Genomic DNA, 56093 nt, shown 5'->3' with positions numbered 1-56093 from the left:
CCGAGCCCGAGCCCGACGGTGACCGCGCCGCCGGCCCAGGCGCCCACCGCGACGCCGGGGGCGCCCCGACCGGGGGAGACCTCATGACCGCGCCCAGGCCGCCGCACCCGCGCCGTTCCCGCCCCGAGGGCCCCGCGTTGCGCCTGGGCTCCCCACGCCCCAGGCTGCGCCTGATCGGCCTGGCGCTGACGCTCATCATGGTGGCGTTCTCCGTGCGGCTGCTCCAGGTCCAGGCCGTCGGCGCCTCCTCCTACACCGAGCAGGCCACCGTCAACCGCTATGTCACCGTCCCGCTGTCCGCCGAGCGCGGCGACATCACCGACCGCGACGGCGCCGCCCTCGCCACCACCGTGGATGCCTACGACATCACCGCCGACCCGCTCCTCTTCTCCGAGGAGGAGACCGGCATCCCCGACGCCCCCGAGCGCGCCGCCGCGCTGCTCGCCCCGATCCTCGGTAGGGACGCCGCCGAGCTCACCGACCTGCTCGACGACCCCGAGTCGCGCTACGCCGTGCTCGCCCGCGAGCAACTCCCGGCCGTGTGGCGGCAGATCCAGGACCTGCGCGCCAACCTCGCCGAGCAGGAGGCCAAGGGCACGGGCGAGCAGGTGCTCTCCGGCGTCTTCGCCGAGGAGAACTCCAAGCGCGTCTACCCCAACGCCGACCTCGCCGCCGCCGTCCTCGGCTTCGTCAACGGCGAGGGCGTGGGCGGCGGCGGCCTCGAGGCGCAGCTCGAGGACCAGCTCTCCGGCGAGGACGGCGACATCACCTACGCCCAGTCGGGCGGCCGCCGCATCCCCACCGCCGAGGAGACGGAGAACCCCGCCGTCCCCGGCACCGACATCGAGCTGACCCTCGACCGCGACATCCAGTGGGCCGCGCAGCACGCCATCGAGGCCCAGGTCGAGGAGTCGGCGGCGGACAGCGGCTATGTCGTCGTCCAGGACACCACCACGGGCGAGCTGCTCGCCCTGGCGAGCGCCCCCGGCTACGACCCCAACGACCTGTCGGCGGTGGACGGCCAGGGCCTGGGCAACCCCGCGCTCCAGGACGCGTTCGAGCTCGGCTCCACCAGCAAGGTCATCACCATGGCCGCCGTTCTCGAGGAGGAGGCGGCCACGAGCGGCACGCATGTCACCGTGCCCAACCGCCTCCCGCGCGCCGACCGCAGCTTCGCCGACCACGTGGAGCACGAGACGCTCCACCTCACCCTCGCCGGCGTCCTGGCCCAGTCGAGCAACATCGGCACGATCCTCGCCGCCGAGGAGCTGGGCGACACCCAGCCCGAGGCCAACGAGGTCCTCCACTCCTATCTGCGCGCCTTCGGCTTCGGCAGCCCCACCGGGCTCGGCTTCCCCGGCGAGACCCCCGGCATCCTCGCCGACCCCGAGGACTGGAACGCCTCACAGCAGTACACGATCCCGTTCGGCCAGGGCCTGTCCGTCAACGCCGTGCAGGCCGCGTCCGTCTACTCGACGCTCGCCAACGGCGGCGAGCGCGTCACGCCCTCCCTCGTGCGCGGCACCACGGGCCCGGACGGCGAGTACCGGGCCGCGCCCGAGCCCGAACGCCAGCGCGTGGTGGGCCAGGACACCGCGACCGAGCTGACCCGCATGCTGGAGACCGTGGTCGCGAGCCCTGACGGCACCGGCTCGGCCGCCCGCATCCCCGGCTACCGCGTCGCGGGAAAGACCGGTACCGCCAACCGGGTGGACCCCGAGACCGGCGTCTACGACGGCTACACCTCGTCGTTCGCCGGGTTCGCCCCCGCCGACGACCCCCGCGTCACCGTCTACTGCGTCGTCCAGAACCCCACGGACGGCCCCTACACCGGCAGCGAGGTCTGCGGGCCCGTCTTCAACGAGGTCATGCGCTTCTCCCTGGCCGCCCTCGAGGTCCCGCCCACCGGCTCGGAGTTCGAAGGACTGCCGGTCACCTTCGACCCCGACGCCTGACCACCCCGCAGCCCCGACGACCCCGCAGCACCCGCACCAGCCCGGCACCACAGAGCGGAGCACAGGCACGTGAGAACCATCACCGACGGGTCAACCTCGTTTCGCTCCGGCATGCCCCAGCCCGGTACGCTCACCGCCGTGCCACTCGCTGATCAATCCCCGCGCCGCCCGGCGCACGTGAGGCCCGTGCCCCTGGCTGAGCTGGCCGAGCTCCTCGACATCCCCGAGCCCCGCGCCGTCGAGGCCCCGGGCGGCGAGCAGCCCGTCACCGGGATCACCCACGACTCACGCGCCGTCATCCCCGGCGACCTCTACGCCGCGCTCCCCGGCGCCCGCTTCCACGGCGCCGACTTCTCCGCCCAGGCCGCGAGCCTCGGCGCGGTCGCCGTGCTCACCGACCCCGGCGGCGCCGAGCGCGCCGCGGTCACGGGCCTCCCGGTCCTCACCGTGCCCGAGCCGCGCGCCGTGATGGGCGGCCTGGCCGCCGCGATCTTCGACGAGCCGGGGCGCGACCTGCTCCAGATCGGCATCACCGGCACCTCGGGCAAGACCACCACCGCCTACCTGGTCGAGGGCGGCCTGCGCCACGCGGCCAAGGACGGCGAGGAGACCGGCCTCATCGGCACGGTCGAGACCCGCGTCGCGGGCGAGCGCCTCGCGTCCGAACGCACCACCCCCGAGGCCACGGAGCTCCAGGCCCTCTTCGCCGTCATGCGCGAACGCGGCGTCCGCTCCGTCGCCATGGAGGTCTCCAGCCACGCGCTGGCCCTCGGCCGCGTCGACGGCTGCGTGTTCGATGTCGCCGTCTTCACCAACCTCAGCGCCGAACACCTCGACTTCCACCCGGACATCGAGGACTACTTCCTCACCAAGGCGCGCCTGTTCACCCGCGCCCGCGCGCGGCTCGGCGTGGTCAACCTGGACGACGAGTACGGCCGCAGGCTGCTCGGGCTCTCCGAGATCCCGGTGACCACGTTCTCCGCCGAGGGCCACCCCGACGCCGACTGGCGCGCCGACGACGTGGAGATCGGCCCGCTCGGCTCGACGTTCACCGCCCTCGGCCCCGAGGGCGCCCGCGTCAGGGCCACCGCACCGCTGCCGGGCCCGTTCAACGTCGCCAACGCCCTCGCCGCCGTCGCGGCCCTCGCCGTCGCGGGCATCGACCCGCAGACCGCCGCCGACGGCGTCGCCGCGGTGCCCGGCGTCCCAGGGCGGCTCGAACGGGTCGACGCCGGACAGCCGTTCCTCGCCGTGGTCGACTACGCCCACAAGCCCGACGCCGTGGAGTCCGTGCTCTACGCCCTGCGCAAGGTCACCCGCGGGCGGCTGCACGCCGTGCTCGGCTGCGGCGGCGACCGCGACCCGCACAAGCGCCCCCGCATGGGCGCCGCCCTGGCCCGGCTCGCCGACACCGCCGTGCTCACCTCGGACAACCCCCGCTCCGAGGACCCGCTCGCCATCCTGGCCGCGATGCTCGCCGGCGCCGCCGAGGTGCCCGCCCACGAGCGCGGCACCGTGCTGGTGGAGGAGGACCGCGCGGCCGCCATCGCCGCCGCCGTCGCCCGCGCCGAGCCGGGCGACACCGTCCTGGTCGCGGGCAAGGGCCACGAGCGTGGCCAGGACATCGCCGGAGTCATCCGGCCCTTCGACGACCGAGAGGAGCTGCGCGCGGCCATCGAGCGCGGCTCGCAAGCCCCAAGACACCCCGACGCCAGGCGAGGCCCGTTGCAGTGATCCCCCTTTCCGTTGCTGAGCTCATCACGGTCGTGCGGGGAGAGCCGCATGACATACCGGAGTCACCACCCCGCGTCACCGGGCCCGTGGTCATCGACTCCAGGCTGGCCGAGCCCGGCTCACTCTTCGCCGCGCTGCCGGGCGAACGCGTCGACGGCCACGACTTCGCCGTCGCCGCCGTCGCCGCCGGTGCCGCGGTGGTGCTCGCCACCCGCCCCGTCGGCGTGCCCGCCGTGCTCGTCGACGACGTCACCGCGGCGCTCGGCGCGCTCGCCCGGCACACCGTCAAGGACCTGGGCGCCACCCTCGTCGCGCTCACCGGCTCCGCGGGCAAGACCAGCACCAAGGACCTCATCGCCCAGCTGCTGGAGCGCACCGCCCCCACCATCTGGCCGCCCGGCTCCCTGAACAACGAGATCGGCCTGCCGCTCACCGCCCTGCGCGCCGGGGAGGCCACCCGCTTCCTCGTGCTCGAGATGGGCGCCCGCGGCATCGGCCACATCCGCTACCTCACGTCGCTCACCCCGCCGCGCATCGGCGTGGTCCTCAACGTCGGCTCCGCCCACATCGGGGAGTTCGGCTCGAGAGAGGCCATCGCCCAGGCCAAGGGCGAGCTCGTCGAGGCGCTGCCGTCGGCCGCGGATGGCGGTGTCGCCGTGCTCAACGCGGACGACCCGCTGGTGCGCGCCATGGCGAGCCGCACCACCGCGAGGACGCTGCTCTTCGGCGAGGCCGACGACGCGCACGTCCGCGCCGCGCACGTGCGGCTGACACCGGAGGGGCGGCCGACGTTCGAGCTGCACACCCCCACCGGGTGCGCCGATGTGACCCTGCGCCTGTACGGTGAGCACCATGTGTCGAACGCGCTTGCCGCGGCGGCAGTTGCGCATGAGGTAGGCATGTCCGCCGCGGACATCGCCGAAACCCTGACGGAGGCCGCGCCGCTCTCGAAGTGGCGGATGGAGGTCACCGAACGGGCCGACGGCGTCACCGTGGTCAACGACGCCTACAACGCCAACCCCGAGTCGATGCGCGCCGCGCTGCGCGCGCTCGTCGCCATGGGCGACGCCGCGAAGGCACGGGGCGGGCGCACGTGGGCGGTGCTCGGCGCGATGGCCGAGCTCGGGGAGGACGCGCTGGCCGAGCACGACGCCGTCGGACGGCTGGTCGTCCGGCTCAACGTGAGCAGGCTCGTGTCCGTCGGCGGCCAGGAGGCCGCGTGGCTGGACATGGGCGCCAAGAACGAGGGTTCGTGGGGTGAGGAGTCGGTGCACGTGTCCGACGCTCAGGCGGCGGTCGAGCTGCTGCGCAGGGAGCTGAGGCCGGGAGATGTCGTGCTGGTCAAGGCGTCCCGTGCGGTGGGCCTGGAGGAAGTCGCCATCCGGCTGACGGGCGACGGCGTCGATGGCGAGGTCGCCGCCCGATGAGGCAGATCCTCTTCTCCGGCGCGATCGGACTCTTCCTGACCCTGATCGGCACGCCGCTGCTGATCAAGCTGCTGGCCCGCAAGGGCTACGGCCAGTACATCAGGGACGACGGCCCCAGGGACCACCACAGCAAGCGCGGCACCCCGACGATGGGCGGCATCGCGTTCATCCTGGCGACCCTGATCGCCTACGCCCTCACCAAGGTCATCACGAGCGAACAGCCCAGCATCTCGGGTCTTCTGGTGCTCTTCCTGATGGCGGGCATGGGCCTGGTCGGCTTCCTCGACGACTACATCAAGATCGTCAGGCGGCGCAGCCTCGGCCTGCGCGCCGGCGCGAAGATGCTGGGGCAGTTCATCGTGGGCGTCACGTTCGCGATCCTGTCCCTGAACTTCGCCGATGCCCGCGGGCTCACCCCGGCGTCCACGCACCTGTCGTTCACCCAGGACTTCTCCTGGACCATCGGCCCCGTGCTGTTCGTGCTGTGGGCGCTGTTCATGATCCTGGCGATGTCCAACGGCGTGAACCTCACCGACGGCCTCGACGGCCTCGCCACGGGCGCCTCGGTGATGGTGTTCGGCGCGTATGTCTTCATCGGCGTCTGGCAGTACGGCCAGACGTGCGCCGACCCGGTCACCGCGGGGGCCTCCTGTTACGAGGTACGCGATCCGCTCGACGCCGCGGTGGTGGCCGCCGCGCTGATGGGGGCGCTCTTCGGCTTCCTGTGGTGGAACACCTCACCGGCCAAGATCTTCATGGGCGACACCGGCTCACTGGCGCTCGGCGGCGCGCTCGCGGGGCTCGCCATCGTCTCCCGCACCGAGCTGCTCATCGCGGTGCTCGGCGGCCTCTTCGTCCTGATCACCATGTCCGTGGTCATCCAGGTCGGCTCGTTCCGGCTGACCGGGCGGCGCGTGTTCAAGATGGCGCCGCTCCAGCACCACTTCGAGCTCAAGGGCTGGAGCGAGGTCCTGGTCGTCGTGCGGTTCTGGATCATCCAGGGCATGTGCGTCATCGTCGGCATCGGCATCTTCTACGGCACATGGGTGGCGGACTGGTGACACGGCGGGTGGAGACGTTCGACGGCCTGCGCGTGACCGTGGCCGGGCTCGGGGTGAGCGGGGTCAGCACGGCCCGTGCCCTGGCCCGGCTCGGGTCGCGGGTCACCGTCGTGGACGGCGGCGACAGCGAGCGCCAGCGGGCGCGCGCGGCCGAGCTGGGCGCCGAGGGCATCGACGTCTGGCTCGGCGACGGCGAGCGGCTTCCCGGCGACACCGACCTGGTGGTCACGTCGCCCGGCTGGCGCCCCGACAGCCCCCTGTTCACCGCGGCGGCCGCCATCGACGTCGAGGTCGTCGGCGACGTCGAGATCGCCTGGCGGCTGCGCGGCGCGTCGGGCCCGCCCTGGCTCGCCGTCACCGGCACCAACGGCAAGACCACCACCGTGCGCATGCTCGCCGCCATCCTTCAGGCGGCGGGCCTGCGCACGGCCGCGGTCGGGAACATCGGCACCCCGCTCGTCGACGTCGTCCTGGCCGACCCGCCCTACGACGTGCTGGCCGTCGAGCTGTCCAGCTACCAGCTGCACTGGGCGCCCTCCGTGCGCCCGCACTCGGGGGCCGTGCTCAACCTGGCCCCCGACCACCTCGACTGGCACGGCTCGATGGACGCGTACGCCGCGGACAAGGGCCGCGTCTACGCCGGGAACCGGGTCGCCTGCGTCTACAACGTCGCCGACCCCGCCACCGAGGACCTGGTCGCCAAGGCGGACGTGGTCGAGGGCTGCCGCGCCGTCGGCTTCACCCTCGGCCCGCCCGGGCTCTCCCAACTCGGCGTCGTGGACGGCGTCCTGGCCGACCGGGCGTTCATCCCCGACCGCAGGGAGCGCGCCCAGGAGCTCGCCACCGTCGCCGACGTGAACCCCCCGGCCCCGCACAACATCGCCAACGCCCTGGCCGCCGCCGCCCTGGCCCGCGCCTACGGCGTGGAGCCCGCGGCCGTGCGCGACGGGCTGCGCGCGTTCACCCCCGATCCGCACCGCATCGAGCACGTCGCCGACGTGGCGGGGGTGTCCTATGTGGACGACTCCAAGGCCACCAACACCCATGCCGCCGAGGCGTCCCTCGCCGCCTACCCGTCCACCGTGTGGATCGCCGGAGGGCTGGCCAAGGGCGCGACGTTCGACGACCTGGTGCGCGGCGCCGTCGGGCGGCTGCGCGGCGTGGTCCTCATCGGCGCCGACCGCGGCCTGATCGCCGACGCCCTGGCGCGACACGCCCCGGATGTGCCGGTCGTCGACCTCGACCGGACGGACACTGGGGCGATGGCGGCGGCTGTCCACGAGGCGACCCGGCTGGCCCGGCCCGGAGACACGGTCCTGATGGCCCCGGCCTGTGCCTCGATGGATATGTTCACGAATTACAACGAGCGGGGCGACGCCTTCGCCGCCGCCGTCCACGCCCTGGCGGACGGTCAGGGCGCAACCGAGCAGTAGCCCGCGGGAGAAGCCGGCGCGGGCCGAAGGAGGGGCCCACGATGACGGCTGAGCACCCCGCGCCCTTCGTCGCCCGTTCCGCGTCCCCCGGCGCGCGCCGCACGGGCGCCGTGCGCCCGCGCGCGCCCCGGGGCGAGGCCGCGGTCTACGCCCCGCGCAGGCGCCCGCGCCCACGTCCGCCGCGCGCCCCCCGGCTGCTGGCCCGGCTGCGCCGCGCGTGGGACCGCCCGCTGACGGCCTATTACGTCGTCATGGGCACCGGGCTGCTGATCACCCTGCTCGGCCTCGTGATGGTCTTCTCCGCCTCCCAGATCCAGGCGCTGCGCCACGAGCTGCCCGCCACGTTCTACTTCAGGAAGCAGCTGCTCGCCGCCGTGCTCGGCACCGTGCTGCTCTTCATCGCCTCCCGCGTCCCCGTCCGGCTGCTGCGCGCCCTGACCTATCCCTTCCTCGCCTGCACGGTCGCCCTGCTGGTGCTCGTGCAGGTCCCCGGCGTCGGCGTCGAGGTCAACGGCAGCACCAACTGGATCGCGGTGGGCGGCTCGTTCCAGATCCAGCCGAGCGAGTTCGCCAAGCTGGCGCTCGTGCTGTGGGGCGGCGACCTGCTGGCCAGGAAGGGCGAGAAGCGGCTGCTGACCCAGTGGCGCCACCTGCTGATCCCCCTGGTCCCCGGCGCGCTGCTGGTGTTCGGCCTGGTGATGGTCGGCGGCGACATGGGAACGGTGATGATCCTCACCGCCATCGTCTTCGCCCTGCTCTGGCTGGCCGGCGCCCCCACCCGCCTCTTCGTGGGCGTGCTCGCCACGGCCGCCGTGCTGGGCGCGCTCTTCATCGCCACCAGCCCGCACCGCATGGACCGGCTCGCCTGCCTCGGCGCCACCGACCCCGGGCCCGGCGACCGCTGCTGGCAGGCCGTCCACGGCATCTACGCGCTCGCGTCGGGCGGCTGGTTCGGCTCCGGCCTGGGCGCGAGCGCGGAGAAGTGGGGCGAACTCCCCGAGCCCCACACCGACTTCATCTTCGCCATCGCGGGGGAGGAGCTCGGCCTTGCGGGGACGCTGTCGGTCCTCGGTCTCTTCGCGGCTCTAGGCTATGCGGGTATTCGCGTGGCCGGACGCACGGAGGATCCCTTCGTGAGGTATGCCGCGGGAGGGGTGACGGCCTGGCTCATGGTCCAGACCGTCATCAACATCGGTGCTGTGCTGGGTCTGCTGCCCATCGCCGGGGTGCCCCTGCCGCTGTTCTCCTACGGGGGCTCAGCCCTGTTGCCCACCATGTTCGCCGTCGGTCTGCTGATCGCCTTCGCGCGCAGCGACCCGGCGGCCAGGGCCGCCCTGGCCACGCGGGGACCTGGGCTCAAGTGGAAGACGAAGAGACGGCGTGCCAGGACGCCGTCCGGAGAGCGGTGAAATTCGGTGCATGTTGTCCTCGCCGGCGGAGGGACCGCCGGCCACATCGAGCCGGCGCTCGCCCTCGCGGACGCCCTGCGCAGGCAGGATCCGACCGTGGGCATCACGGCCCTGGGCACGGAACGCGGTCTCGAGACCCGTCTCGTGCCCGAACGCGGCTATGAGCTCGGCCTGATCCCCGCCGTTCCGCTGCCGCGCAAGCCCACCCCCGAGCTGATCACGGTCCCGGGCAGGCTGCGCGGCACGATCAAGGCGGCGGAGGAGATCATCGAACGCACCAAGGCCGCCTGCGTGATCGGCTTCGGCGGCTATGTCGCCCTCCCCGGCTATCTCGCGGCCAAGCGCCAGCGCGTCCCGATCGTGGTCCACGAGGCCAACGCCCGCCCAGGACTGGCGAATCGGATCGGCGCGCGCTACACCCGCTTCGTCGCCGTCTCCACCCCCGAGAGCAAGCTGCGGCACGCGCGCTACGTCGGCATCCCGCTGCGCCGCTCCATCGCCACCCTGGACCGCGCGGCGCTGCGGCACGAGGCGCGGCAGTTCTTCGGGCTCGACGCCAACCTGCCGACGCTGCTGGTCTCCGGCGGCTCGCAGGGCGCGCGGCGGCTCAACGAGGTCATCGCCACCGCCGTTCCGGCCCTCCAGCGCTCGGGCGTCCAGGTCCTCCACGCGGTCGGCCCCAAGAACGAACTGCCGCAGGTGGACACCATGCCGGGGATGCCGCCTTATGTCCCGCTATCGTATGTGGACCGCATGGACCTCGCGTACGCGGCGGCCGACATGATGCTCTGCCGCGCGGGCGCGATGACCGTCGCCGAGCTGTCCGCCGTCGGGCTCCCCGCCGCCTATGTCCCGCTGCCCATCGGCAACGGCGAACAGCGGCTCAACGCCCAGCCGGTGGTGAACGCGGGTGGCGGTCTCCTCATCGACGACGCCCAGCTGACGCCGGACTGGGTCAGGGGAACGGTCCTTCCGGTGCTGACCGATCCGGGGCGGCTGCTGGCCATGTCCCGCGCCGCCGCCGAGTTCGGCCGCAGGGACGCCGACGAGCTGCTGGTCGGCATGGTGCACGAGGCGATCGCCGCGCGCCGTTCGTAGCGCGCGACAGGGGAGTTGAAGGACACGTGGCCGGAGCGACGACAGCGGAACGCGGCGGGCTGCGCCGCACGTCGGACTCCGGCCGCCGCCCGCCCACGCGCCGACGCCGCTGGTTCGGGCGGCCCAGGCTGCTGGCCGTGCTCATCGTCATGGCCGCGCTGCTCGGCGGCTTCGGCACGTGGGCGCTGTACGGCTCGGACTGGCTGCGCGTCGAGCGCGTCTCCGTCCGCTGGCACGAAGGCCCCCGCGTGCTGACCGCCGATCAGGTCCTCGAGGTGGCCGACGTCCCCGTCGGGTCGCCGATGGCCTCCCTGGACAAGGGAGCGATCGGCGACCGGCTCCTCGCGGAACTGCCGCGTCTGGCCTCGGTCGACGTGGTCCGCGGCTGGCCGCACGGCGTCGCGCTCAAGGTGACGGAGCGCAGCCCCGCCGTGCTGATCGCGACGGGCGGCGCGTTCCGCGAGGTGGACGGGGAAGGCGTCGTGTTCGGCGAGCGGGCCGAGGCGCTGCCGGGGGTGCCCCTGCTCGAGCTGGAGCTGACGGAGAGTCCGAGCCTGCGGCGCTTCGGCGAGGACCGCGTGCGCGCGGAGGCCGTCTCGGTCGTGGACGCCCTGCCCGGCTCCGTGCGCGAGGACCTGAGGGTCGTCCGCGTCGCGTCGTTCGACGCCATCACCCTCGAGTTGTCGGGGGACCGCGTGGTCCGCTGGGGCAGCGCGGAGGATTCGGACGCGAAGGCCACCGCGCTGGCCGCGGTCATGAATGCGGCCGACGGCGCACGGCACTTCGACGTCAGCGCGCCCAGCGCCCCTGCGGCGTCCGGAGGTTGACCCCCCGTGCGGCGGCACAGGCGGCGATCACATAGGGTGAAAAGAAAAACAGGAGGTTCGGCGTGTTCGTTGAACGCGTACCACTTGTCGACTTAGTGTCCGTTCCGAGGAATCCAAGGAACGACGAGCACAGGTAACCCTAAACTTGGGCGTTAGGGTTCGGGACGGCTTATCCACCCGTCCCATCGGCATCCGTCGACGCGCTGCGGCACCCGCGGAGCGGCGACACGTAAATCGAGGCGAGAGGCCTTCGACGTGGCAGCACCGCAGAACTACCTCGCAGTCATCAAGGTCGTCGGTATCGGCGGCGGTGGTGTCAACGCCATCAACAGGATGATCGAGGTCGGTCTCAAGGGCGTCGAGTTCATCGCGATCAACACCGATGCGCAGGCGCTGTTGATGAGCGACGCCGACGTCAAGCTGGACGTCGGCCGCGAGCTCACGCGCGGGCTCGGCGCCGGCGCCAACCCCGACGTCGGTCGCAAGGCTGCCGAGGACCACCGGGAGGAGATCGAGGAGGTCCTCAAGGGCGCCGACATGGTCTTCGTGACGGCGGGCGAGGGCGGCGGCACCGGCACAGGTGGCGCACCGGTCGTGGCGAACATCGCGCGTTCCCTGGGGGCCTTGACCATCGGCGTGGTCACCCGCCCGTTCACCTTCGAGGGCCGTCGCCGGGCGAATCAGGCCGAGGACGGCATCGCCCAGCTGCGCGACGAGGTCGACACCCTGATCGTCATCCCGAACGACCGGCTGCTGTCCATCTCGGACCGCCAGGTCAGCGTCCTCGACGCCTTCAAGTCCGCGGACCAGGTGCTGCTCTCCGGCGTCCAGGGCATCACCGACCTCATCACCACCCCGGGCCTGATCAACCTGGACTTCGCCGACGTCAAGTCCGTGATGTCCGAGGCGGGCTCGGCGCTCATGGGCATCGGCTCGGCCCGCGGCGACGACCGTGCGGTGGCCGCCGCCGAGATGGCCATCTCCTCCCCCCTGCTCGAGGCGTCCATCGACGGCGCCCGCGGCGTGCTCCTCTCCATCTCGGGCGGCTCCGACCTCGGCCTCTTCGAGATCAACGAGGCCGCGCAGCTCGTCAGCGAGGCGGCCCACCCCGAGGCGAACATCATCTTCGGCGCCGTCATCGACGACGCCCTCGGCGACGAGGTGCGGGTGACGGTCATCGCGGCGGGCTTCGACGGCGGCCAGCCGCCGTCGCGCAGCCGCGACAAGGCGCTCGGCGCGTACGGCGGCAAGGAGGAGTCCGTCTCCCCGCCCGCCCCCGAGCGACCCGAGCCCGAGCCCGAGCGCCCCTCGTTCGGCGGCCTCGGCTCGCTGCCCCCGCGGGAGCCCTCGGTGCTCGACGGCCGCGACGCGGGCCAGCCCGAGCAGCAGTCCGACCCGGTCCGCGACCCCAAGGGCTCGCCCCAGGTCCCTTCCGCCCGGCCTTACGACGGCGGGCAGGTCGAGGAGCTGGACGTTCCGGACTTCCTGAAGTAGGCGCGGCGGCCCCGCGCACGGTATGACGTCACAGTGATAGAGCGGCAGTCCACAGCGAGCGGCGCGCGCTTCGCCTTCACCGACCGGTGGGGCGGGGTGAGCGCCGCTCCGTACGAGAGCCTGAATCTGGGGGGCGCGGTGGGGGACGACCCCTCCGCCGTCCTGGCCAACCGCAAGCTGGCCGCCGAGGCCGCGGGCCTCGACCCCGCCTCGGTCCGCTGGCTGCACCAGGTACATGGCAGCCGGGTCGTGGTCGCGGGCGACCCCTGGCCCGACGGGGTCGCACCCGAGGCGGATGGCGTGGTCACCGCGCGCCGGGGGCTCGCGCTCGCGGTGCTCACCGCCGATTGCACGCCGGTGCTCCTGGCCGATCCGGTCGCCGGGATCGTGGGCGCGGCGCACGCCGGGCGCCCCGGGCTGCTGGCCGGGGTGGTCCCCGAGACGGTCGCCGCGATGTGCGCGCTCGGCGCGGAGCCGGGCAGGATCGCGGCCCGCACCGGTCCTTCGGTGTGCGGGCGGTGTTATGAGGTGCCGGGGGAGATGCGCGACGACGCGGAGGGCCGGGTGCCGGGGTGCGCGGCGACGACCCGCGTGGGGACACCGGCCGTCGACATCCCGGCCGGGGTGCTGATTCAGCTGAACGCCGCGGGTGTCACCGATGTCACGCTCTCCCCGGTCTGCACGCTCGAGTCGGCCGACCACTTCTCCCACCGCCGCGAGCGCCCGACCGGTCGGCAGGCGAGCTACGTGTGGCTGGCCGCGTCATGAGCGCGTCGGAGCGGCGACGGGCCGAACTGGCCGACGGGCTCGCGCGCGTGGAGGAGCGCATCGCCCGCGCGTGCGAGGCCGCGGGGCGCGCGCGGGATTCGGTGACGCTCGTCGTGGTCACCAAGACCTACCCCGCCGATGACGTCCGCACGCTCGCGGATCTCGGCGTGCGCGACGTTGCCGAGAACCGCGACCAGGAGGCGTCCGCGAAGGCCGCCGCGTGCGCCGATCTCCCGCTGACCTGGCACTTCGTGGGGCAGTTGCAGACCAACAAGGTGCGCTCCGTCGTCTCCTACGCGGACTGTGTGCACTCGGTGGACCGCGCGAAGCTGGTGTCCGCGCTCTCCTCCGCTGTCACGAGCGCCGGGCGTGCGCCCCTCAACTGTCTGCTTCAGGTGGCGTTGGAGAGGGAGTCGGGTCTCGGCGGTGGCCGCGGGGGCGTCGCGCCGGACGGCGTGGGAGAGTTGGCGGCCGCGGTCGCGGCCGCTCCCGGGCTGCGGCTCGCGGGTCTGATGACCGTCGCGCCGCTCGCGGGTGCGTACGCCGGTTCGCCGGATGCCGCTTTCGAGCGGCTTGCGGAAATCGCAAGGGACCTGCGCGCCGACCATCCTGCTGCGAACATGGTCTCGGCAGGTATGAGCGCGGACTTGGAGGCCGCCGTCGCCGCGGGAGCGACACACGTGCGCGTGGGCAGCGCGGTGCTCGGAGTCCGCCCCGCCCTCGGGTAACGTCGCCAGGCGAGGGCCCCAGAGTCGAAAATATGGTCAATCCCACCTAAGTGGGGCAGGTTACGTGGATCCGCGGCCCGGGCAGATCGGAGCCGATCCACCAGGGAGCGGAGGACGCAGTCGATGGCTGGCGCGATGCGCAAGATGGCGGTCTACCTCGGCCTCGTGGAGGACGACGGCTACGACCGCGCGGGCTATGGCCCCGATGACGAGTTCGAGCCGGAGCCCGAGCCCGAACGGGGCAGGCGCCAGTCGGCGCACGAGCCCCCGCAGCGGGAGCGGACCGAGGAGCCGGTGCGGGTCGTTCACCCCCCGGCGCCGCGGGAGCCGGAGCCAACACCCGCTCCCGTACTGGCCGAAAGCAGACGGCCCGGGAGGATCGCTCCCGTGTCTTCCATCACATCCGAACGACAGAACCTGGAGAAGAGCGCGCCCGTGATCATGCCCAAGGTCGTGTCAGAGCGGGAGCCGTACAGGATCACCACGCTCCACCCAAGGACGTACAACGAGGCCCGTACCATCGGGGAACACTTCCGCGAGGGCACTCCCGTGATCATGAACCTCACGGAGATGGACGACACAGATGCAAAGCGACTTGTCGACTTTGCCGCTGGTCTGGTCTTCGGTCTCCATGGCAGCATCGAGCGGGTGACGCAGAAGGTGTTCCTGCTGTCGCCTGCTAACGTCGATGTAACGGCGGAGGACAAGGCCCGTATCGCGGAGGGCGGGTTCTTCAACCAGAGCTGACGACAGGACACCGGAAGACGCTGCTCCGGCCGCCCGGCCGGAGCATGAGACAAGGGGAGAGGGACAGGCAGGATGGGCATCGTTCAACAGGTGGTCCTGATTGCCTTGTACTGCTTGCTCGGCCTGCTGCTCTTCCGCCTGGTCATGGACTACGTGTTCATGTTCGCGCGCTCGTGGAGCCCGGGCAAGGCGATGGTCGTGGCCCTCGAAGCCACCTACACTGTCACGGATCCGCCACTGAAGGCGCTGCGGAAGGCCATCCCGCCGTTGCGCTTCGGGGGCGTGGCGCTGGATCTGTCCTTCTTCGTACTCATGATCATCGTCTACATCCTGATCAGCGTCGTGGCCGGGCTGTGAACGAGTACGGTCTAGCCGATATGCCGACGAATTACGTTGAGGTGAAGAGATGCCGCTGACCCCCGAGGACGTGAGGAACAAGCAGTTCACCACCGTCCGACTCCGAGAAGGCTATGACGAGGACGAGGTCGACGCCTTCCTCGACGAGGTCGAGGCAGAGCTGACCCGGCTGCTCAGGGAGAACGAGGACCTCCGCGCGAAGCTGGCCGCCGCGACGCGTGCCGCCGCGCAGAACCAGCAGAACATGCGGAAGCCCGACCCGCAGGACCGCCCTGGCGGGCCCATGTCGGCCATATCGGGTCCGGGTCCCCAGCAGCATCAGCACCAGCAGCAGATGGGCGGCCCTCCGCAACTTCCCGCCGGCCCCGGTGGTCCCCAGGGCCACCCCGGCGGTCCAGGCCCGATGGGCCATGGCGGTCCCATGGGTCCCGGTGGCCCTGGCGGCCCCGGTGGCCCGCAGGGTCACCCCGGCGCCCCGGTGCCGATGGGCGGCCATGGCACGCACGGTGGCCAGGGGATGCCCGGCGGCGGCATGGGTGGTCAGGGCCTCGGTGGCCCTCCCGGCATGGGCGGCCCCGGCATGGGCGGTCCCGGCATGCCGCAGCAGCAGGGCGGCAACGAGAGCGCGGCCCGCGTGCTCTCGCTGGCCCAGCAGACCGCGGACCAGGCGATCGCGGAGGCCCGTTCCGAGGCCAACAAGATCGTCGGTGAGGCGCGCAGCCGCGCCGAGGGCCTGGAGCGGGACGCCCGCGCCAAGGCCGACGCGCTGGAGCGGGACGCCCAGGAGAAGCACCGCGTCGCGATGGGCTCCCTCGAGTCCGCCCGCGCCACCCTCGAGCGCAAGGTCGAGGACCTGCGTGGCTTCGAGCGCGAGTACCGCACGCGCCTGAAGTCGTACCTGGAGAGCCAGTTGAGGCAGCTGGAGAGTCAGTCCGACGACTCGCTCGCCCCGCCGCGCTCGCCCGCGGCCCCCTCGCTCCCCGCGCCCCCGCAGCCGTCGCTCGCCTCCGCCGGCGCCCCGGCCGGGCCTGGTGCGGGCATGGGCGGCCACCAGTCCCTCGGCGGGAATCAGCCGATGGGCGGTCACGGTGGCCATGGCGGACACGGTGGTCACGGTGGGCACGGCGGCCCCTCGGGCCCGCCCTCGTACGGCGGTCAGCAGCAGATGTCGCCCGCGATGACGCAGCCGATGGCGCCGGTGCGGCCGCAGGGTCCGCAGCCGATGCAGCAGGCTCCGTCGCCGATGCGCGGCTTCCTGATCGACGAGGACGACAACTGACGCGCCGCCGCGCCGCCTGACGGCGTTCGGCATATCACGGGCTGGGGCCCGGACCGCGAGGTCCGGGCCCCAGCCCGTTGGTCATGCGCGCCGCAGGCGGAACGTCGCGCCGAGCGTCCCCTCGCCGAACGGCTCGCCCCAGCCCGCGCGTTCACCTTCCCCCTCACCCGCGCCCTCGTCCTCGGTGAAGTCGGTGGCCAGCACCTCGGCGGAGATCAGGTCCCGGTGGTCGGCCAGGGCCGTCGCGGTCTCGTCGTCGGTCGCGCTCCAGCGGACCGCGATCCGGTCGGTCACCTCGAGGCCGCTGTTCTTGCGGGCGTCCTGGATCAGCCGGATCGCGTCGCGGGCCAGGCCCGCGCGGCGCAGCTCGGGCGTGATCTCCAGGTCGAGCGCCACCGTGGCCCCGGTGTCGGAGGCCACCGACCAGCCCTCGCGCGGCGTTTCCGTGATGATGACCTCATCGGGCGAAAGGGGCACCTCGTCGCCCTCCACCGTGACCGTGGCCGTGCCCGCGCGCAGCGCCGCGGAGAGCGCGGCGGCGTCCGCCTCGGCGATCGCCCGGGCGACCGGCTGGGTGCCCTTGCCGAAACGGCGGCCCAGCGCACGGAAGTTGGCCTTGGCCGAGGTGTCCACGAGCGAGCCGCCCATCGCGGAGAGCGAGGCGAGCGAGGCGACGTTCAGCTCCTCGGCGATCTGCTCGCGCAGGTCGTCGCCCAGCAGCTCGAAGCCCTGCGCCGCGACCAGCGCGCGGGAGAGCGGCTGGCGCGTCTTCACGCCCGACTCGGCGCGCGTGGCCCTGCCGAGCTCCACCAGGCGCCGCACCAGCAGCATGTCCTGGGAGAGATCCGGGTCGACCAGCGTCTGCTCCGCCTCGGGCCAGGACGCCAGGTGCACCGAGTCCGGGGCGCCGGGGGTCACCGGGACGACGAGGTCCTGCCAGACGCGTTCGGTCACGAAAGGCACCATCGGGGCCATCAGCCGCGTCACGGTCTCCAGCACCTCGTGCAGCGTGCGCAGCGCCGCCGGGTCGCCCTGCCAGAAGCGGCGGCGGGAGCGGCGGACGTACCAGTTGGAGAGGTCGTCGACGAACGTGGAGATGAGCTTGCCCGTGCGCTGGGTGTCGAAGTTGTCCATGGCCTGGGTGACCATGTCCGTCAGGGCGTTGAGCTCGCTGAGCAGCCAGCGGTCGAGCAACGGCCGCTCCGCGGGCGCCGGATCGGCGTCCGAGGGCGCCCAGCCGCACGTCCTGGCGTAGAGGGCCTGGAACGCGACGGTGTTCCAGTAGGTCAGCAGCGTCTTGCGGACCACCTCCTGGATGGTGCCGTGCCCGACCCTGCGGGCCGACCAGGGCGAGCCGCCCGCCGCCATGAACCAGCGCACCGCGTCGGCGCCGTGCCGCTCCATGAGCGGGATGGGCTCAAGGATGTTCCCGAGGTGCTTGGACATCTTGCGGCCGTCCTCGGCGAGGATGTGGCCGAGGCAGACGACGGTCTCGTAGGAGGAGCGGTCGAAGACCAGGGTGCCGACGGCCATCAGCGTGTAGAACCAGCCGCGGGTCTGGTCGATCGCCTCGCAGATGTACTGGGCGGGATAGCGGCGTTCGAACGCCTCGCGGTTCCGGTAGGGGTAGCCCCACTGCGCGAACGGCATCGCGCCCGAGTCGTACCACGCGTCGATCACCTCGGGGACGCGCGTGGCCGTCGCGGCGCAGCCGTCCTCGGGGCAGCCGAAGACGACCTCGTCGATGAACGGCCGGTGCGGGTCGAGGCCCGACTGGTCGGCCCCCGACAGCTCGGAGAGCTCCGCGAGCGAGCCGACGCACGTGAGATGGCCCGCGTCGCAGCGCCAGATGGGCAGCGGGGTGCCCCAGTAGCGGTTGCGGGACAGCGCCCAGTCGACGTTGTTGGTGAGCCAGTCGCCGTAGCGGCCGTGCTTGATCGACCCGGGGTACCACGTCGTCCGCTCGTTCTCCCGCAGGAGCGCGTCCTTCACGCGGGTGGTGCGGATGTACCAGGCGGGCTGTGCGTAGTAGAGCAGGGGGGTGTGGCAGCGCCAGCAGTGCGGATAGCTGTGCTCGTAGGGCAGGTGCCTGAACAGCAGCCCGCGCGCGGCGAGGTCGGCGACCAGCGCCTCGTCGGCCTTCTTGAAGAACTGCCCGCCGACCAGCGGCAGCCCCTCGTCGAACGTGCCGTCGGCGCGCACGGGGTTGACCACGGGGAGGCCGTAGGCGCGGCATGTGACGAGGTCGTCCTCGCCGAACGCGGGCGACTGGTGGACCAGGCCCGTGCCGTCCTCGGTGGTGACGTACTCGGCGTTCACCACGTAGTGCGCCCGCGCGCCCCCGAAGTCCACGAGGTCGAACGGGCGGCGGTAGGACCAGCGTTCCATCTCGGCGCCGGTGAACGTCTGCCCCGTGGCCGTCCAGCCCTCGCCGAGCGCGGCCGCGAGGAGCGGCTCGGCGACGACGAGGCGCTCGGTGCCGTCGGTGGCCACGACATAGGTGACGCCGGGGTGGGCGGCGACCGCGGTGTTGGAGACGAGGGTCCATGGCGTGGTCGTCCACACGAGCAGCGACGCCTCGCCCGCGAGCGGCCCCGAGACCAGCGGCATGCGGACATAGACGGAGGGGTCGACGACCGTCTCGTAGCCCTGCGCCAGCTCGTGGTCGGACAGGCCGGTCTCGCAGCGCGGGCACCAGGGGGCGACGCGGTGGTCCTGGCCGAGGAGGCCCTTGCCGAAGATCTCCTTGAGCGACCACCACACGGACTCGATGTACTCGGGGTCCATCGTGCGGTAGGCGTGGTCGAGGTCGACCCAGTACCCCATGCGGGTCGTGAGCTCGGCGAACGCGTCGGTGTGCCGCGTCACGGACGCGCGGCACCTGGCGTTGAACTCGGCGATGCCGTACGCCTCGATGTCCTGCTTGCCCGTGAAGCCCAGCTCCTTCTCCACGGCCAGCTCGACCGGCAGGCCGTGGCAGTCCCAGCCGGCCTTGCGGGTGACGTGGAAGCCGCGCATCGTCTTGAAGCGCGGGAAGACGTCCTTGAAGACGCGCGCCTCGATGTGGTGCGCACCCGGCATGCCGTTGGCGGTGGGCGGGCCCTCGTAGAACACCCAGTCGGGGCGGCCCGCGGACTGCTCGACGCTGCGGGCGAACGTCTTGCTCGCCTGCCACAGCTCGAGCACCTCGTGTTCGAGCGCGGGCAGGTCGACCTGCGCTGGGACGTGGCGGTACTGCGTCATCGGATCGTCCTCCGGCGGACACACGTCGTGATCTCCGACGGAGGGACGAGAGCGAGCGCTCCCGCGGTACCACCCTCCTTGGCCGGGGCGCGTGGCCGTCGTGACGGCCGGTGCCCCTGGCCCGCTCATTGGGCCGCGACGCCGGATCTACTCGCTCGGAGAGCTTTCTGCCGGCGGCTCCGGGGTGATCTTCACTCCGCGTCCGCCCCCGGGCTCACACCACCCCCGGGTCGCTCGTGGCGGCTTGACGGCGCTACTCGTCCCCATCAACGCCTTTCGCTCCCCCCAGTGTACGGGCCGCTCCCGCGGGGCGAGCACCGGTTATGGCGGGGGCCGGGCGGGGCACAAGGCAGGGAGACCGGCGCGCCCCCGTTGCCGCGCGCAGCCGGTCGATTTATCGTTCCGGTCACGATTCGCGAGCAAGATCACACTATGTGAGGGAGCCGACGCCATGGTGGCAGCGAAGAAGGGTACGGCGGGTGAGCCGGTTCCGCCGGTGCCGTCGGTCCGCGCCGCGGCGCCGGCCGTTCCCGGCGAGCTCGCCGTCAGGTCGGGCGAGGAGCCCTGGACCGAGGCGGAGGTCGCCGAGGCGAGGGACCAGCTGACGATCGAGGCCGACCGGCTGCGCGGGGAGATCAGATCGGTCGAGGAGGCGCTGACCGGGCTGATGCGCGACTCGGGCGACGGCGCGGGCGACGACCAGGCCGACACCGGCACCAAGAACGTCACGCGCGAGCACGAGATGGCCCTCGCGAGCAACGCCAGGGAGATGCTCTACCAGACCGAGCGTGCCCTCCAGCGCCTCGAGGCCGGGACCTACGGCCTGTGCGAGAGCTGCGGGAACCCGATCGGCAAGGCCAGGATGCAGGTCTTCCCGCGGGCGACCCTGTGCGTGGACTGCAAACAGAAGCAGGAGCGCCGCTTCTAGGCGGTTCCGGCCGGTTGCCGCCGGTTGCCGCCGGTCCCCGTCGGCCCCGGTCGGTTCCGAAGGCCGACGGAGCGGATTTCCGGTGTTCGCACTGGCGTGGCGTACCCTCATCCCGTGAGCGAGGCGGAGCGGACCATCGAGACCCCCGACGACCCCGAGGACGTGGCCGAGGCCACTCCTGAGGCCACCACGGCGGAGGCCGCGGCGGTGGACGACGAGCGGGAGCCCGAGGACGAGGAGCCGGGGGCCGGTCGCGGTCGGCGGCGGATCGGCGTGCTGGCCGGGGTCGCGGCGTTCGCGTACCTGCTCGACCTGGTCACCAAGATCATGGTCGTCGAGTGGCTCGAGCACGAGGAGCCGATCGACATCTTCGGCGAGTGGCTCCGCTTCGAGGCGCTGCGCAACGGCGGGGCGGCGTTCGGCATCGGCGAGGCGCTGACCGTCGTGTTCACCTGCATCGCCGCCACGGTCATCGTGGTCATCATCAGGCTGGCGAGAAAGCTGTACAGCGCACCGTGGGCCGTCGCGCTCGGGCTGCTGCTCGGCGGCGCGCTCGGCAACCTCACCGACCGACTCTTCCGCGCGCCAGGGGCGCTCCAGGGGCATGTGGTCGACTTCATCGCCCCCAAGTACTTCGCCGTCTTCAACCTCGCCGACTCGGCCATCGTCTGCGGCGGCATCCTCATCGTGCTGCTGTCCTTCCGCGGCCTCGACCCCGACGGGACCGTGCACCGCGACTGACGCTCCGTCCATGGGCCATCGCGCCGTCCGGCATACTCGGACGGGTGAGCACCGTTCCCGAAACCCGTACCCTGCCCGTTCCCGAGGGTCTTGAGGGAGAGCGCGTCGACGCGGCCCTGGCCCGCATGCTCGGCTTCTCGCGCACCAAGGCCGCCGAGCTCGCCGCCGCGGGGAAGGTCAGGCTCGACGGCGCCGAGGTGGGCAAGTCCGAGCGCGTCATGAGCGGTTCGTGGCTCGAGGTGGAGATGCCGGCGCCCGCCGCGCCGCCCGCGATCGAGGCCGAGCCCGTGGAGGGCATGGAGATCGTGCACGACGACCCGGAGCTGGTCGTCGTGGACAAGCCGGTCGGGGTCGCCGCGCACCCGAGCCCCGGCTGGAGCGGCCCCACCGTGATCGGCGGCCTTGCCGCGGCCGGGTACCGCATCGCGACGTCGGGGGCCGCCGAGCGGCAGGGCATCGTGCACCGCCTCGACGTCGGGACGTCGGGGCTCATGGTGGTCGCCAAGTCGGAGCCGGCGTACGCGCACCTCAAGCAGCAGTTCCGCGAGCGGACCGTGGACAAGCGGTACCACGCGCTCGTGCAGGGCCACCCCGATCCGCTGAGCGGCACGATCGACGCGCCCGTGGGGCGGCACCCGCAGCACGACTGGAAGTGGGCGGTCACGGCGGACGGCAAGCCGTCGGTGACGCACTACGACCTGATCGAGGCGTTCCGCGGCAGCAGCCTGCTCGACATCAAGCTGGAGACGGGCCGCACCCATCAGATCCGGGTGCACATGTCCGCCCACCGGCACCCGTGCGTCGGCGATCTGACCTATGGCGCCGACCCGACGCTGGCCAAGCGGCTGCGGCTGACCCGGCAGTGGCTGCACGCGGTGCGGCTCGGCTTCACCCACCCCGGGGGCGGGCAGTGGGTCGAGTACGCCAGCCGCTACCCCGAGGACCTGCGGACCTCGCTGGAGCGGCTGCGCGCCGAGAGCGCCTGAACGCCCTTGGCGCGCACCGCCGTTCGCGCCTTCCGCGGGCCTCAGACCCGCTTGGGCGGCGGGGTGTCGCGCGGGGCCGGGGGGACGGCGGCGGGGGAGGTGGCGACGCGGGGGAGCGCGTAGGGGTGGGTGTCCCGCAGCCACGCGATCAGCTCCTCGCGGACCGCGCAGCGCAGCGTCCAGGCGTCGTCGGCGTTCCGCGCGGACATCGCGGCGCGCACCTGGATCGTGGAGGGCGTGGTGTCGGTGACCACCAGGCTCCACGCGCGGCCGTCCCAGTCGGGGCGGCCGAGCAGGAACTCCTGGAGCCGCTTGCGCAGCTCGGCGACGGGCGTGGTGTGGTCCAGGTGCAGGAAGACGGTGCCGGTGATCTCGTTGCCGCCGCGTGACCAGTTCTCGTAGGGCTTGCTGTTGAAGTACGACACGGGCATCGTCAGGCGCCGGTCGTCCCAGATCCTGACCGTGAGGAAGGCCATCGATATCTCCTCGATGGTGCCCCACTCGCCGTCCACCACCACGGTGTCGCCGATCTTGACGGAGTCGCCGAACGCGATCTGGAGCCCCGCGAAGAAGTTGCTGAGCATCGACTGGGCGGCCACACCGGCGATGACGCCGATCACACCGGCGGACGCCAGCATCGAGGTGCCGAGCGCCCGCAGGCTCGGGAAGACCAGCAGGATCACAAAGGCGGTGGCGACGACCGCAAGGACCGTGGTCACCACGCGGCGGATCATCGCGAGCTGTGTGCGGAACTGCCGCACGCGCGCCTGGTCGGTCGTGCGCGACTCGTAGCGGGCCAGGAAGTTCTCGGCGACGGCGCCGGCCGCGCGTATCGTCAGCCAGGCCGCGGAGAAGATCGTCACCATCGCGAGGGCGCTCCGCACGATGTCGTCGCGCCGCAGATGGAGGTCGAACGCGCTGTACACGACCTGCACGGCGGCGGAGGCGAGCAGCACCTGGAGCGGCAGGCGGCAGCGCCGCAGCAGGGCCCACAGCTGGGTGTCGGTCTGCCGGGCGTCCGCGGCCCGCAGCGCCCGGTCGATCAGCCAGCCGAGCGCCAGCGTCAGCGCGATGGTGCCGACGATGACCATGAGCGGTCGCAGCACGTCCTCCATGGGGTGGATCGCCTCTCCGTCGCGTGTCAGGGGGTACGTGTCGCCGTTCCCACCGCCAGGCTAACGGGCCCGGCCAACTGGCAGGATGTGCCGACGAGAGCCACAGGTACCACGGAAGGGCCGGTCGACACCGTGAGCCATGTCATGCTGATCCACTCCTCCTACGGGCCGCGCCCCGCCGTGCGGGAGGCGGCCGAACGCCTCGCGGCCGCGGGGCACCGGGTCGAGGTGCCCGACCTGTTCGAGGGGCGCACCGCGGACACCGTCGAGGCGGGCATGGCGATCAGCGAGGAGATCGGCAGGGACGAGCTGCTGCGCCGGGCGGTCGCGGCCAGCGCGCCGCACGCGGACGCGGGCCTGGTGTACGCGGGGTTCTCGATGGGCGCCTCGATCGCGCAGACCCTGGCGCTCGGCGACCGGGGGGCGCGGGGGCTCCTGCTGCTGCACGGGACGTCGGACCTGGCCGAGGACGCCTCGGCCGACGGGCTCCCGGTGCAGCTGCACGTCGCGGACCCCGACCCGTTCGAGCCCTACGACTGGCTCAACGCGTGGTATCTGCGGATGCGGCGGGCCGGGGCCGACGTGGAGGTCTACCACTACATGGGCGCGGGGCACCTGTACACGGACCGGGGTCTCGACGACTGGGACGAGGGGGCCGCCGAGGCGACGTGGCACACGGTGCTCGGCTTCCTCGGCGGGCTCGACGAGGGGTAGCCGGTCTTCTCAGGCCTCCTCGGTCCCCTCGGTCTTCTCCCGGCTCAGTCGTCGCAGCGGCTGGTGGCGAGGTTGTCGGGGTTGCACAGCAGGTCGGCGTCGGCGGGGTCGTGGCTGAGGTAGCGGCCGACGCACTCGTTGCCCGTGGTGAGGCCGCGTTCGGCGCAGAACGCCAGCGCGGCGTTGCCGTCGGCGAACGGGCCAGGGGCGTAGATGAACCAGTAGCCGGGGCGCAGCGAGGCCCAGTCGGCGCTGAGCAGCACCTCGGCCTCGGGGACGGTGGCGCGGACGGCGTCGAGGCGCTCGTCGCGGGCCGCGGTGCCGGAGTCGACCGACTCGGAGAACAGCTGGGCCACCCAGCGGCCCTCCTCCTCGATCCGCTCCTCCTCCGTCTCCTGGTCCGTCTCCTCGTCCTCGTCCTCGTCGGGCTCGGGCTCGGGCTCGGGGACCGGGTCGGGTGTGGGCGGGGTGAGGTCCTCGCGCGGGGTCTCCTCGACCGACGGGCTCTCGTTCCCTTCGCCCTCGCCGCCCTGGTCGAAGCGGTCGCCGCCGCCCCTGAGCAGCGACGCGGTCAGTGCGCCCGCGCCGATCAGCAGGAGGGCGGCCGCGGCGGCCATGATGACCCGGGTGCGGGGGGCGCCGGGGCGCGGGGGCGCGGTGATCGGGCCCGTGGTGGCGGTGGGCCTGACCCCGGTCTCGGTGGGGGAGTGGGCCATGCCGAGGTCCCCGCCGCGTTCGACGGCGGCCAGCATCGCGTCGAGGCGCGCGGCGTCGGGGCGGGCGGCCGGGTCCTTGACCAGCAGCGCCCTGAGCACGTCGCCTAGCGGGCCCGACCTGACGGGCGGGGGCACCGGGTCCTCGAGGACCGCGGAGAGCGTGGCCAGCGTGGTGCCGCGGCGCAGCGGGCTGTAGCCCTCGGTCAGGACGTAGAGCGTGATGCCGAGCGACCAGAGGTCGGCCGACGGGTGGTCGCCCGCGCCCCTGACGCGTTCGGGCGCGATGTACTCGGGGGAGCCGACGATGCCGCCGGTGACGGTCAACGCGCTGCTGCCCGCGATCGCCGCGATGCCGAAGTCGGTCAGCACGGCGGAGCCGTCGGCGCGCAGCAGCACGTTGGCGGGCTTGACGTCGCGGTGGTGGATGCCCTCGGCGTGCGCGGCGGTGAGCGCGGCCAGGATGTGGCGGCCGTAACGCGCGGCCTCGGCCGGGGGCAGCGGGCCACGGGCGGCGCGGGACTCCAGGCTCTCGCCCGGCAGCAGCTCCATCACGAGCCACGGGTGCGGGTCGATGTCGACGATGTGGTAGATCCGCACGACGTTCGGGTGGCTGAGCCGGGCGAGGGCGCGGGCCTCGCGCAACACCCGCTCGCGCAACACCCGCTCGCGCTGGACGCGTTCGGCGTCGCCGCCGCGTTCGGCCGGGTCGGAAGGGCGCACTTCCTTGAGCGCCACCTCGCGGTGCAGGGTCGTGTCCCTGGCCCGCCACACCGTCCCCATGCCCCCGTGGCCGAGCCGCTGGAGCAGCTCGAAGCGGCCGTCGATCACCTGACCTGGTTGTGCCCCCGTCATGGGGTCAGCTTAGGCCCTGGCCGGGCGGTCTCGATGATCGGTCCGCGGCGTCGGATGCGGTGCTCCCCCAGACCCTCCGGGGTCTGGGAGGTGCCCCCACGAGCAGACCCTCCGGGGTCTGGGAGGTGCCCCCACGAGCAGGCCCCTTGGGGGTCTGGGAGGTGCCCCCATCGGGCCCCACGGGGGGCTGGGAGGCGCCGCCACCAGGTCCGACAGGGGGTCTGGGAGGCTCGGGCCCGAAGAGGATCGCCCGAGCAGGTGGCCAACGGGCGGGCGAACCGGGCGTCTTGGCCGGGGGGCCGAGGGATCGCCCGCCCGTCGGCGGGGGCGGAGTGGGTCAGCCTTGAACGCTGTTGGCCTCGATCACGGCCTGGAAGTCCTCGGCCGTGGCGGGCCGTTCGATGACCTCGCCGTTGAACTTGAGCGTGGGCGTGCCCTCGACGTCCGGGTCCGCCTGGAACTTGTCCGACATCCGCAACGCCCAGACGGCGAACGTGTCGTCGATGACGGCGTTCTCGAACTCCTGGTTGTCCGCGAGCTCGGGGATGTCCTGGGCTATCTCGATCAGCCGCTCGTCGTCGCCGAACTCGTCGGTGGACTCCGGGGGATGGATGTCCGCGGAGTACAGCGCGTCGTGGTAGTCGAGGAACGCCTCGGGGCTGACGTCGAGCGCCGCGCCCAGGGCGCCCAGGGCGTTCTTCGAGCCCGAGCCGCCGAGGTTGTCGTCGAGGAAGGTGCCGAAGACGTACTCGACGGCGTAGTCGCCGTTGTCCACGCCCTCGCGGACGGTGGGGCCGAGGGATTGCTCGAAGTCGGCGCAGGCCGGGCAGCGGGCGTCCTCGAAGAGGGTGAGGGTGTTGGCGGCGTCCTCGTCGCCGACGCGCACGGTCAGGCCGTCGTCGCCCGAGGCGTTGGCCGGGGTGTCGGTGGCGAAGTCGCCCTGGCCGTCGTTCACCTGCTCGGCGACGGCGCCCCAGTCGGTGCCGTCGTCGCCGTCGCCCAGGCTGGCGACCGCGACGCCGATGCCGCCCGCGACGGCCAGGATCGCGACGACCGAGCCGCCGACGGTGAGGTGCTTGCGGACCTTCTCTCGCCTGGCCTGGCGGTCGCGTTCGGCCTTGAGGCGCTCGCGGGCCGCGCGTTTGGCCTCGGAGGAGTTGCGCTTGCTCATGGTGGAGGGTCTCCGTGGTGTGTGGGATCCGGTCGGTGGGCGGGGGTGCCCGCCACGGAACGCGGTGCGCGTGCGCGGTGCGGTCAGTGGGCGGGCGCGGCCACCGGCGGTCCGCGGCGCAGGACGGAGTGGGCGAGCGTGGGAAGCGCGGGGGCCGCGGGCGCGCGGCGCGGGCGGCGGGGGCCTGAGCCCGCGGGGGCGGGGACGGCGGCGCGGGTGAGCGGGACGAACAGCGGGCGGAACGTGGCGGCGGCGGCCGAGCGCAGCGTCCGCGCGAGGGCGCGTTCGCCGCAGCGGAGCCAGGCCGCGGCGGCGAGGCCGACGGCCACGTGCGCGGCGAGCAGCAGCCAGGGGCCCGCGGGGTCGGCGGCGGCGAACGGGACGGGGTCGCCGCCCGCCAGCTCGGCCAGCGGGGTGCCCAAGTCGCCGCCCGCGCACAGGAGATCGAAGCCGAGCAGCCGGAGCGGGCCGGTCACGGGCCCGCCGCCGGGGCCGTAGCACGTGGCCTGCCCCGTGGTGAAGACGGTGTCGGCCGCGAGGTGCGCGGGGACGAGCAGCGCGGCGATCGTGCCGAAGCCGTGCTCGCGGCGGCCGATCAGGGCCAGGGCGAGGCCGAAGACGGCGAGGGAGACCACCGCGACGGTCGGCAGGGGCAGCGGCTCCCCTGAGAGCAGCACATGCGCTCCGGCGGAGAGCGTGACACAGAGCGCCGCGAACACCGCCGCGCGCGCCACCCGCATCCCCGGAGCCGATATGCCCATCGGAACCGAGTGTGCCACGGCGGCGGACGGCGGGGTACGGGCGGTGCGCCCGACCTCAGCGCCACCGCCTCCGAGGGGTTGGCGCGGAGGGGGCGCACAGGGGTCGCGCGAGAGATCGACCGGCACGTCGCTGGCCTGCGGCATCGTTGATCAACAGGGGTCTGACCTGCGTAAACGCCGGTGTGCCCCGACGGTTCGCGGGGGCCTTCGCGGATGTAGGGTCGAGGGATCCACGACCCTCCCGCGAAAGGCCCGGCGCGTGACCAAGCCCTTCACACACCTGCATGTGCACACCCAGTACTCGCTGCTCGACGGAGCGGCGCGGCTGAAGGACATGTTCAAGGCGTGCCAGGAGATGGGCATGTCACACATCGCGATCACGGACCACGGCAACCTGCACGGCGCGTACGACTTCTTCCAGCAGGCGCGGGGCGCGGACGTGACGCCGATCATCGGGATCGAGGCATATGTCGCGCCCGAGTCGCGGCGGCACAAGCGCCGGGTGCAGTGGGGCCAGCCGCACCAGAAGCGGGACGACGTCTCGGGCTCCGGCGGTTACACGCACAAGACGATCTGGGCGCACAACGGCACCGGGCTGCACAACCTCTTCCGGCTCACCTCGGACGCGTACACCGAGGGGTACTTCGTGAAGTGGCCGCGCATGGACAAGGAGACGATCGCGCAGCACGCGGAGGGCCTGATCGCCTCCACGGGCTGCCCCTCGGGCGAGGTGCAGACGCGGCTGCGGCTCGGGCAGCCCGAGGAGGCGCTGAAGGCCGCGGCGGACTACCAGGACATCTTCGGCAAGGGGCGGTACTTCCTCGAGCTGATGGACCACGGGCTCGAGATCGAGACCCGGGTGCGCGACGGGCTGCTGGAGATCGGCCGCAAGCTGGGCATCCCGCCGCTGGTCACCAATGACTCGCACTACACGCACGCGCACGAGGCGGGGGCGCACGACGCGTTGCTCTGCGTCCAGACCGGCAAGAATCTGTCGGATCCCGATCGTTTCCGCTTCGACGGGACCGGCTACTACCTGAAGTCGCCCGAGGAGATGTACGCGATCGACTCCTCGGACGCCTGGCAGGAGGGCTGCGCCAACACCCGCCTGGTCGCCGAACAGGTCGAGATCGGCGGCTGGTTCGAGCCGCGCGACCTGATGCCGCGCTTCGACGTGCCCGAGGGGTACACCGAGGTGACCTGGTTCCAGGAGGAGGTGCGGCGCGGGATGGAGCGCCGCTACCCGGGCGGGGTGCCGGAGGACCGGGCGCGGCAGGCCGAGTACGAGATGGGCGTCATCATCCAGATGGGGTTCCCCGGGTACTTCCTCGTGGTCGCGGACTTCATCATGTGGGCCAAGGCGCAGGGCATCGCGGTGGGCCCGGGGCGCGGCTCGGCGGCGGGCTCGATCGTGTCGTACGCGATGGGCATCACCGACCTCGACCCGATCGAGCACGGCCTGATCTTCGAGCGCTTCCTCAACCCCGAGCGCGTGTCCATGCCGGATGTCGACATCGACTTCGACGAGCGCAGGCGCGGCGAGGTCATCCGTTATGTGACGGAGAAGTACGGCGCCGACAAGGTGTCGATGATCGGCACCTACGGAACGATCAAGGCGAAGGCCGCCATCAAGGACGCCTCCCGCGTGCTCGGCTACCCGTACGCGATGGGCGACCGCATCACCAAGGCGATGCCCGCCGACGTGCTGGGCAAGGGCATCCCGCTCTCGGGCATCACCGACAAGGACCACCCGCGCTACAGCGAGGCGGCCGAGGTCAGGGGGATGTACGAGAACGAGCCCGACGTCAAGAAGGTCATCGACACCGCCAAGGGCCTGGAGGGCCTGGTCCGGCAGATGGGCATGCACGCGGCGGGCGTGATCATGTCGAGCGAGCGGCTCGTGGACCATGTGCCGCTGTTCGCGCCGAAGAACGACGGCGTCGTGGTCACGCAGTGGGACTATCCCACGTGTGAGTCGCTCGGCCTGCTGAAGATGGACTTCCTCGGGCTGCGCAACCTCACGATCATGGATGACGCGGTCAAGCTCATCAAGAAGAACAAGGGCATCGACATCAAGCTGCTCGACCTGACGCTCGACGACCCCAAGACGTTCGAGCTGCTGGGCCGCGGCGACACCCTGGGCGTCTTCCAGTTCGACGGCGGGCCGATGCGGTCGCTGCTGCGCATGATGAAGCCCGACGACTTCGAGGACATCTCCGCCGTCGGCGCCCTGTACCGGCCGGGGCCCATGGGCATGAACTCGCACATCAACTACGCCCTGCGCAAGAACGGCCAGCAGGAGATCACGCCGATCCACAAGGAGTTGGAGGAGCCGCTCAGGGAGGTCCTCGACGTCACCTACGGCCTGATCGTCTACCAGGAGCAGGTGCAGAAGGCCGCCCAGGTGCTCGCCGGGTACTCGCTCGGACAGGCGGACCTGCTCCGCCGGGCGATGGGCAAGAAGAAGAAGGAGATCCTGGACAAGGAGTTCGTGCCGTTCCAGAACGGCATGCGCGCCAACGGGTACTCCGACGAGGCGATCCAGGCCGTGTGGGACGTGCTGGTGCCGTTCTCGGGCTACGCGTTCAACAAGGCGCACTCGTCGGCATATGGCCTTGTCACCTACTGGACGGCATATCTCAAGGCCAATTACCCGGCCGAGTACATGGCGGGGCTGCTCACATCGGTGCGCGACGACAAGGACAAGTCGGCCGTCTATCTGAACGAGTGCCGCCGCATGGGCATCAAGGTGCTGCCGCCCGACGTCAACGAATCCGAGGCGCACTTCACCCCGCGCGGCGATGACACGATCGTTTTCGGTCTTACGGCGGTGCGAAACGTGGGCCAGAACGTCGTCGATTCGATCGTGGCCACGCGGAAGGGGAAGGGGAAGTACAGCTCGTTCCCCGACTTCCTCGACAAGGTCGAGGCCGTCGTCTGCAACAAGCGCACCGTCGAGTCGCTCATCAAGGCGGGCGCGTTCGACAGCCTCGACCACACCCGCAAGGGCCTGACCGCGCACTTCGAGCCCATGATCGACAACGTCGTGCAGGTCAAGCGCAAGGAGGCCGAGGGCCAGTTCGACCTCTTCGGCGGCATGGACGACAAGGACGAGGACAGCGGCCCCGGCTTCGGCATGGACGTGGTCTTCTCCGACGAGGAGTGGGAGAAGGGGTATCTGCTCGCCCAGGAGCGGGAGATGCTCGGCCTGTATGTGTCCGATCATCCGCTGTTCGGCATCGAACACGTCCTGGACGAGAAGGCCGACGCCTCGGTCTCCGCGCTGGCGGGCGACTACCAGGACGGCGCCGTGGTCACCATCGGCGGCATCATCTCCGGGCTCCAGCGCAAGATGACCAAGCAGGGCAACCCCTGGGCCATCGCCACCGTCGAGGACCTGGGCGGCTCGATCGACTGCATGTTCTTCCCCGCGTCCTACCAGCTGGTCTCCACCCAGCTCGTCGAGGACGCCGTGGTGTTCGTCAAGGGCCGCCTCGACAAGCGCGAGGACGTGCCGCGCCTGGTCGCCATGGAGCTGATGGTGCCCGACCTCTCCGAGGCGTCCGCCGACGCCCCGGTCACGATCAGCATTCCCCTGGTCAAGGTCACCCCGCCGCTGGTGGAACGCCTCGGCGAGGTGCTCGGCCAGCACCGGGGACCGACGGAGGTGCGGGTCAAGCTCCAGTCCGCGCGCAGCACGACCGTCTACCGGCTCGACCGGCACCGGGTGCGGGCCGATCCCGCGCTGTTCGGGGATCTCAAGGCGCTGCTCGGCCCGGCCTGTTTGGCGGGATGATCTCGTTTGGCCTGATGATGCCCGCCTGTTGGGCCGATGATGGAGTCCGCTTTACCTGAATGGGGCGTCCCGAGGTCTACCTTCGAGAATGAGCGAATCTCCGAATGAGGGGTGGATCGCCGTGGATGCCCGAATGGTCAACAAGGCGGTATTCCTGTTGCGTCGGGTGCGTGTTTCGCGCCAGGAGGCCGTGCACGCGCTTGTCGTCTATTTCCCCGGCACGGCATTCGAGGACCGATTGCGCTGTGTCCACGAGGCGTGGGACATCGTGCACGGCGGTGCCGAGCCGGTGGAATCGGTGATGTCCGAGGTGTCGGACGCGCGCTATTTCGCGGCGGCGCATGAACGGCACTCGTTCAACGACTGACGGCCGACGCCTGAGGGGCGACGCCTGAGACGCGCCTGTCGTGCGCCCGCGCACACCGAAGGGCGCGCCCCCGCGGGGGCGCGCCCTTCGGTGTGCCGCCGTGCCGGTCGTCCCCGTCTCAGTTGTGCCCGAAGCGGCGTTCGCGCTTGCGGCTCTTGGGCTGCTCGGCCGGCTGCTCGGTGCGGGGCTGCTCGGGCGGCGGCTCGGGTGCGGGCTGACGGTCACGATTCTTGCTCTTGGCCATGATCGCCTCCTGGCTGCGCGTCCCGCGATCGGTGAACGCGGGCCCGTGACCAGGCTCGCACGACCCGCCATACTTCGCATTCCGGGCATGGATGGGGCCGGATTCGCCACGCCGAAGATCGAGTTGGCACAGATAACGGCCGCCCCGTCGGGCAGACTCAGGAAAACGCTTAGGTAGGGAAGGTGCAACGTGGACCGCTGTGTCGTCCTGGTGGATGCCGGCTATCTGCTCGGTGCCGCCGCCAGCCTTCTCGCCGGGGAGCCCGCGCGCCCGCGCATCACCGTCGATCACGCCGCGCTCATCCAGGCGTTGCGCGAGCGCGCGGAGGCCGACACGGGCTGCGACCTGCTGCGGATCTACTGGTTCGACGGCGCGCCCGACCGCGTTCCGCAGCCCGAGCACCGGCGGTTGCGCGTGATGCCGCGCGTCACCGTGCGCCTCGGGGCGCTCACCCGAAGCGACGGGCGCTGGGCGCAGAAGGGCGTGGACGCGGCCATGCACGCCGAGCTCACCGAGCTCGCGCGCAACCGGGCGTGCGCCGACATCGTGCTGGTCACCGGCGACGGCGACCTGCTGCCCGGGCTGATGTCGGCCAAGGAGCACGGCGTCGCCGTCCACCTGTGGGCCGTCCAGGCCGCCGACGGCGACTACAACCAGTCCGAGGACCTGGTCGCCGAGGCCGACGAGCGCCGCGTCCTCGACCGCGCCTGGATCACGCGCGCCGTGCGCGTCAACGAGGCGCCCGCGCCCGGCTCGGCGCCCCGCGTCACGCGCCCCGAGATCGCCGCCATCCTGTCCGCGCCGCACGCCGAGACCTCGGCCACCCCGTCGAGGACCGCCCCGCGCGAGCCCGCGCCCGCGGGCAAGAACGGCACCGCCCCGACCGAGGAGCCGGCCTGTGAGCCGGAGGACCGCGACGACGCCGTGCCCGCGGCCAAGGGCGTGCCGACGCCCAAGGACCTGGCGTCGCTCGGCCGCCCCGTCCCGCCGCCCGCCACCGCGACGTTGCGCTGGTCGTCCGACCGCGGCTGGGTGGACCGCGGGGGCCCCGAGGAGTCGCCCGAGATCTCCGCGCTGCCGATGCTGTCGCAGCTGACCACCGCGGAGCAGCGCTGGGCGGACCGCGAGGAGGACATCACGGCGGTGGGCGGCGACCCGTTCGAGGTGGGGCAGGTGTTCGCCCGCCGCTGGGCCGAACGCCTCGCCGGGCCCGCCCCGTTGCAGCAGCTCTCGGGCGAGTACCCCCGCATCCCGCACCGCATCGACGGCGAACTCCTGCGGTACGCCGCCAGGTTCGGCCTGCTGACCCACAAGGACGACCAGATCGACGAGCAGGACCGCTACGCGATCCGCGCCGGCTTCTGGCGCGAGGTCGACGGGCGCACCGGCGCCGAACGCACCTCCTGAGCCCGCCCGCGCCCCCGCGTCACACCCGCCGTGTCCGAAACGTGCCCCGGTGTCCGGCGCGCGCCCACCGCCGCGTAGGCTCCTGACCGTGGCCGCATCGATCGCCAGGGCCGGGTCACCGACGGCAGCAGCTCGGCGCGCGCCGGCCCGCCCCCCACTCGTCGAGGCCGCGTACACGGTGCGCGGGCTGACCAAGACCTACCCGGGCGGGCGCCGCCCCCGTGGCGCCCCGCCCGCGGGCCCTGTCACCGCGAGCCGCGACATCGCGCTCGACATCGCGAGGGGCGAGGTGTTCGGGCTGCTCGGCCCCAACGGCGCGGGCAAGACGACCCTCGTCAGGCAGCTCACCGGGCTGCTGCGCCCCGACGCGGGCAGCGTCACCCTGCTCGGCCACGACCTCGTGCGCCACCCGCGCCGCGCGCCCCGGCTGCTCGCCTACCTCGGTCAGGAGTCCACCGCGCTCGACGAGCTGACCGTGGCCCTGGCCATCGAGACCACCGCGCGGCTGCGCGGCCTCGACGCGGACGTCGCCCGCCGCGAGCGGGAGGCCGTCGTGGAGGAGCTCGACCTGGCCGCCGTCGCCGCGCGCCCGCTCAAGCGGCTCTCGGGCGGCCAGCGCAGGCTCGCCTGCGTGGCCGCCGCGCTCGCGGGCCGACGGCCCGTGCTCGTGCTCGACGAGCCGACGGCCGGGATGGACCCGGTGGCCAGGCGGGCCGTGTGGGCCGCGATCGACCGGCGGCGCGCCTGCGACGGAACGACGGTGGTGCTGGTGACGCACAACGTCATCGAGGCGGAGACGGTGCTCGACCGGGTCGCGGTGCTCGACGCGGGCCGCGTCATCGCGTGCGACACCCCGGGCGGGCTCAAGGCGCTGGTGGGCACCGACGTCCGCCTCGAGCTGGTCTGGCGCGATGAACCCCCGCTCGGCGAGCCGGAGATCGCGGCCCTGCGCGCGGCCGCGACCGTGGCGGGGCGGCGCTGGACGCTGCGGCTGCCCGCCGACCGGGCCCGCGAGGCGGTGGCCGCGGTGACGGCGGGCCCCGCGTTCGCCGCGCTCGACGACTTCACGCTGGCCACGCCGAGCCTGGAGGACGTCTATCTCGCCCTGGGCGGGCGCGGCGCGGGCCTGGAGCGCTCATGAGCGCCCACCCGCTGGCCCCGGGGGTGGGGGTGTGGCCCGCGCTCGGCGCCGTGTACCGGGCGCAGCTGTCGCGCGCCCGGGTGGCGCGGATCCCGCTGCTTTTCGTGGCCACCTTCCAGTCGATCGGGATCATGATCCTGATGCGCGGCGTCGTCGACGGCGGCGACGGCGAGGAGGCGCGGGCCGTGGTCGCCGGGTCCGCGGTGCTCGTGGTGGCGTTCGTCGCCCTCAACCTGCTGGCCCAGTACTTCGGGCAGCTGCGCGCCGCCGGTGGCCTCGACCACTACGCGACCCTGCCGGTGCCCGCCGCGGCGGTGGCGCTGGGGACGGCGGCGGCGTACGCGTCGTTCACCGTGCCGGGGGTCGTGGTGACCGCCGTGGCCGGGGGGCTGCTGTACCAGCTGCCGCTCGGCGGCCTGTGGGTGCTGCTCGCCGTGGTGCCGCTGGCCGGGGCCGCGCTCGCCGGGCTCGGCGCGGCGCTCGGGCTGCTCGCGCCGCGCGCCGAGCTGGCCACGCTGTGCGGGCAGCTGGGGATGTCGGCGGCGCTGCTGCTCGGCGTGCTGCCCGAGGGGCGGCTGCCCGAGCCGGTACGCCTGCTGCGCGACCTGCTGCCGTCGAGCTACGGCGTGGACGCGCTGGCCGTGGCGCTGGTCCCGCGCCCCGACTGGGGCTCGGTGGTCGCGAACCTCGCCGTGTGCGCCGGGGTGGGCGCCGCCGCGCTGGCGCTCGCCACCTGGGCCTACCGCCGGGCCGCGCTGCGCTGAGCCCCTCCGCGCCCCAGGGCGCCCCGTCGCACCCCACCGCGCCCCCGCGCACCCCCGCCCGACGCCCGAACGGCCGTCCCCGGGACCGAACAGGCGGCCGGACCTGGCAGGATGACGGGGTGACCGTTCCCCAGCCCGCACCCGATGACCGCCCCGAGCCCTCGCCCACCGGGGAGGGGCCGCCCGACGGCGGGACACCCGGGCAGCGCACGGACTGGCGGCGGGAGATAGCCGACGGCGTCCGCGTGGCCCTGCCCCTCGCCGTGGCGAGCGGCCTGGTGCTCGGGTTGCTGTGGCTGTGGCTCGCGCCCCGGGTGCCGCTGGTGTCGGACGGCAGGTCGGTCCTCCTGGCGAACTCGGAGGGCCAGCAGGCGATCGCCGCGGACGGCACGTTCCTGCTGCTCGGCCTCGCGATCGGCGCGGTCGCGGGGGGCGTGGTCTTCGCGCTGCGGCGCACGGGCGGGGTGGCGCTGGTGCTCGGGCTCGCGGCGGGGGCGCTCGCGGGGTCCTGGCTCGCGTGGCAGCTCGGGATGTGGCTCGGCCCCACCGACGACGTCGCCGCGGCGGCCCGCGACGCCGGGGTGGACAACGTCTTCGACGCGCCGCTGCGCATCGGCGCCAAGGGCGTCATCTTCGGCCTGCCCGCCGCCGCCGTGGGCGTCCACCTGCTGTGCCAGGCGGTCCTCGGCCCCCGCGACCCCGAGCCCGTGCCCGTCGAGCTCCCCCAGTGGCGCGAGTAGGCGTTCCTCCGCGATGAGCGGCTCGCCGGGGCCGGGTGCGCGCCGGGCCTACTCCCGGGTGATCGCGGCCGTCACCGCGCCCGTGAGGGTGATCAGGTCGTCCGGGGCCAGCTCCATCTCCAGGCCCCTGCGGCCCCCCGAGACAAAGATCGTCGCGTGGCGTCCGGCCGACGCGTCGAGCACCGTGCGCAGGCGCTTGCGCTGCCCGACCGGCGAGATGCCGCCCCGCACATAGCCCGTGGCGCGCTCGGCCGCCGCCGGGTCGGCCATCGCGGCGCGCTTCCCCCGCGCGGCCTTCGCCAGCGCCTTGAGCGCGAGCGACGCGGAGACCGGGAGCACCGCCACGGTGAGCGCCCCGTCCACCTCGGTGACCAGCGTCTTGAAGACCCGGTCGGGGTCGACGCCGAGCGCCTTCGCCGCCTCCTCGCCGTACGAGGGCGCGGCCGGGTCATGGGTGTAGGTGTGCAGGGTGAACGCCACCTTCGCCCTGGTCGCGGCCACCGTCGCCGGAGTGCCCGCCATGGGAGACCTCCTGGTCAGTTGAGGCTGGTCGGCCTGACCGTGTACTCCGCGCCCGGCACCGAGGGCAGCTTGCCGATCAGCGCCGTCTCGTGGCGCAGGATCCGCAGCTCCTCGGCGAGACGCGTCGCCGTGTCCTTGGCCTGGAGCAGCCGCTGCTTGTCGCCGGTGTAGAGCATCGTGGCCGCGGCCACCAGGTAGGAGACCACCGAGGGGTCATCGGGCAGCTCCTGGCCAGGGGCGAGGGTCCGCTCGTTCGCCCCGGCGAGCACCTTCTGGTAGGAGCGGAACGCCCGCAGCACGCCGGACGCGAGCGCCCCCGCGCCCTCTCCCGCCACCTCGGGCAACGGCTCGATCTCCGCCGTCAGATACGGGCCGCTCGCGTCCACCGACACCAGCCGGAAGCGGGTGGTGCCGGTGGCGAGCACCTCGTAGCTCTCGGCCGGGTCGCCCTCGCCGCGCGGCCTGATCGTCGAGGCGTCCGCGACGCAGCCGACCGCGTGGAACGAACGGGCCGGGTCGTCGAGGGCGAAGCCGGCGGCGGCCCCCGCCTCGGGCGGCTCGGAGCCGTCGGGCAGGCCGAGCGCGCTCGGTGCCGTCTCGTACCCGTCTCTGATGGCGACGACCCCGAAGGGCCGTGGCCCCTCGTCCGGCAGGGTGAGCAGGTCCTTCATCATCGCCCGGTACCTGGCCTCGAAGACGTTGAGCGGCAGCACGAGCCCGGGGAACAACACGGTGTTGAGCGGGAACAGGGGGAGGCGCGTGGTCGTCACGACCGGCCAGCCTATCGGTTGGCCTTCGGGCCATGGCCCGCATCGTGAAACGGGATCTCGCCACCGTGAGACGGTCTGCGAGACTGGAACGGTGCTGACCCGAATCGATCTGCGCGATTCGTCCACTCCGGACGTGATCGACCGCGACCTGCTGCCCCGCGCCGAGTTCGACGTCGAGACCGCCCTGGCGAAGGTGCGGCCCATCTGCGACGACGTGCGCCATCGCGGCACCGCGGCGCTGGTCGAGTACGCGCGGCGGTTCGACGGCGCCACCATCAGCCGCACCCGGGTCCCCGCCGAGGAGTTGACGCGCGCGCTCGAGGGGTTGGATCCGGCCGTGCGGGCCGCGTTGGACGAGTCCATCCGGCGCGCCAGGATGGTCCACCGCGACCAGCGGCGTTCGGACACCACCACGCGCGTCGTGCCGGGCGGCACGGTGACCGAGCGGTGGGTGCCCGTGGAGCGCGTGGGTCTCTATGTGCCGGGCGGCCGGGCCGTCTACCCCTCGTCCGTCGTGATGAACGTCGTGCCCGCGCAGGAGGCGGGCGTCGGCTCGCTGGCCGTCGCGTCGCCGCCGCAGCGCGAGCACGGCGGGCTGCCGCACCCCACGATCCTGGCGGCCTGCGCGCTGCTCGGCGTCGACGAGGTGCACGCGGCGGGGGGCGCGCAGGCGATCGCGATGCTGGCGCACGGCACCGACGAGTGCGCCCCCGTCTCGCTGGTGACGGGCCCCGGGAACGTGTATGTGGCGGCGGCCAAGCGGCTGCTGCGCGGGATCGTGGGCATCGACGCCGAGGCGGGCCCCACCGAGATCGCCGTGCTGGCCGACGACAGCGCCGCCCCGCGCCTGGTCGCCGCCGACCTGATCTCCCAGGCCGAGCACGACGAGCTGGCCGCCGCCGTGCTCGTCACGCCGTCCGTCGCGCTGGCCGACGCCGTGGACGCCGAGCTGCGCGTCCAGGTCACCGCCGCCAAGCACCACGAGCGGATCGTCCGGGCGCTCTCGGGCCGCCAGTCCGCGACCGTCCTGGTCGCCGACCTCGACCACGGCCTTGCCGTCACCGACGCCTACGCCGCCGAGCACCTGGAGATCCAGACGGAGCACGCCGCCGAGGTCGCGGCCCGTGTGCGCAACGCCGGGGCCGTCTTCGTCGGCCCGCACTCCCCCGTCTCCCTCGGCGACTACTGCGCCGGGTCCAACCACGTGCTGCCGACCGGCGGTTGCGCGTGCCACTCGTCGGGGCTCTCGGTGCAGTCGTTCCTGCGCGGCATCCACGTCGTCGCGTACGACCGCGCCGCGCTGGCCGAGGTGGCGCACCACGTGGTCACGCTGGCCGAGGCCGAGGACCTGCCCGCGCACGGCACGGCGGTCACGGTCAGGCTCGAGGGGAACGGCGACGGCACCGGCAACGGGGACGTGAACGGGAAGGCACCGCACCGCAAGTGACCCGCATCGACGACCTGCCCATCCGGGACGAGCTGCGCGGCAAGACGCCGTACGGCGCCCCCCAGCTCGACGTCCCGGTCCGGCTGAACACCAACGAGAATCCCCACCCCGCCCCCGAGGCCCTGGTGCGGCGGATCGCCGAGCGCGTCGCCGACGCCGCCCGCCACCTCAACCGCTACCCCGACAGGGACGCGCGCCAGCTGCGCGCCGAGCTGGCCGCGTATCTCACCCGCACCACGGGGCACCCGCTCACGGCGGAGCGCCTCTGGGCGGCCAACGGGTCCAACGAGGTGCTCCAGCAGCTGCTCCAGGCGTTCGGCGGCCCGGGGCGCGGGGCCATCGGCTTCGACCCCTCCTACTCGATGCACTCCCTCATCGCGCGCGGCACCGGCACCTCCTGGGTCTCGGGCCCGCGCACCGAGGACTTCGGCATCGACCAGGACGCCGCCGTCGCCGCGATCCACGCGCACAGGCCCGCGGTGGTCTTCGTGTGCTCGCCCAACAACCCCACGGGTACCGCCGTCTCGGCCGGGACCGTGCTCGCCCTGCACGACGCGGCCCAGGCGGCGGCGCGGGACGAGCGTGGCGCGCTCGTCGTGGTGGACGAGGCGTACGCAGAGTTCAGCCACAGGCCCTCGCTGCTGCCGCTCATCGAGGGCCGTCCGCGCCTGGTGATCACGCGGACGATGTCGAAGGCGTTCGGCGCGGCCGGGCTGCGGCTCGGCTACCTGGCCGCCGACGCCGCGGTGGTGGACGCCGTGCAGCTGGTGCGGCTGCCCTACCACCTCTCCGCGGTGACCCAGGCCACGGCGCTGGCCGCACTGGAGTTCGCCGATACGCTGCTCACCTATGTCGAGGAGCTCAAGGACGAACGCGACCGACTTGTCACGGAGCTGACCGCGATCGGCTGCGAAGTGACCGAGTCCGACGCCAACTTCGTCCAGTTCGGCCGCTTCGAGGACGCGGCGGCCGTGTGGCGGCGGTTGCTCGACCACGGGGTGCTCGTCCGGGACAACGGCGTGCCGGGGCGCCTGCGGGTCACCACGGGGACCCGGGCGGAGAACGACGCGTTCCTCGACGCGGTACGCGCAGTGACGAAGGAGATCAGCCAATGAGCCGCGTGGGACGCGTGGAGCGCACCACCAAGGAGACGTCGGTGACCGTCGAGATCGACCTCGACGGCACGGGCCGTGTCGATGTGTCGACGGGCGTCGGCTTCTTCGACCACATGCTGGACCAGCTGGGGCGGCACGGGCTGTTCGACCTGTCGGTCAAGACCGAGGGCGACCTGCACATCGACAGCCACCACACGATCGAGGACACCGCGCTCGCGCTGGGCGCGGCGTTCCGGCAGGCGCTGGGCGACAAGGTCGGCATCGTCCGCTTCGCCGACGCCTCGGTGCCGCTCGACGAGTCGCTGGCCCAGGTGACCGTCGACCTCTCGGGCCGCCCCTACCTGGTGCACCGCGAGCCCGACGGCATGGCGCCCATGATCGGCGCGTACGACACCACGATGACGCGGCACATCCTGGAGTCCTTCGTCGCCCAGGCCCAGGTCGCGCTGCACGTCCACGTCCCCTACGGGCGCAACGCGCACCACATCGTGGAGTGCCAGTTCAAGGCGCTGGCCCGCGCCCTGCGGTACGCCAGCGAGATCGACCCCCGGCAGACCGGCGTCCCCTCGACCAAGGGGGCGCTGTAGATGAACGGCGTCTCCACCCTGCTGATCGTGGCCGGGCTGTTCCTGGCGGGCGGCGTCTACTCGTTCGCCAGGCAGGGCCTGCCCCGGGGCGTCGTCGTGCTGCTCGGGATCGGCAGCGCCCTGTGCCTGGTCGCGGGCGTGCTGCGGCTGGAGCTGTAGCGCCATGGCACGCAACGCCACCAAGAGCGTCGTCGTCCTCGACTACGGCTTCGGCAACGTCCGCTCCGCCGAGCGCGCCGTCGCGAGGGCCGGGGCGCGCGTGGAGATCACCCGCGACCTCGACGCCGCGATGAACGCCGACGGGCTGCTGGTCCCCGGCGTGGGCGCGTTCTCCGCCTGCATGGCAGGGCTGCGCGCCGCGCGCGGCGACTGGGCCGTGGGGCGCAGGCTCGCCGGGGGCAGGCCGGTGCTCGGCATCTGCGTCGGCATGCAGATCCTCTTCTCGCGCGGCATCGAGCACGGCGAGGAGAGCGAGGGCCTGGACGAGTGGCCCGGCACGGTGGGCCCTCTGGAGGCCGACATCGTGCCCCACATGGGCTGGAACACCGTGCGGCCCCCCGAGGGCTCCCGCCTCTTCGCCGGTCTCGACGCCGACGAGCGCTACTACTTCGTGCACTCCTACGCCGTTCACGAGTGGGAGTTCGCCGCCCACCACGCCGTGCGCGCCGCGCCCAAGGTGGCGTGGGCCACGCACGGCCGCCCGTTCGTCGCCGCCGTGGAGAACGGCCCGCTGTGGGCCACCCAGTTCCACCCGGAGAAGTCCGGGGACGCCGGCGCCCGCCTCCTCACCAACTGGATCGAGACCCTCTGATGCTGGAACTGCTGCCCGCCGTCGACGTCAGGAACGGCCAGGCGGTCCGCCTGGTGCACGGCGAGTCGGGCACGGAGACCTCCTACGGCGACCCCCTGTCCGCCGCGCTCACCTGGCAGCGCGCGGGGGCCACGTGGCTGCATCTGGTCGACCTCGACGCGGCGTTCGGCACCGGCGACAACCGCGAGCGGATCGCCGAGGTGACCGCCGCGATGGACATCCGCGTCGAGCTGTCGGGCGGCATCCGCGACGACGACTCGCTCGCCGCCGCCCTGGCCACCGGCTGCACCCGGGTCAACCTCGGCACGGCGGCCCTCGAGTCGCCCGACTGGGTCGCCAAGGCCATCGCCGAGCACGGCGACCGCATCGCCGTCGGCCTCGACGTGCGCGGCACCACGCTGCGCGGGCGCGGCTGGACGCGCGACGGCGGCGACCTGTACGAGACGCTCGAACGCCTCGACCGCGAGGGCTGCGCCCGCTACGTCGTGACCGACATCAACAAGGACGGCACCCTCCAGGGCCCCAACCTCGACCTCCTGCGCGACGTGTGCGCCGCAACCGACCGCCCCGTGGTCGCCTCGGGCGGCGTCTCCTCGCTCCACGACCTGCGCGCCATCGCCGCGCTCGTGCCCGAGGGTGTCGAGGGGGCGATTGTCGGTAAGGCGCTCTACGCCGGGGAGTTCACCCTGGAGGAGGCGCTGGAGGTCGTGTCATGAGCGGAACGAGTGTGGACGGTCCTGACGTGGAGCGGGTCGCGGGCCCCACGCCGTGGCAGGAGTCGGTCGGCTCGGGACGGGCCGTCGCGGCGGGCGACTTCGTGCTGGTCGCCGGTACCCTGCCGCCCGCGGCAGGGGCGGCGGCCCTGGGAAACCCCTACGAGCAGGCCAGGGCGGCGCTGAACGAGGCGGTGGCGGCGCTCGCGCCGTTCGGCCTCGGCGCCGAGGCCGTGGTGCGCACGCGCCTCTATGTGAGCCACGCGCGCGACGCCGAGGACGTGGGGCGCGCGCACCGCGAGGTGTTCGACGGCGTGCGGCCCGTGACCACGCTGCTCGTGGTCTCGGGCTTCGCGGACTCACGGGTGCTGGTCGAGGTGGAGCTCGACGCGTACAGAGGAGCGAAGGGAGCCGTGACATGACGCTGGCCGTGCGGGTCATCCCGTGCCTCGACGTGGACGCGGGCCGGGTGGTCAAGGGCGTCAACTTCCAGAACCTCAGGGACGCGGGAGACCCGGTCGAGATGGCCAGGGTCTACGGGGACGAGGGCGCGGACGAGCTGACGTTCCTCGACATCACGGCGTCGTCGGGCAACAGGGAGACCACCTATGACGTGGTGCGCAGGACCGCGGAGCAGGTCTTCATCCCGCTGACGGTGGGCGGCGGGGTCCGCACCGCTGACGACGTGGACCGGCTGCTGCGCGCGGGCGCGGACAAGGTCGGGGTCAACACCGCGGCCATCGCGCGGCCCGAGCTGCTGAGGGAGATCGCCGAACGTTTCGGGCGGCAGGTGCTCGTGCTCTCGGTGGACGCGCGGCGCTGCCCCGATGGCACGTCGACGCCCTCGGGGTTCGAGGTCACCACGCACGGCGGGCGGCGCGGCACGGGGATCGACGCGGTGGAGTGGGCGCACCGGGCGGCCGATCTGGGCGCGGGGGAGATCCTGCTCAACTCGATGGACGCGGACGGCACCAAGGACGGCTATGACACGGCGATGATCGCCGCCGTGCGCAAGCATGTGTCGGTGCCCGTGATCGCCTCGGGCGGCGCGGGGCGCCTCGGCGACTTCTCGCCCGCGATCGAGGCGGGCGCGGACGCGGTGCTCGCCGCGTCGGTGTTCCACTTCGGCGACCTGCGGATGGGCGAGGTCAAGGAGGCGCTGCGCGCCGCGGGCCACACGGTGCGCTGAGTGGGGGTGGCCCCGGCCCCCGCCGGTGGCCCTGTGGCCCGTCGTCGGCCCGCGGGTCCCTGGTGGGTTGTGTCGGCTCGCCGCTGCGCGGTGGGCGTGCGGCCTGCTGCTTTGCCGTCCCCGGCGGCCTGCCGTGATGTTCGGCGAGCGGGTTTCGCCCCGCGCGGGCTGCTCGACCCGGCGGTCGACGGCAGCGGGGGGAGCGGTCCCGGGGAATGGCGAGAGGGCGGTCCTCCAGCGCCGGGGCCGCTCTTCCCCCGCGCTGCCGTTCGTGAGGACCGCCCTCCGGACCCTGGAGGGGGGTGGTGCCGTCACACGTCGTGCGCGTACGTCAGGGCCCGTGCCTCAGGCGCCTTTCCTGATCGCGCGGAGATATTCGCGGTTCATGGTCGCGATCGACGCGAGCGGGATGCCCTTGGGGCAGACGGTCGCGCACTCGCCGGTGTTGGTGCAGCCGCCGAAGCCCTCGGCGTCCATCGTCTCGACCATGTCGAGCACGCGGGTCTCCCGCTCGGGGGCGCCCTGCGGCAGGGAGTTGAGGTGGACGACCTTGGCGGAGGTGAACAGCATCGCCGACCCGTTGGGGCACGCGGCCACGCACGCGCCGCAGCCGATGCACTCGGCGTGCTCGAACGCCGTGTCGGCGGCCGCCTTGGGCACGGGCGTGGCGTGCGCGTCGGGCGCGCTGCCGGTGGCGACGGTGATGTAGCCGCCCGAGCCGATGACGCGGTCGAACGACGTGCGGTCGACCACCAGGTCCTTGACCACGGGGAACGCGGCCGCGCGCCATGGCTCGATGTCGATCACGTCGCCGTCGGAGAAGTGCCGCATGTGCAGCTGGCACGTGGTGGTGCGCTCGGGGCCGTGGGCCTGGCCGTTGATGACCATGCCGCACGCGCCGCAGATGCCCTCGCGGCAGTCGTGGTCGAACGCGACGGGGACCTCGCCGCGCAGGATCAGCTCCTCGTTGAGCGTGTCGAGCATCTCGAGGAACGACATGTCGGGGGAGATGTCGCTGACCTCGTAGGTGGTCATGGCGCCCTTGGCGTCGGGTCCCGACTGCCGCCAGATGCGCAGGGTGAGGTTCACGCGTAGCTCCGCTGGGTGGGGTGGACGTACTCGAAGACGAGGTCTTCCTTGTGCAGCACGGGCGCGGCTCCGCTGCCCGTGAACTCCCAGGCGGCGGCGTACGCGAACCGCTCGTCGTCGCGGGCCGCCTCGCCGTCCGGGGTCTGGCTCTCCTCGCGGAAGTGGCCGCCGCAGGACTCGGCGCGGTGCAGGGCGTCGAGGCACATCAGCTCGGCCAGCTCGAGGTAGTCGGCCACGCGATTGGCCTTCTCGAGCGACTGGTTGAGCTCCTCGCCGCTGCCCGGCACGGTGATCCTGCGCCAGAACTCCTCGCGCAGCTCGGGGATCCGGTCGAGCGCCTTGCGCAGCCCGGTCTCGGAGCGCGACATGCCGCACTCGTCCCACAGCAGCTCGCCGAGCTCGCGGTGGAACGACTCGGGCGTGCGGTCGCCGTCGTTCGCCAGCAGCCGGGCGAGCCGGTCGGTGACCCCGGTGACGGCCTCGTCGATCGCGGGGTGGTCGGCGGGGACCTCGTCGTGCGGGTGGCGGGCGAGGAAGTCGGCCAGCGTGGACGGGAGGATGAAGTACCCGTCGGCCAGGCCCTGCATGAGGGCGGAGGCGCCGAGGCGGTTCGCGCCGTGGTCGGAGAAGTTGGCCTCGCCGACGGCGAACAGCCCCGGGATGGTGGTCTGGAGGTCGTAGTCCACCCACAGGCCGCCCATCGTGTAGTGGATGGCGGGGTAGATCCGCATGGGCACGCGGTAGGGGTCCTCGGCGGTGATGCGCTCGTACATCTCGAAGAGATTCCCGTACTTGGCCTCGACCGCCGCCCTGCCCAGCCGCGCGATGGCGTCGGCGAAGTCCAGGTACACGCCCTGCCCGCCGTGCCCGACGCCGCGGCCCTCGTCGCACACGTTCTTGGCCGCGCGGGAGGCGATGTCGCGGGGGACCAGGTTGCCGAACGAGGGGTAGATCCGCTCGAGGTAGTAGTCCCGCTCGTCCTCGGGGATGTCGGCGGGGGCGCGGGTGTCGCCCGCCTGCTTGGGCACCCAGATGCGGCCGTCGTTGCGCAGCGACTCGCTCATCAGCGTGAGCTTGGACTGGTGGTCGCCCGAGCGCGGGATGCACGTGGGGTGGATCTGGGTGAAGCAGGGGTTCGCGAAGAACGCGCCGCGCCGGTGGGCGCGCCAGATGGCGGTGGCGTTGGAGTTCTTGGCGTTGGTGGAGAGGTGGAAGACGTTGCCGTAGCCGCCGGTGGCCAGCACCACGGCGTCGGCGATGTGGGTCTCGACGCGCCCGGTGATCAGGTCGCGGGCGACGATGCCGCGGGCCCGCCCGTCGACGACGACCAGGTCGAGCATCTCGGTGCGCGGGTGCATCTCGACGTTCCCGGCGGCGATCTGCCGGGACAGCGCCTGGTAGGCGCCGAGCAGGAGCTGCTGGCCCGTCTGGCCGCGGGCGTAGAAGGTGCGGGAGACCTGGACGCCGCCGAAGGAGCGGGTGTCGAGCAGGCCGCCGTACTCGCGCGCGAACGGGACGCCCTGGGCGACGCACTGGTCGATGATCTCGACGGAGACCTGGGCCAGGCGGTGGACGTTGGACTCGCGGGCGCGGAAGTCGCCGCCCTTGACGGTGTCGTAGAAGAGGCGCTGGACGGAGTCGCCGTCGTTGCGGTAGTTCTTCGCGGCGTTGATCCCGCCCTGGGCGGCGATGGAGTGGGCGCGGCGCGGGGAGTCCTGGTAGCAGAACTGGACGACGCGGTAGCCCTGTTCGGCGAGGGTGGCGCCCGCGGCGCCGCCCGCGAGGCCCGTGCCGACGACGATGACGGTCTGCTTGCGGCGGTTGGCCGGGTTGACCAGCTTGGCCTCGAAGCGGCGGCGGTCCCAGCGCTCGGCGATGGGGCCCTCGGGCGCCCTGGCGTCGGCGACGGGGTCGCCGGTGGTGTAGTCGAGGTAGCTCATGTCGTCACTCCACGATTCCCGTCATGACGCCGATCGGTACGGAGAGGAAGCCGAGGGTCAGCACGAGGGCGAGCCCGTCGGCGGTGGCCTTGAGGGCGCGGTCGCGGCTCGCGCTGCCCGCGCCGAGGGTCTGGGCGGCCCCGTAGAAGCCGTGGCGGATGTGCAGGCCGACGGCCAGCATGGCGACGATGTAGATGACGTTGCCGTACCACGTGCTGAAGGTGGCCACGATGTTCTCGTAGGGGCGGCCGTGCTCGCCGTTGGGGTTCACCGTGCCGGTGGTCAGGTCGAGGATGTGCCACACGACGAACAGCGCGACGATGACGCCGCCCCAGCGCATGGTGCGCGTGGCGTAGCTGGCCCGGCGGCGCTGGTGCACGTACTTGACGGGGCGGGCGGCGATGTCGAGCCGACTCAGCTGGTACGCGGCGACGGCGTGCGCGACGACGGCCACGAGCAGGGCCACGCGCATGATCCACAGGAACCACTCCTGGTGGACGACGGGCTCGCCGATCGTGCGCAGCCAGTGGGCGTAGTCGTTCATCTCGGCGGGGCCGAAGAACACCTTGAGGTTCCCGGCCATGTGCACGACCAGGTATCCGAGGAGGAAGAGGCCGCTGACGGCCATGACCGTCTTCTTGCCGATCGTCGAACGCCACAGCCGCCCCAGGGCCGTTCGAGGGGTGCGGGTGTCCGTCCGCCGGCCCGCGGGTTTGTCCGTGCGGGGTTCCGGGCGCGTCGCCAGTGCCATGGGCTCGACGGTAGGCAGAACGGAATGAATCAGTCCAAGACATAGAATCGCTGATCTTGATAGGCGATTCCTATCGACCGTTTACGGTGGACGTCATGCAGCTGCAACAGCTCAGGTACTTCACCGCCGTCGCGGAGACCCGGCACTTCACGCGGGCCGCCCGGCGCGAGCACGTCGCCCAGCCCTCGCTGTCCCAGCAGATCCGCGCGCTGGAGCGCGAGCTCGGCGCGGAGCTGTTCCACCGCGCCCGCGGGCACATCTCGCTGACCGACGCGGGGGCGGCGCTGCTGCCGCTGGCCCGCAGGATCCTCGCCGACGTGGAGACCGCGCGGCGTGAGGTGCAGGAGGTCGCCCAGCTCAGGCGCGGGCGCGTGCGCCTGGGCGCGACGCCGAGCCTGTGCGCCTCCCTGGTGCCAGGCGTGCTGCGGACGTTCCGCGACAGCTATCCGGGCGTGGAGCTCTTCGTGCACGAGGACGGCTCGCAGGACCTGGTGCGGACCCTGGCCGAGGGCGAGCTCGACCTGGCGCTGATCATCACGCCGCTGCCGGGGCAGGCCCCCGCGCTCGCCACGGAGGAGCTGCTGCGCGAGGAGCTCGTGGTGGTCTCGTCGCCCGACCTGCCCGCGCCCGTGCCGCACCGGCACATCACGATCGGCGACCTCAGGAACCGGCCGCTCGTGATGTTCCGGCACGGCTACGACCTGCGCGAGCTGACCCTGGCGGCGTGCCACGGGGCGGGGTTCGAGCCGTCGTACAGCGTGGAGGGCGGCGAGATGGACGCGGTGCTCGGCTTCGTCCGCGCGGGCCTCGGGGTCGCGGTGGTGCCGCGCATGGTGGCCGACCGCTCCGGTCTTCGCACCACGCCGTTCGCCGCCCCCGGGCTGCACCGCACGATCTCGGTCGCGCACCGCGGCGACGTCTCACCGCCGCGGGCGGCCAGGGAGCTGCAACGGATCCTGCTGGAGCGGCGCGGCGACGCGTGGGACTGAGGGGGTGGGACATCGCCGCGGGCGAACGGTGAACGGCGAACGGCGAACGGTGAACGGCGGCGGTCACTCGGGGCGTTCGGCCGCCGCGTCCGGCGCGGCGCGCGCGGTCACGGCGACCGTGGCAAGGGACAGCAGCCCGCCGCAGACCAGGACGAGCGGGAGCAGCATCCACACGAACACCCCGCACATCGCGCACGCGAACGCCAGCAGCACCGAGCCCGGCACGTCCGCGCTGGCGCGTTCGGCCGCCTCGCGCACCGCCTCGCCCGCCGTGCCGCCGGGGCGCCACGCGTCGGCCGTGCGCAGCGTGCCCACGGCAAGCGCCGCGATCAGCAGCGCCGTCACCACGAGCAGGCCAGCCGCCCCGGGCACCACCCCGGCCTGGGCCAGGGACAGGTTCCACAGGAGCAGCAGCGCCGCCGCCGAGACGGCGAGGGCCGCGGGCCAGAGCGTGCGGCAGGCCGCGGCGAAGTCCCGCAGGACCTCGGCCACCCGCACGCTCTCGCCGTCGAGATGCCGCCGCAGATGGGCCGTTCCAGCGGCGAGCGCCGGAAGCGCCGTGACCAGGGGCACCGAGAGCAACGCCACGAGCGCGCCCGTGATCACCACCTCGCCGAAGAGGGCGAAGCCCGTGCTCCAGCGGCTTTCCCTCATCCCCGCAGCCCCTGGGTCGAGACGCCCTCGACGATGTAGCGCTGGAAGAGGACGAAGAACAGGATCACCGGCACGAGCGCCAGCGTCGCCGCCGCCATCTGCGCGCCGTAGTCCGATGTGCTGGTCTGGTCCGCGTACTGGCGCAGCATGAGCGGGAGCGGGTAATTCTCGGGGCTGCGCAGATAGATCAGCGGCGCGAGAAAGTCGTTCCAGCTCCAGATGAACGCGAAGATCGACGCCGTCGCCAGCACGGGGCGCATCAGCGGCAGCATGATCGACCAGTAGATCCGCGGATGTCCCGCCCCGTCGAGCCGCGCCGACTCGTCGAGCTCCTTGGGCACCGTCCGCATGAACTGCACCATCAGGAAGACGAAGAACGCGTCCGCCGCCAGGAATTTCCCGATCAGCAGCGGCACGAACGAGTCCGTCCAGCCCATCTCGTTGAACATGATGAACTGCGGAATGATCACCACATGGAACGGCAGCAGCAGCGTTCCGATCATGATGGCGAAGAACACCTGGCGCCCGGGGAAGGCGATCCGCGAGAAGCCATAGGCGGTCACCGAGCAGGACAGACAGATCCCGATCACCGAACCCACGCCCAGATAGACGGAGTTCATGAAGAACGTCCAGAACGAGATGCCGCCGATCCCCTCGAACACCGTCCTGAAGTTGTCCAGCGTCGTGTGGTCGGGGATGAGCCCGGTCTCGCCCAGGATCTGGTTCGTCGGCCGGAAGGACGACAGCAGCAGCCACGCGCCCGGGTAGAGCATGACCACGCACAGCGCCACCACGGAGACATGGAACAGCACCGTCCTGCCCGAACGGCGGCGCCTGACCCGTCGGCCGAGCCCCTCGGAGGCCACGGTGCCCTTCATCGTCCCTCCCCGGAGTAGAACACCCAGTACCGCGAGGTCCTGAAGAAGATGAGCGTGATGATCCCCACCACGATCACCAGCAGCCAGGCCATCGCGGCGGCGTAGCCGAGCTGCCCCTGCCCGAATCCGCGCTGGTAGAGGTAGAGCGTGTAGAAAAGCGTGGAGTTGGCGGGCCCGCCGCGGCCGCCCGAGATGATGAACGCCGAGGCGAACACCTGGAACGAGTGGATCGTCTCGAGCACCAGGTTGAAGAACAGCACGGGCGACAGCATCGGCAGCGTGATCTTCGTGAACTTGCGCCACGCGCCCGCGCCGTCCACGTCCGCCGCCTCGTACAGCTCGTTCGGGATCTGCTTGAGCCCGGCGAGGAAGATGACCATCGGCGCGCCGAACTGCCACACCGCGAGCAGGATCATCATCGGCAGGCTCAGATCGGGGTTGCCGATCCAGCCGCCCTCGGACATGCCGAACAGCTGCCCCGCCTCGTCCACGATGCCGTCGTCGTTGAACATCGCGCGCCACACGATCGCGATGGAGACGCTGGCGCCGATCAGCGAGGGCGCGTAGAACGCCGAGCGGTAGGTGCCCTGCCCCCCGCGGCGGTTGTTCAGCAGCATCGCGACGCCGAGCGCCGCGGCCAGCTTGATGGGCGTGCCCACCACGGCGTAGAGCAGGGTGACCTCGACCGAGTCGAGGAACCGCGGGTCGTCGAAGAGGCGTTGGTAGTTGTCCCAGCCGATCCAGTCGCCGCCGCGCACCGGGTGGTAGTCGGTGAACGACAGATAGGCGGAGGCCACCATGGGCCCGGCCGTCAGGGCGATGAAGCCCAACAGCCAGGGGGCGAGAAAGGCGTAGCCCGCCCGGGCGTCGGCGGTCCGCCGCGGCGGCCGCTTGCCATGCGGCCGCCGCGAGGGCCCTCCGACGCGCGGGGTACTGGCCGCCTCACGCGTCAGAGCCATGAGGGGGATCCGTTCCCGAGGAGTGCCGCGGTCACTCGGTCACCAGGAGGTTCTCGGCCTCGGTGAACAGCCGGTCCACGAAGTCGTCGGCGTCGATCTGGCCGTAGGAGAACTCGTTGCCCAGGACCTCGACATACTCGGTCTCCAGGGCCCCGAAGCCCTCGGGGTGCCGCGGCACGGTCTCGGTGACATAGCCCTCGTCGGCGACCCGCTGCTCGTACTCGATCGCCCGCTGCTCCAGGCTGCCGTCCTCGACATCGAGCGCGTCGAGACGCCCCTGCGACGCGGGAACGCCCAGGTCGGTGCCGATGATCTGGCCCGCCTCCGGGTCGTTGATCAGGAAGTCGATCAGCGCCGCGGCCTCCTCGGGGTGCGCGGTGTTGGCGCCCATGGAGAGCTGCATCGACGGCTTGTAGAACATGTGCTTCTCGCCGTCGGGGCCGCTGGGCATCGGCATCAGCTGGATGTTCTCGTTGCCCAGGTCGTTGGCGTAGGAGTGGATGAAGTTGTCCCAGTGGAACTCCACCGCGGCCTCACCCGAGTTGAAGCCGCCGAGCGGGGTGAGCTGGTCGAGGCGCTCGATGGGGAAGGTGTGGCCCGCGTCGCGCAGCGCGTCGGTGCTGGAGAGGAACGTGCGCAGGTCGTCCTCGGTGAAGTTCATCTCGCCGTTCTCCGCGAACGGCTCGGTGCCCTGCTGCACGAGCCACTGGAGGAAGACCCACCATGTCACCGTGTAGTCGGTCGCCCCGTGGACCCGCGGGTCCAGGTCCGCGCCCGCCTCGCTGACCTCGGCGACGAACGCGTGGTAGTCCTCCCACGTGTAGTCCCACTCGGGCGGCTCGACGCCCAGCTCGGCCAGCAGGTCGGGGTTGTAGTGCAGCGCCCATGTGTTGGTGCCGGTGGGGATCCCGAGCAGCTGCTCGTCCACCTGTCCCGAGGCGAGCAGCTCCTCGTCGATCTGCGACGTGTCGAGCTGGTTCCCCTCGAACTCGGTCATGTCGTACAGGAGTCCGGCGTTCGTGTACTCGAGCAGCCTGGAGAGGTCCATCTGGAGGACGTCGGGCAGCTCACCCGAGGTCGCGTCGGTGCTGCGCTGCGTCCAGTAGTCCTGGAACTCGGCGAACCCCGTCTGCACCTCGATGTCCGGATTCGCCTCCTCGAACAGCGCGATGGCCTCCTCGTAACGCTGCGAGCGCTCGTCGGCCCCCCACCAGGTGAAGCGCAGGGTGACCTGACCACCGTCATCCCCGCCACCGCCGTCGGAGCCACAGGCCGTGAGTGCCAGGGAACCGGCGAGGGCGAGGGCGAGACCGCTGAGCGCGGTCCTTCCGAGTGACATGAGAGCCTCCTTGCTCTGCTGACGCGTAACGCCACTTCAGGTGCGGTGCCACCGTGTGTCCCTGCCCTCGCCCGAAGTGAATCGTTACAGTACCGGCGGCGCCCGCAGGGGCAACCGGGCGGCCGGTAACTTTTCGAGAACGCGGTTCGGGGTGCTCGACCCCAGGTCAACGGCCTTGCGTGGGCGGTTTCCGCAACGGGTGCGGCGCCCGCCCTGTGCTCCTTCGACGGCTCGGGAAGGGGCGGATGATCGTGAATCGATTCATTTCCTGGGCGACATGCGGGTGCGGTGGCAGCAAGCGCTTTCGGATGCACCGGAGTGTGGCAACGGTTCGTCGTCGCCGTCAAGAGTCGGGCTCGCCAAGGGTTCTATTCAAATTTGACTAGACTGGCGCGCATGACCGAGAAGACCATCCCGCTGCTGTCCTGCCCGGCCATCCAACCCGTCGTCGACTTCTACACCGCGCTCGGCTTCGAGGTGACGTTTCTCCAGAAGAGCCCCTACGCGTACGCCGTCGTCGAACGGGGCGAGGTCGAGCTCCAGTTCCACGGCATGAAGGAGCTGAACCCCGAGGAGTCGCTCGGGGGTTGCTACATCCTCACCGACGAGGTCGACGCGCTCCACGAGGCGTTCCGCGCCGGGCTCCGCGAGGCCTACGGCAGGGTCCCCACCCGGGGCATCCCGCGCATCGGCCCCGTGCGCGACATGTCCTACGGCGTGCGGCAGTTCCTGATGACCGACCCCGGCGGGAACTCCATCCGGGTCGGCCAGCCCACCGGCGGCGACTCCGCGCACCCGCCCGCGCCCCGCGAGACGTTCGCCCGCGCGCTGCACTTCGCCGTGAACTTCGCGGACTCCAAGGAGGATCCCGAGGCCGCGGCCAAGATCCTCGACCGCGCCCTGGCGGTGCGGGGCGAGAGGCCCACGGATGAGCAACTGCTGCGCATCCTGGTGCTGCGCGGCGACATCGCCCACCGCCTCGGCCACCCCGACCAGGCCCGCGACCTCATCGACCGCGCCGCCGCGATACCCCTCGCCCCGGGGCGACGCGCCGCCCTGGCCGACGACCTTGCCCGGCTCGGCGAGCTGAGGGAGGCGCTGGGCGGAGAGGTCCCGGCCGGGGAGGGGGCGTGAGGGTTCGGGGGGTGTGACGGCCGGGCGCCCGGCGTGCGGGGTCGGCGCGCGCCGACCGCGGGCGAGGTCGTCCGGGGTGGGGGTGACGCGGGCCTGACGGCGTCGGTGAGGAAGCCGCGACCCAGGGGCGGGTACGGCACGAACCCGATGCCCAACTCGCCCTGCAACACCCGCACTTCGGCCGCCACCGCCCGTTCGAGGAGCGAGTACGCGGTCCGGAGCACCGAGACCGGATGAACGGCGTGGGCGCGCCGGACCGCGTCGGGGCCCGCTTCGCTCGGGCCCAGGAGCCCTGACCCTGCCTTCGGCTGTCGGCTCCCCGACCGTGCCAGGTCGTGGCCGAGCTCGGTGGCGAGCACCACCTCGTCGCGGAAGCCTTTGACGGCGCGGCCGAGGAGGCGTTCGTCGCTGCCGGTCCCCTTCCCGTACAGCTCGGCGGTGTCGAAGAGGGGCACGCCCAGCTCGTGGGCGCGGCGGATGGTGGCGATGCCGTCCTCCTCGTCGGAGGAGTTCCGTCATGCTCCCGAGGCCAGGAGGCGGCGGGCTTCCCGGTATGGGCCGCCAGCCGCGCGGAATGGCCCGATGCTCTCAGGGCTCTGGGGGCGTTCGGGGGCCTGGGACTCGTGGAAGGGGCGTGGGGACATGCTGAACCGGCTCGGGGCCGCGCTGCTCGACGCCCCTGACGACATCGGGGCGCTGGCCGCCCGCCGCGACGCGGCCCGCCTGCGAGAGCGCCCGGCGGGCGGAGGTCGTGTCGGGGCCGGTCGTTAGGGTGGTGGGGTCGGGTCCTCGGGAGGGAGACGGCATGGCGCAGGACGGCCCCGCGCGGAGCGGCGAGCTGCCGCAGCTTCGGCTGGACGAGCTGCTCGAGGAGTTGCAGCTCCGCATCGACGCGATCCGCGGCACGAGGGACCGGGTGCATGGGCTGCTCGAGGCGCTGCTCTCGGTGGGGCGCGAGCTCGACCTGCCCGGGGTGCTGCGGCGCATCGTCGAGGCGGCGGTGGCGCTGGTCGACGCGGAGTACGGCGCGTTGGGCGTGATCGGGGAGGACGACCGGCTGGCGCAGTTCATCACGGTCGGCGTCTCGGAGGAGCGGATCGCGGCGATCGGCCGCCTGCCGTCGGGGCACGGGATCCTCGGCGAGCTGATCCGCCACCCCGAGCCGCTGCGCCTCACCGATCTGGCCGCGCACCCGGCGTCGTTCGGCTTCCCGCCGAACCACCCGCCGATGCGTTCGTTCCTCGGGGTGCCGGTCCGGGTGCGGGACGAGGTGTTCGGCAACCTCTACCTCACCGACAAGCGCGGCGGGCGCGAGTTCGACGCCGAGGACGAGTCGGTCCTCACCACGCTCGCCGTCGCCGCGGGCGTCGCCGTCGAGAACGCCCGCCTGTACGAGGAGGCCCGCTACCGGCAGCGTTGGCTCGAGGCGAACGCCGAGATCGTCGGCGGCCTGCTCTCCGGCGCCGGGGAGACCCAGGTGCTCGAACAGATCGTCGTGCACGCCCGCCGCATCCTCGCCGCCGACCTGGGCGTGCTGGCCCTGGCCGGGGAGAACGGCGACGACCTGCGCGTCGCCATCGCCGAGGGGCGGGAGGCCGAGGCGCACCGGGGGCTCGAGGTGACGCGCGAGGGCTCGTTCCTCGGCGCGGCCATCACCGCGGAGGCGCCCGTCATCAGCCGCGACATCGGCGCCGACCCGCGTGCGGCGGAGGGGCCGCGCCGCTTCGACGGGCTGGGACCCGCGGTCGCGGTGCCGCTCGGCACCGGGGCGGGGACCCGCGGGGCGCTGCTCCTGGTGCGGGCGGTGCGGGAGGCGGCGTTCACGGACAACGAGACCGCGCCGCTGCTCGCGTTCGCCGGGCAGGCCGCGCTGGCGCTCGAGCTGGCGGAGCGGCGGCGGGCGGCCGAGCAGCTGATCCTCCTGGAGGAGCGCGACCGCATCGCCCGCGACCTGCACGACCTGGCGATCCAGCGGCTGTTCGCGACGGGGATGACGCTCCAGAGCACCGTGCGGTTCGTGGACCATCCGCAGGCCGCGGAACGTCTGGTGCGCGCGGTGGACGACCTGGACGAGACCATCAAGATCATCCGGTCGACGATCTTCGGCCTGCGCGCGCACGAGGCGGGCCCGGCGGCCAGGGGTCCGCGGGCGCGGCTGATGGCGAAGGTCGAGGAGGCGGTGGCGGCGTTGGGCTTCACCCCGGGGCTGCGGCTCGAGGGGCTGATCGACACGGACGTTCCGGCGGGGGTCGCCGACCACGCCGTCGCGGTGCTCGGCGAGGCGCTGTCCAACGTGGCCAGGCACGCGTCGGCGCGCTCGGCGCGGGTGTCGGTCGTGGTGGCCGCGGGGACGCTGACGCTGACGGTCGCGGACGACGGGGTGGGCATGCCCGCGGGGGAGGGGCGCCGCAGCGGGCTCAGGAACATGGCCGAGCGCGCCGAACAGCTCGGCGGCACCTTGGAGTTGACGCCCGGCGACGGCGGGGGGACGCGCCTGGTGTGGCGGGTGCCGCTCACCGGCGTGGCGGGTGGGGATGGCGTGGCGGGCGGGGCGGGTACGGCTGGTGGGGCGGGTGGTGCTGGGGGTCAGCCCGCCTGACGGGCGCTGTCGTGGCCGTAGGGGCCGTAGACCTCGATGAGGCGTTGGCGGGTGGTGCGCAGCCGGTGCGCGACCGTGGTGGCGAGATAGCGGTGGATCGCGCACGCGAGGGGCGGGTCGGCGTCGCACAGGTCGTGGATGTCGGCGGCGACGAACTCCCGGGCGTTGAGCCAGCCCACGGTGTACGCGCCGAACTCCCGCACATGCGGCGGTATCAGCGCGGACCAGCCGGTGAGGTCGCCGGGGCCGAGGGTGCCGACGGTGGTGAGGAGCCGCCCGGGCACGCGCGCCCGCAGCGTGAGGGAACCCGAGGTGATCACCCAGAGGCGTTCGGCGCGGTCGCCCTCGTCGAACAGGCGGGTGCTCGCCGGGAAGGACACCTGCCGGGAGCGGGCCAGCAGGCGCTCCCGGCCCCGGGGTGGGACGGCGGTGAAGAGGCTCGGGGTGGGCATGGGGCTCCTCCTGTGTCTCCTGACCTGAGGGGCCTCGAAGATCTCGGACAGGGACCCAATAGGGTTGGCCGGTAGACAATCGAGGGAAGCAGCAAGTGCCACGTCCAAGTCCGTACTCACCGGAGTTCCGTGAGGAAGCAGTTCAGCTGGCG

General features: G+C 72.6%; 52 protein-coding genes and 2 pseudogenes (1 of these 54 running past the window's edge). 37 read left to right on the top strand and 17 right to left on the bottom strand.

All coding sequences use genetic code 11. The features are described from left to right. From D7318_RS22000 to D7318_RS21930, 15 genes are all read left to right on the top strand, one after another. On the top strand, positions 1 to 87 hold the 3' end of the coding sequence (locus D7318_RS22000; protein WP_120698899.1) for a septum formation initiator family protein. The gene continues 579 nt to the left of window position 1, outside the view; 87 of the gene's 666 nt are visible here — the last part of the coding sequence; its start codon lies off the left edge, out of view; it ends in the stop codon at positions 85 to 87. Next, entirely contained in the window at positions 84 to 1955 is a 1872-nt protein-coding gene (locus D7318_RS21995) for a peptidoglycan D,D-transpeptidase FtsI family protein (RefSeq protein ID WP_120698898.1), read from the top strand. The genes D7318_RS22000 and D7318_RS21995 overlap by 4 nt, the downstream gene beginning before the upstream one ends. Positions 1956 to 2066: 111 nt before the next feature. After that, positions 2067 to 3689, top strand: a complete 1623-nt coding sequence (locus D7318_RS21990) for a UDP-N-acetylmuramoyl-L-alanyl-D-glutamate--2,6-diaminopimelate ligase (RefSeq protein ID WP_120698897.1) — start codon at positions 2067 to 2069, stop codon at positions 3687 to 3689. Then, the gene (locus D7318_RS21985; RefSeq protein WP_120698896.1) at positions 3686 to 5116 is read left to right on the top strand and encodes a UDP-N-acetylmuramoyl-tripeptide--D-alanyl-D-alanine ligase; all 1431 of its coding nucleotides are present in this window, start codon (positions 3686 to 3688) and stop codon (positions 5114 to 5116) included. The genes D7318_RS21990 and D7318_RS21985 overlap by 4 nt, the downstream gene beginning before the upstream one ends. Then, the gene (mraY, locus tag D7318_RS21980; protein ID WP_120698895.1) at positions 5113 to 6177 is read left to right on the top strand and encodes a phospho-N-acetylmuramoyl-pentapeptide-transferase; all 1065 of its coding nucleotides are present in this window, start codon (positions 5113 to 5115) and stop codon (positions 6175 to 6177) included. The genes D7318_RS21985 and mraY overlap by 4 nt, the downstream gene beginning before the upstream one ends. Next, positions 6159 to 7610, top strand: a complete 1452-nt coding sequence (murD, locus tag D7318_RS21975; RefSeq protein WP_120698894.1) for a UDP-N-acetylmuramoyl-L-alanine--D-glutamate ligase — start codon at positions 6159 to 6161, stop codon at positions 7608 to 7610. Before mraY ends, murD begins: the two co-directional genes overlap by 19 nt. Positions 7611 to 7651: 41 nt before the next feature. Continuing rightward, entirely contained in the window at positions 7652 to 9019 is a 1368-nt protein-coding gene (gene ftsW, locus D7318_RS21970; RefSeq protein ID WP_120698893.1) for a putative lipid II flippase FtsW, read from the top strand. A 6-nt stretch (positions 9020 to 9025) separates the two neighbouring features. Then, positions 9026 to 10117 carry an undecaprenyldiphospho-muramoylpentapeptide beta-N-acetylglucosaminyltransferase gene (murG, locus tag D7318_RS21965; protein WP_120698892.1) on the top strand — a complete coding sequence of 364 codons (1092 nt, stop codon included), beginning with the start codon at positions 9026 to 9028 and terminating at the stop codon, positions 10115 to 10117. Positions 10118 to 10143: 26 nt separating this feature from the next. Continuing rightward, the gene (locus tag D7318_RS21960) at positions 10144 to 10944 is read left to right on the top strand and encodes a cell division protein FtsQ/DivIB (RefSeq protein WP_120698891.1); all 801 of its coding nucleotides are present in this window, start codon (positions 10144 to 10146) and stop codon (positions 10942 to 10944) included. 255 nt (positions 10945 to 11199) lie between these two features. Then, positions 11200 to 12438, top strand: a complete 1239-nt coding sequence (gene ftsZ / locus D7318_RS21955; RefSeq protein WP_120698890.1) for a cell division protein FtsZ — start codon at positions 11200 to 11202, stop codon at positions 12436 to 12438. A gap of 33 nt (positions 12439 to 12471) precedes the next feature. Then, complete coding sequence (pgeF, locus tag D7318_RS21950) at positions 12472 to 13206, top strand: peptidoglycan editing factor PgeF (protein ID WP_120698889.1); 735 nt, start codon at positions 12472 to 12474, stop codon at positions 13204 to 13206. Then, positions 13203 to 13934 (top strand): YggS family pyridoxal phosphate-dependent enzyme, encoded by a 732-nt coding sequence (locus D7318_RS21945; RefSeq protein WP_120698951.1) that lies wholly within the window; start codon positions 13203 to 13205, stop codon positions 13932 to 13934. Before pgeF ends, D7318_RS21945 begins: the two co-directional genes overlap by 4 nt. Positions 13935 to 14057: 123 nt before the next feature. Continuing rightward, the gene (locus D7318_RS21940) at positions 14058 to 14681 is read left to right on the top strand and encodes a cell division protein SepF (RefSeq protein WP_120698888.1); all 624 of its coding nucleotides are present in this window, start codon (positions 14058 to 14060) and stop codon (positions 14679 to 14681) included. 72 nt (positions 14682 to 14753) lie between these two features. Continuing rightward, positions 14754 to 15038, top strand: a complete 285-nt coding sequence (locus D7318_RS21935; protein ID WP_120698887.1) for a YggT family protein — start codon at positions 14754 to 14756, stop codon at positions 15036 to 15038. A 49-nt stretch (positions 15039 to 15087) separates the two neighbouring features. Further along, positions 15088 to 16317 (top strand): DivIVA domain-containing protein, encoded by a 1230-nt coding sequence (locus tag D7318_RS21930; RefSeq protein ID WP_120698886.1) that lies wholly within the window; start codon positions 15088 to 15090, stop codon positions 16315 to 16317. Positions 16318 to 16398: 81 nt separating this feature from the next. On the opposite strand, the gene ileS is transcribed toward D7318_RS21930, so the two are convergent. After that, positions 16399 to 19560 (bottom strand): isoleucine--tRNA ligase, encoded by a 3162-nt coding sequence (ileS, locus tag D7318_RS21925; RefSeq protein WP_120698885.1) that lies wholly within the window; start codon positions 19558 to 19560, stop codon positions 16399 to 16401. Positions 19561 to 19804: 244 nt separating this feature from the next. Between ileS and D7318_RS34990 the strand changes: the two genes are divergently transcribed. The 3 genes from D7318_RS34990 (at position 19805) to D7318_RS21910 (ending at position 22215) form a co-directional block, all read left to right on the top strand. Continuing rightward, complete coding sequence (locus D7318_RS34990) at positions 19805 to 20488, top strand: TraR/DksA family transcriptional regulator (protein ID WP_408055522.1); 684 nt, start codon at positions 19805 to 19807, stop codon at positions 20486 to 20488. Positions 20489 to 20602: 114 nt separating this feature from the next. Continuing rightward, positions 20603 to 21229 carry a signal peptidase II gene (gene lspA, locus D7318_RS21915; protein ID WP_120698950.1) on the top strand — a complete coding sequence of 209 codons (627 nt, stop codon included), beginning with the start codon at positions 20603 to 20605 and terminating at the stop codon, positions 21227 to 21229. Positions 21230 to 21273: 44 nt separating this feature from the next. Beyond that, the gene (locus D7318_RS21910) at positions 21274 to 22215 is read left to right on the top strand and encodes an RluA family pseudouridine synthase (protein WP_120698883.1); all 942 of its coding nucleotides are present in this window, start codon (positions 21274 to 21276) and stop codon (positions 22213 to 22215) included. Between the two features lie 41 nt (positions 22216 to 22256). Here the strand turns inward: D7318_RS21910 and D7318_RS21905 are convergent, their stop codons facing one another. Beyond that, positions 22257 to 23330, bottom strand: coding sequence for a mechanosensitive ion channel family protein (locus D7318_RS21905; protein WP_120698882.1), 1074 nt, complete (start codon positions 23328 to 23330; stop codon positions 22257 to 22259). Between the two features lie 144 nt (positions 23331 to 23474). Here D7318_RS21905 and D7318_RS21900 point away from each other — a divergent pair, with 144 nt between their 5' ends. Then, a complete protein-coding gene (locus D7318_RS21900; RefSeq protein ID WP_120698881.1) occupies positions 23475 to 24044 on the top strand; it encodes a dienelactone hydrolase family protein in 570 nt (189 codons plus the stop codon). Between the two features lie 44 nt (positions 24045 to 24088). On the opposite strand, the gene D7318_RS21895 is transcribed toward D7318_RS21900, so the two are convergent. The 3 genes from D7318_RS21895 to D7318_RS21885 all read right to left on the bottom strand — a co-directional run bounded on the left by D7318_RS21895 (position 24089) and on the right by D7318_RS21885 (position 27544). After that, the gene (locus tag D7318_RS21895; RefSeq protein ID WP_120698880.1) at positions 24089 to 25612 is read right to left on the bottom strand and encodes a serine/threonine-protein kinase; all 1524 of its coding nucleotides are present in this window, start codon (positions 25610 to 25612) and stop codon (positions 24089 to 24091) included. Between the two features lie 337 nt (positions 25613 to 25949). Next, positions 25950 to 26783: a thioredoxin domain-containing protein gene (locus D7318_RS21890; protein WP_120698879.1), complete on the bottom strand. Its 834-nt coding sequence runs from the start codon at positions 26781 to 26783 to the stop codon at positions 25950 to 25952. A gap of 83 nt (positions 26784 to 26866) precedes the next feature. After that, the gene (locus D7318_RS21885; RefSeq protein WP_120698878.1) at positions 26867 to 27544 is read right to left on the bottom strand and encodes a hypothetical protein; all 678 of its coding nucleotides are present in this window, start codon (positions 27542 to 27544) and stop codon (positions 26867 to 26869) included. A gap of 259 nt (positions 27545 to 27803) precedes the next feature. Between D7318_RS21885 and dnaE the strand changes: the two genes are divergently transcribed. Then, positions 27804 to 31340: a DNA polymerase III subunit alpha gene (gene dnaE / locus D7318_RS21880; RefSeq protein WP_120698877.1), complete on the top strand. Its 3537-nt coding sequence runs from the start codon at positions 27804 to 27806 to the stop codon at positions 31338 to 31340. Between the two features lie 88 nt (positions 31341 to 31428). Beyond that, the gene (locus tag D7318_RS21875) at positions 31429 to 31707 is read left to right on the top strand and encodes a hypothetical protein (RefSeq protein WP_147437773.1); all 279 of its coding nucleotides are present in this window, start codon (positions 31429 to 31431) and stop codon (positions 31705 to 31707) included. 118 nt (positions 31708 to 31825) lie between these two features. Here D7318_RS21875 and D7318_RS34630 read toward each other — a convergent pair whose 3' ends face one another. After that, positions 31826 to 31951: a hypothetical protein gene (locus D7318_RS34630; protein ID WP_268987357.1), complete on the bottom strand. Its 126-nt coding sequence runs from the start codon at positions 31949 to 31951 to the stop codon at positions 31826 to 31828. A 189-nt stretch (positions 31952 to 32140) separates the two neighbouring features. Here D7318_RS34630 and D7318_RS21870 point away from each other — a divergent pair, with 189 nt between their 5' ends. The 4 genes and pseudogenes from D7318_RS21870 (at position 32141) to D7318_RS21855 (ending at position 36003) form a co-directional block, all read left to right on the top strand. Further along, entirely contained in the window at positions 32141 to 33358 is a 1218-nt protein-coding gene (locus D7318_RS21870; RefSeq protein WP_120698875.1) for an NYN domain-containing protein, read from the top strand. 49 nt (positions 33359 to 33407) lie between these two features. After that, positions 33408 to 34127, top strand: a pseudogene (locus D7318_RS34810) (ABC transporter ATP-binding protein); the annotation flags it as partial. Positions 34128 to 34336: 209 nt separating this feature from the next. Continuing rightward, positions 34337 to 35263: an ABC transporter permease gene (locus D7318_RS21860; RefSeq protein WP_329604624.1), complete on the top strand. Its 927-nt coding sequence runs from the start codon at positions 34337 to 34339 to the stop codon at positions 35261 to 35263. A gap of 119 nt (positions 35264 to 35382) precedes the next feature. Further along, entirely contained in the window at positions 35383 to 36003 is a 621-nt protein-coding gene (locus D7318_RS21855; protein WP_120698872.1) for an ABC transporter permease, read from the top strand. A 48-nt stretch (positions 36004 to 36051) separates the two neighbouring features. Here the strand turns inward: D7318_RS21855 and ybaK are convergent, their stop codons facing one another. Further along, complete coding sequence (gene ybaK / locus D7318_RS21850) at positions 36052 to 36525, bottom strand: Cys-tRNA(Pro) deacylase (protein ID WP_120698871.1); 474 nt, start codon at positions 36523 to 36525, stop codon at positions 36052 to 36054. 14 nt (positions 36526 to 36539) lie between these two features. After that, complete coding sequence (locus tag D7318_RS21845) at positions 36540 to 37295, bottom strand: LON peptidase substrate-binding domain-containing protein (RefSeq protein WP_120698870.1); 756 nt, start codon at positions 37293 to 37295, stop codon at positions 36540 to 36542. Between the two features lie 91 nt (positions 37296 to 37386). On the opposite strand from D7318_RS21845, the gene hisD reads away from it, so the two are divergent. The 8 genes from hisD to hisF are packed head-to-tail and all read left to right on the top strand — an operon-like array spanning position 37387 to position 43157. Beyond that, positions 37387 to 38742 carry a histidinol dehydrogenase gene (gene hisD, locus D7318_RS21840; RefSeq protein WP_120698869.1) on the top strand — a complete coding sequence of 452 codons (1356 nt, stop codon included), beginning with the start codon at positions 37387 to 37389 and terminating at the stop codon, positions 38740 to 38742. Beyond that, positions 38739 to 39857 (top strand): histidinol-phosphate transaminase, encoded by a 1119-nt coding sequence (locus D7318_RS21835; RefSeq protein ID WP_120698868.1) that lies wholly within the window; start codon positions 38739 to 38741, stop codon positions 39855 to 39857. The genes hisD and D7318_RS21835 overlap by 4 nt, the downstream gene beginning before the upstream one ends. Next, the gene (hisB, locus tag D7318_RS21830; protein WP_120698867.1) at positions 39854 to 40444 is read left to right on the top strand and encodes an imidazoleglycerol-phosphate dehydratase HisB; all 591 of its coding nucleotides are present in this window, start codon (positions 39854 to 39856) and stop codon (positions 40442 to 40444) included. The genes D7318_RS21835 and hisB overlap by 4 nt, the downstream gene beginning before the upstream one ends. Further along, positions 40445 to 40603, top strand: a complete 159-nt coding sequence (locus D7318_RS32940) for a hypothetical protein (RefSeq protein WP_183091561.1) — start codon at positions 40445 to 40447, stop codon at positions 40601 to 40603. Between the two features lie 4 nt (positions 40604 to 40607). Next, positions 40608 to 41255 carry an imidazole glycerol phosphate synthase subunit HisH gene (hisH, locus tag D7318_RS21825; protein ID WP_120698866.1) on the top strand — a complete coding sequence of 216 codons (648 nt, stop codon included), beginning with the start codon at positions 40608 to 40610 and terminating at the stop codon, positions 41253 to 41255. After that, on the top strand, positions 41255 to 41971 hold the full coding sequence (gene priA / locus D7318_RS21820; RefSeq protein WP_120698865.1) for a bifunctional 1-(5-phosphoribosyl)-5-((5-phosphoribosylamino)methylideneamino)imidazole-4-carboxamide isomerase/phosphoribosylanthranilate isomerase PriA: 717 nt from the start codon (positions 41255 to 41257) through the stop codon (positions 41969 to 41971). Before hisH ends, priA begins: the two co-directional genes overlap by 1 nt. After that, positions 41968 to 42390: a Rid family hydrolase gene (locus D7318_RS21815; RefSeq protein WP_120698864.1), complete on the top strand. Its 423-nt coding sequence runs from the start codon at positions 41968 to 41970 to the stop codon at positions 42388 to 42390. The genes priA and D7318_RS21815 overlap by 4 nt, the downstream gene beginning before the upstream one ends. Continuing rightward, the gene (gene hisF / locus D7318_RS21810) at positions 42387 to 43157 is read left to right on the top strand and encodes an imidazole glycerol phosphate synthase subunit HisF (RefSeq protein WP_120698863.1); all 771 of its coding nucleotides are present in this window, start codon (positions 42387 to 42389) and stop codon (positions 43155 to 43157) included. Before D7318_RS21815 ends, hisF begins: the two co-directional genes overlap by 4 nt. 345 nt (positions 43158 to 43502) lie before the next feature. Here hisF and D7318_RS21805 read toward each other — a convergent pair whose 3' ends face one another. Genes D7318_RS21805 through D7318_RS21795 form a run of 3 tightly spaced genes read right to left on the bottom strand, consistent with a single transcriptional unit; the run spans position 43503 to position 46937 of the window. After that, on the bottom strand, positions 43503 to 44246 hold the full coding sequence (locus tag D7318_RS21805; RefSeq protein ID WP_120698862.1) for a succinate dehydrogenase/fumarate reductase iron-sulfur subunit: 744 nt from the start codon (positions 44244 to 44246) through the stop codon (positions 43503 to 43505). After that, entirely contained in the window at positions 44243 to 46186 is a 1944-nt protein-coding gene (locus tag D7318_RS21800) for a fumarate reductase/succinate dehydrogenase flavoprotein subunit (RefSeq protein WP_120698861.1), read from the bottom strand. The genes D7318_RS21805 and D7318_RS21800 overlap by 4 nt, the downstream gene beginning before the upstream one ends. Positions 46187 to 46190: 4 nt before the next feature. Beyond that, the gene (locus D7318_RS21795) at positions 46191 to 46937 is read right to left on the bottom strand and encodes a succinate dehydrogenase (protein ID WP_120698860.1); all 747 of its coding nucleotides are present in this window, start codon (positions 46935 to 46937) and stop codon (positions 46191 to 46193) included. A gap of 95 nt (positions 46938 to 47032) precedes the next feature. Between D7318_RS21795 and D7318_RS21790 the strand changes: the two genes are divergently transcribed. Continuing rightward, positions 47033 to 47926, top strand: coding sequence for a LysR family transcriptional regulator (locus D7318_RS21790; protein ID WP_120698949.1), 894 nt, complete (start codon positions 47033 to 47035; stop codon positions 47924 to 47926). A 63-nt stretch (positions 47927 to 47989) separates the two neighbouring features. Here the strand turns inward: D7318_RS21790 and D7318_RS21785 are convergent, their stop codons facing one another. The 4 genes from D7318_RS21785 to D7318_RS21770 are packed head-to-tail and all read right to left on the bottom strand — an operon-like array spanning position 47990 to position 51756. Next, positions 47990 to 48580 carry a hypothetical protein gene (locus tag D7318_RS21785; protein ID WP_120698859.1) on the bottom strand — a complete coding sequence of 197 codons (591 nt, stop codon included), beginning with the start codon at positions 48578 to 48580 and terminating at the stop codon, positions 47990 to 47992. Then, a complete protein-coding gene (locus tag D7318_RS21780) occupies positions 48577 to 49458 on the bottom strand; it encodes a carbohydrate ABC transporter permease (protein ID WP_120698857.1) in 882 nt (293 codons plus the stop codon). The genes D7318_RS21785 and D7318_RS21780 overlap by 4 nt, the downstream gene beginning before the upstream one ends. Next, complete coding sequence (locus D7318_RS21775; RefSeq protein ID WP_120698856.1) at positions 49455 to 50417, bottom strand: carbohydrate ABC transporter permease; 963 nt, start codon at positions 50415 to 50417, stop codon at positions 49455 to 49457. The genes D7318_RS21780 and D7318_RS21775 overlap by 4 nt, the downstream gene beginning before the upstream one ends. Positions 50418 to 50448: 31 nt before the next feature. After that, on the bottom strand, positions 50449 to 51756 hold the full coding sequence (locus D7318_RS21770) for an ABC transporter substrate-binding protein (protein WP_120698855.1): 1308 nt from the start codon (positions 51754 to 51756) through the stop codon (positions 50449 to 50451). Positions 51757 to 52152: 396 nt separating this feature from the next. On the opposite strand from D7318_RS21770, the gene D7318_RS21765 reads away from it, so the two are divergent. Then, positions 52153 to 52890 carry a bleomycin resistance protein gene (locus D7318_RS21765; protein ID WP_120698853.1) on the top strand — a complete coding sequence of 246 codons (738 nt, stop codon included), beginning with the start codon at positions 52153 to 52155 and terminating at the stop codon, positions 52888 to 52890. A gap of 83 nt (positions 52891 to 52973) precedes the next feature. On the opposite strand, the pseudogene D7318_RS21760 reads toward D7318_RS21765, so the two are convergent. Next, a pseudogene (locus tag D7318_RS21760) lies at positions 52974 to 53387 on the bottom strand (aldo/keto reductase); the annotation flags it as partial. A 145-nt stretch (positions 53388 to 53532) separates the two neighbouring features. On the opposite strand from D7318_RS21760, the gene D7318_RS34625 reads away from it, so the two are divergent. After that, complete coding sequence (locus D7318_RS34625) at positions 53533 to 53661, top strand: hypothetical protein (protein WP_268987356.1); 129 nt, start codon at positions 53533 to 53535, stop codon at positions 53659 to 53661. Between the two features lie 34 nt (positions 53662 to 53695). Further along, a complete protein-coding gene (locus D7318_RS21755) occupies positions 53696 to 55489 on the top strand; it encodes a sensor histidine kinase (protein WP_183091560.1) in 1794 nt (597 codons plus the stop codon). Here the strand turns inward: D7318_RS21755 and D7318_RS21750 are convergent. Further along, entirely contained in the window at positions 55477 to 55941 is a 465-nt protein-coding gene (locus D7318_RS21750) for a cyclic nucleotide-binding domain-containing protein (protein ID WP_120698851.1), read from the bottom strand. The genes D7318_RS21755 and D7318_RS21750 overlap by 13 nt on opposite strands. Positions 55942 to 56093 lie beyond the last annotated feature (152 nt).

Origin of the sequence: Streptomyces radicis, from assembly GCF_003626575.1 — a bacterium.
GTDB lineage: Bacteria > Actinomycetota > Actinomycetes > Streptomycetales > Streptomycetaceae > Streptomyces > Streptomyces radicis.
This window is presented reverse-complemented; position numbering and strand designations above follow the sequence as displayed.

What these genes read in the sequence shown, in the direction of transcription:
- D7318_RS21995 (WP_120698898.1), top strand. Translation starts at nt 84, where the DNA reads ATGACCGCGCCCAGGCCGCCGCACCCGCGCCGTTCCCGCCCCGAGGGC.
- D7318_RS21990 (WP_120698897.1), top strand. Translation starts at nt 2,067, where the DNA reads ATGCCCCAGCCCGGTACGCTCACCGCCGTGCCACTCGCTGATCAATCC.
- mraY (WP_120698895.1), top strand. Translation starts at nt 5,113, where the DNA reads ATGAGGCAGATCCTCTTCTCCGGCGCGATCGGACTCTTCCTGACCCTG.
- murD (WP_120698894.1), top strand. Translation starts at nt 6,159, where the DNA reads ATGGGTGGCGGACTGGTGACACGGCGGGTGGAGACGTTCGACGGCCTG.
- ftsW (WP_120698893.1), top strand. Translation starts at nt 7,652, where the DNA reads ATGACGGCTGAGCACCCCGCGCCCTTCGTCGCCCGTTCCGCGTCCCCC.
- D7318_RS21945 (WP_120698951.1), top strand. Translation starts at nt 13,203, where the DNA reads ATGAGCGCGTCGGAGCGGCGACGGGCCGAACTGGCCGACGGGCTCGCG.
- D7318_RS21940 (WP_120698888.1), top strand. Translation starts at nt 14,058, where the DNA reads ATGGCTGGCGCGATGCGCAAGATGGCGGTCTACCTCGGCCTCGTGGAG.
- D7318_RS21935 (WP_120698887.1), top strand. Translation starts at nt 14,754, where the DNA reads ATGGGCATCGTTCAACAGGTGGTCCTGATTGCCTTGTACTGCTTGCTC.
- D7318_RS21930 (WP_120698886.1), top strand. Translation starts at nt 15,088, where the DNA reads ATGCCGCTGACCCCCGAGGACGTGAGGAACAAGCAGTTCACCACCGTC.
- ileS (WP_120698885.1), bottom strand. Translation starts at nt 19,560, where the DNA reads ATGACGCAGTACCGCCACGTCCCAGCGCAGGTCGACCTGCCCGCGCTC.
- D7318_RS21905 (WP_120698882.1), bottom strand. Translation starts at nt 23,330, where the DNA reads ATGGAGGACGTGCTGCGACCGCTCATGGTCATCGTCGGCACCATCGCG.
- D7318_RS21900 (WP_120698881.1), top strand. Translation starts at nt 23,475, where the DNA reads ATGCTGATCCACTCCTCCTACGGGCCGCGCCCCGCCGTGCGGGAGGCG.
- D7318_RS21895 (WP_120698880.1), bottom strand. Translation starts at nt 25,612, where the DNA reads ATGACGGGGGCACAACCAGGTCAGGTGATCGACGGCCGCTTCGAGCTG.
- D7318_RS21890 (WP_120698879.1), bottom strand. Translation starts at nt 26,783, where the DNA reads ATGAGCAAGCGCAACTCCTCCGAGGCCAAACGCGCGGCCCGCGAGCGC.
- D7318_RS21885 (WP_120698878.1), bottom strand. Translation starts at nt 27,544, where the DNA reads ATGGGCATATCGGCTCCGGGGATGCGGGTGGCGCGCGCGGCGGTGTTC.
- D7318_RS21875 (WP_147437773.1), top strand. Translation starts at nt 31,429, where the DNA reads ATGAGCGAATCTCCGAATGAGGGGTGGATCGCCGTGGATGCCCGAATG.
- D7318_RS34630 (WP_268987357.1), bottom strand. Translation starts at nt 31,951, where the DNA reads ATGGCCAAGAGCAAGAATCGTGACCGTCAGCCCGCACCCGAGCCGCCG.
- ybaK (WP_120698871.1), bottom strand. Translation starts at nt 36,525, where the DNA reads ATGGCGGGCACTCCGGCGACGGTGGCCGCGACCAGGGCGAAGGTGGCG.
- hisB (WP_120698867.1), top strand. Translation starts at nt 39,854, where the DNA reads ATGAGCCGCGTGGGACGCGTGGAGCGCACCACCAAGGAGACGTCGGTG.
- D7318_RS32940 (WP_183091561.1), top strand. Translation starts at nt 40,445, where the DNA reads ATGAACGGCGTCTCCACCCTGCTGATCGTGGCCGGGCTGTTCCTGGCG.
- hisH (WP_120698866.1), top strand. Translation starts at nt 40,608, where the DNA reads ATGGCACGCAACGCCACCAAGAGCGTCGTCGTCCTCGACTACGGCTTC.
- priA (WP_120698865.1), top strand. Translation starts at nt 41,255, where the DNA reads ATGCTGGAACTGCTGCCCGCCGTCGACGTCAGGAACGGCCAGGCGGTC.
- D7318_RS21815 (WP_120698864.1), top strand. Translation starts at nt 41,968, where the DNA reads ATGAGCGGAACGAGTGTGGACGGTCCTGACGTGGAGCGGGTCGCGGGC.
- hisF (WP_120698863.1), top strand. Translation starts at nt 42,387, where the DNA reads ATGACGCTGGCCGTGCGGGTCATCCCGTGCCTCGACGTGGACGCGGGC.
- D7318_RS21800 (WP_120698861.1), bottom strand. Translation starts at nt 46,186, where the DNA reads ATGAGCTACCTCGACTACACCACCGGCGACCCCGTCGCCGACGCCAGG.
- D7318_RS21795 (WP_120698860.1), bottom strand. Translation starts at nt 46,937, where the DNA reads ATGGCACTGGCGACGCGCCCGGAACCCCGCACGGACAAACCCGCGGGC.
- D7318_RS21790 (WP_120698949.1), top strand. Translation starts at nt 47,033, where the DNA reads ATGCAGCTGCAACAGCTCAGGTACTTCACCGCCGTCGCGGAGACCCGG.
- D7318_RS21785 (WP_120698859.1), bottom strand. Translation starts at nt 48,580, where the DNA reads ATGAGGGAAAGCCGCTGGAGCACGGGCTTCGCCCTCTTCGGCGAGGTG.
- D7318_RS21780 (WP_120698857.1), bottom strand. Translation starts at nt 49,458, where the DNA reads ATGAAGGGCACCGTGGCCTCCGAGGGGCTCGGCCGACGGGTCAGGCGC.
- D7318_RS21775 (WP_120698856.1), bottom strand. Translation starts at nt 50,417, where the DNA reads ATGGCTCTGACGCGTGAGGCGGCCAGTACCCCGCGCGTCGGAGGGCCC.
- D7318_RS21770 (WP_120698855.1), bottom strand. Translation starts at nt 51,756, where the DNA reads ATGTCACTCGGAAGGACCGCGCTCAGCGGTCTCGCCCTCGCCCTCGCC.
- D7318_RS21765 (WP_120698853.1), top strand. Translation starts at nt 52,153, where the DNA reads ATGACCGAGAAGACCATCCCGCTGCTGTCCTGCCCGGCCATCCAACCC.
- D7318_RS34625 (WP_268987356.1), top strand. Translation starts at nt 53,533, where the DNA reads ATGCTGAACCGGCTCGGGGCCGCGCTGCTCGACGCCCCTGACGACATC.
- D7318_RS21755 (WP_183091560.1), top strand. Translation starts at nt 53,696, where the DNA reads ATGGCGCAGGACGGCCCCGCGCGGAGCGGCGAGCTGCCGCAGCTTCGG.
- D7318_RS21750 (WP_120698851.1), bottom strand. Translation starts at nt 55,941, where the DNA reads ATGCCCACCCCGAGCCTCTTCACCGCCGTCCCACCCCGGGGCCGGGAG.